This is a genomic window from Nocardioides rubriscoriae (genome assembly GCF_008087085.1).
GTDB lineage: Bacteria > Actinomycetota > Actinomycetes > Propionibacteriales > Nocardioidaceae > Nocardioides > Nocardioides rubriscoriae.
The window spans coordinates 509,449-564,275 of sequence record NZ_VIYJ01000001.1; the positions used below are offsets into that span (position 1 = coordinate 509,449).

Sequence of the window (54,827 nt, forward strand, 5' to 3'; positions counted from 1 at the left end):
CCGGACATGGCGTCCGGTTCGTCCCCGACGCGGTCTGCTACCCGATCGAGCCCCCGGACCTGGACTTCATGACCAAGCAGCTCAAGCGCTGGTCGCACGGGTTCGTCCAGAACGTCGGCCTGCACTGGAAGGGAATCCTGCGACTGCCGTTCCTGAGCACCGTCGTGGGTGTCGCCCTCTTCGACGCGGTCGTCGCGTCGCTGATCTATCTGCTGGTCCTGCCCGTGCTCGCGGTCGCGCTCGGAGCGCCGCTGCTGCTGCTCGTCTACGTCATCGACGTACCGGCGGTGCTGGTGCCGGTGCTCGTCGCCGCGCGACGCCGCCGCGAGGTCGGCAGAGCACTGCTCTCGCTGCCGTGCTTCTTCGTGCTGCGGACCGTCAACGGCTTCTTCATGCTCGAGGCGCTGATCACCGAGGTCGTGCTGCGCCGACCGCTGCTCGTCTACGAGAAGGGACACTGACATGAACAACGCCGGACTCCCCGGAACCGGGATCGGCGGGCTGTTCTACCTCCTGCTGGCGCTGTGCATGCCGGTCGTCGAGGTCGTCCGCACCGTGCGCGGTGACACCGAGCCCGGCCGGTGGCGACAGGTGCTCACCCAGTTCGCCCTCGCCTGCGCCATCCTGGTGTCCCTCGTCGGCACCGCGGCCGTCTACCTGCGCCTGGTGGACGCGCCCAGCCCGTTCGGGCTCACCGGCACGGCCCTGGTCCTGGCGCCGGTCGTGCTCGCCGCGCTGCTGCTCTGCCTGGTCGTCGTGGTGCTGCGGGTGTGGGCCCGGCTGCTCGGGCCCGAGCCGGAGCTGCGCACGCCGGTGCGCGTCGGCTAGGGAAGCCGCTCGGCAGCCGTGGTGACCAACGCGGCGACGTCCTCGGTCGCGGCGACGGCTCGCACACCGCGTCCCATCACGATGTCGACCTACTCCCCCGCCGGGATCCTTCCTTGGCAGGCGCGCATGCCGTCACGCAGCGCGTCGAAGGTCGTCTCGACCTCGACCCGGTCCTCGGCCAGGAGGAACTCCTGGACGAAGACCTCCCAGCGCAGCAAGTCCGCGGCGGAGCGGGACCCGTCGCTCGCCCGTGGGCATGACCGTCGTCAGCACGGACGCGCTCAGGGTGGTGGTCGCTCGACGACGGTGGTGCTGGCCTTGTCGCGCAGGTAGTGGTGGCCGGTGGGGTCGGTCCACAGGAAGACGCGGGGTTCAAGCCTGCGGTAGGTCCAGGTGGTGTGGGTCTTGAGTCGGTGGTGATGTCGGCACAGGGGGGCGAGGTTGCAGCTGCTGGTGGTGCCGCCGCCGGGGTGGGGGCACCAGGGGTCGAGGTGGTCGAGGTCGCAGCGGCGCGCGGGGGTGGTGCACCAGGGGAACACGCAGGTGGGGTTGATCAGCCGGACCTGCTCGCGCAGAAGGTCGGGGATGGCGTAGGACTCGGTGTGCAGCTCGGCGCTGAGGTCGAGCACGGGCAAGACGGCGACGTGGGTGTCGGTTCGTGACAGCCATTGGTGGACAGCCATTGGTGGACCTGTTGGACCAGCAGTGGGTGGGGGCGGGTGCCGGGGGTGTCGTTGAGCGCGACGGGGTCCAGGCCGAGCAGGGCGAGGTCGGTGAGGTGGAGGTAGACCACGGCCTGCTTGCCCGGGGCCCGTGACGGAGCCCGGCCCGGAGCTGCTGACGGTGGCGCTGCCGGCGCCGGCGACGGGACGGGCGCGGGTGCGGGTGCGGGTGCGGGTGCGGGTGCGGGGGACTCCGCGGGCGCGGGGGCCTGTGCCGCCGCGGGCGCCTCGGCGGGCGTCTCGGCGGGCGTCTCGGCGGGCGCGGGTGCTGGTGCGGGGTGTTGGTTGAGCAGGGCGAGGGCTCGGGCGGGGTCGGCCAGGATGCCGAGGGCGTGGGCGCGGCGGGCGTCGAGAGGGTCGACCTCGTCGCCGGGCGCGTCGGGGTCGTCGTTGGTCTTCAGGGCCGCGGCGATGCGGGCGACGGTGGCGGCCAGGGCGTGGAGGTCCTGCCAGTCGCCGCGGGCGTGGAGCTCGGCGCTGCCGTCGGGTTGGGGGTCGAGGTGGAAGGAGGCGTGGTGGCCGCGTTCGGCGACGGCCTGCTCGAGCTCGACGATCTCGGCGTGCAGACGCAGCATCGCCTCGGCGATCGCCCGGTCCAGGGTGGTCAGGCCCACGGTCGCCGCGACCGGGGCGAGGTGGTCGTCGAGGTAGGCCACCACGTCGGCCGGGGACCCGAGCACGGCCTGCGCGATGCGCCGGGCCCGCCAGGCAGGGACCTGCCCGGTGCACACCAGGGCCCAGATCCTCGGCAGCCGGTGACACAGCACCAGGGCGTCACGGATCAGGGCCTTGCCGGCCGCGGTCGACATCCGGTTGGCCGCGGCGAACGCAGCCGGGGCGTCCCACGCGACCGGGGGGATCCCGCACCACGCCAGACGCTCCTCGGCCACCTCGCCGGTCTCGAGGTCGGCGAACCCCAGGGCCAGGGCGGTGCCGTCGAGCTGCTCCATCGGCTGCGCCGATGCCGCGGTGATCCGCCAACCATCGCCACCGTCGAGCACCGGGTGGGCCTGCGCCCACCCCACCGCGACCTCGAGGACCCGCGCCTCGGCCGCATCGGCTGCGACCCGTGCCGCACGGACCTGCTCCAGCAGCAGCGCCGGGGTCACGGCGGCGTCAGCGAGAGCAGTGGACATGCATCAAGTATAATCGAGCATCTGTTCGAATGCAAGGAGACTCCGCGTTTGGGGAACCGCGGGACACTGCTCGCCATGGGGGACCCGACAGTCGAGTTCGACGCTGCCCTGGAGCCGATGGCCTGGGGACGCAACGTCTACACGATCATCCGCGTCCCAGCTGAGCTCGCCGACGCGGCGCGGGACGCGTCGACGCGACGGGTGGCCGGGACCCTCGAGGACCTGGCGGTCAACGTGGGGCTCAACCGGGCGGACGTCATCGAGGACACCTTCGTCTACGCCGGCGCCGGGTTGCAGCGGCGGCTCGGCTTGGGCGCCGGCGCCGTCGTCCGGTGCGCCCTCGCCCCCGTCGACCCGGATCTCATCCCGGTGCCCGACGACGTCGCCGAGGCCCTCGAGCGGAACGGTCGCAGGGACGCGTTCGAGCGCAGGTCCGCCCCCGACCGACGACGCCTACTGGTGCCGGTCGACAACGCCGTACGCCCCGCCACCCGCGCGCAGCGCATCGCCGCCCTGGTCGAGGCTCTCCCGGCCGACTGACCCTGGTGCCCGCCCGGCGTCGGCTCAGCGGCCGCGGCGCCAGACCACGAGCACCCGGTCGGCCGTCCGCGGGTCGCGCAGGGCCGGCAGCCGCGACTGCGGCGCATCAGCGGCGCATGCGGTCGTGGCCGACCTACTGCGCGGCCACCAGCGCCAGCAACCTGTCGCCCACCTGGTGCAACAGGGTCTCGGGAGCCCCGGGCACCGACGGGATGAGGACCATGTCCGTCACGTAGGCCCCACGACGCACCGCGCCGGCCGCAACCACCGGGCCGCGCCCGCTGTGCCTGCCGACCACGATCAGCGCCGGCACGGGCAGGTCGAGGGTCTCGGTGCGGCCGTAGGTCTGCTCGTAGCCCGGTCGTACATCACGGAGGTCGTCGCCGAAGCGGTAGACGTCTCGCAAGCGGATCGTCACCGCACCCCCGGACACCACGAAGTCGCACAGGTCGCCCTCGCTCGTCTTCTTCGTCACGTCAGCGGGCTCGATGGTTCCGAGCGCGCCCGCGAGCTCGTCGACCGTGATCGCCTGGCAGATCCCTTCGGGGAACGCCGCGAGCACCTCGGCAGGCCCGTCGTCGGCCGGCGCAGCCCTCAGCGATGGTGCGGTGGACGACGTCACCGAGGGCGAGGAGGAGACCCGCGACGACTCCTGCGGGTCCTTCGGCGCGCCCGAACAGGCGGACAAGGCGAGCCCAGCCGCCATGACGAGGGAGGTCGCACGGAGCGGGAGCACGACGCGAACGGTATCCCGCTGGCGCGGGCCCGGGCGCCGCGAAGGTCAGTGGCCGCGACGCCAGACCACGAGCGACTGACTCGCCGTCCGGGGGTCACGCAGGGCCGGCAGCCGCGACGGCGGCGTGGCCGGGGGCCGTGACGCCATGGCGAGGCGTAGCGCCTCACGGGTGGCGGACAGCTCGTGGTGCAGCTCCTGGTTGCGGGCGCTGAGGGCGGCGACCTGGTTCTCGAGCTCGAGGATGCGTCGGACGCCCTCGATGCCGATGCCCGCGGCGGTGAGGTCGGCGATCGAGCGCAGCAGCTCGAGGTCGCGGTGGGAGTAACGGCGCCCACCTCCGCCGGTGCGCCCGGGCGTGATCAGCCCGAGCCGCTCGTAGGTGCGCAGCGTCTGCGGGTGCAGCCCGGTCAGCTGGGCGGCGACGCTGATGACGTAGATCGGGGCGTCGGGTGACGGGAGGCTCATCGGGCGTCCTCGAAGAGTCCGGCGCGCAGCGGCTTGCCGGCGGTGGCGGCCCGGTAGGCCTCCACGGCCTCGCGGGCGGCCGGGTCGAGCACCGCGGGCACGTGCACCTCGACGGTGGCCAGCAGGTCGCCCTTGGTGCCGTCGGCCTTGGGGGCGCCCCGGCCGCGGACCCGGAAGGTACGGCCGTTGGGGGTGCCCGGCGGGATGCGCAGGGTGACCGGCGCGCCACCGAGGGTGGGCACCTTGATCTCGGCGCCGAGCGCGGCCTCGTCGAAGGAGACCGGGACGTCGAGGGTGAGGTTGTCGCCGCTGCGGGCGAAGACCCGGTGCGGCGAGACCTTCACGGTGACGTAGAGGTCGCCGGCGGGGCCACCCTGCTCACCGGCCGCGCCCTTGCCGCGCAGCCGGATCCGCTGGCCGTCCTTGACGCCGGCGGGGATGCGGGCCTGGATGGTGCGGGCGGAGGTGCCGCGACCGCTGCCGCGGCAGCTGGGGCACTTGGCGTCGTAGACCAGCTGGCGCCCGCCGCAGCCGGGGCAGGTCTCGTTGATCGAGAACGCGCCACCGACGCCGGCGACGACGTAGCCCGCCCCCTCGCACTCGGGGCAGATGTGCGGCTTGGTGCCGGGCTTGCCGCCGGTGCCGGAGCACGTCGGGCACGCCGCGTCGGAGGTGAGCCGCAGCGAGATGGTCACGCCGTCGAGCGCGTCGAGGAACGAGATCGTCGCGGTGGTCTCGACGTCGTGGCCCTTCGCGGCCCGCCGCCCCTGCTGGGTACGTCGGGGGCCGCCACCTCCGAAGAGGTCGCCGAACATGTCGCCGAGGCCGCCGCTGCCGCCGGCCCCGCGGGCGCGGTCACCGAACAGGTCGTTGAACCCGCCGCCTCCCCCGCCCCCGGGGCCGCCGAACCCGGTGAAGCCACCACCGGACCCATAGAGGCGTCGCATCTCGTCGTACTTGGCGCGCTTGTCGGCGTCACCGACCACGTCGTAGGCCTCGGCGACCGCCTTGAAGGTCTCGAGGCGCTCGTCGTCACCGGGGTGGGTGTCGGGATGGTTGTCACGCGCGAGGCGCTTGTAGGCCTTCTTGATGTCGGCCGCGGGCGCGTCCTTGCTCACGCCGAGCACGGCGTAGAAGTCCTTCTGCGCCCACTCGGGCTTGAAGCCGTCGGTGGTGGCCATCCCTCCTCCTCTCCGCTAGTCGATGATCAGGCCGGGTCGACCACGAGGACCTGCGCCGCGCGGACGACGCGGTCACCGATCTTGTAGCCGGCCTTGGCGATGACCTTGCAGGTCGTGACGGTCACGTCGGGGTCCTCGCCGATGTGGGACAGGGCCTCGTGGATCGTCGGGTCGAACGCATCGCCGACCTCACCGAACTTCTCGAGCCCGGCTGCGGCGACCGTGCGCTCCAGCTGGTCGGCGACGCTCTTGAAGCCGCCGTCGAGCTCGCTGTGCTCACGGGCCCGGTCGATCGTGTCGAGCACCTCGGTGATCGGGGCGAGCGCGGCGTAGGTCGCGTTCTGCTTGACCAGCTCACGGTCGCGCTCGACGCGTCGCTTGTAGTTGAGGTACTCGGCCTGCAGGCGCTGCAGGTCGGCGACCAGCTCCTCGGCGCGGCGCTCGGCCACGACGAGGCGGTCACCAGGCGACTCGGGCTCCAGCGGCGCCTCGACCTCGGTCTCGTTGGCCATGACGCCGTCGCCCCCCGGGTCGGGGGCGGTGGCGGCCGCCTCGGCAGCCGCCACCCCCTCGTCCTCGGGCGGGCCCTCGACGGGCTCCTGGGGGACGTCGGTCACTTGTCGTCGCCAGGCTTCTCGTCGTCGACGACCTCGGCGTCGACCACGTCGGCGTCGACGATGTCGTCGTCGGCCTCACCGGTGGCGCCGGTCGAGCCACCCGCGGCGGCCTGGTCGGCCTCGGCGGCGGCGTACATCGCGGCGCCCATCTTCTGCGACGACTCGTTGAGCTTGCTGATGCCGGCGGTGATGGTCTCCGACGAGGCCTCGGCGTCCTCGAGCGTCGCCTTGAGCGCGTCGACGTCGGCCTGGACCTCGGTGGTGACGTCCTCGGGGATCTTGTCGGAGTTGTCGGCGAAGAACTTCTCGGTCGTGTAGACGAGCTGGTCGGCCTGGTTGCGGGTCTCGACGGCCTCGCGACGCCTGGCGTCGTCCTCGGCGTACTGCTCGGCCTCCTTGACCATCCGGTCGATGTCGTCCTTCGACAGCGCGGAGCCGCCGGAGATCGTCATCGACTGCTCCTTGCCGGAGCCCTGGTCCTTGGCGGTCACGTGGACGATGCCGTTGGCGTCGATGTCGAAGGTGACCTCGATCTTGGGCACGCCGCGCGGGGCCGGCGGGAGGCCGGTCAGCTCGAAGTTGCCCAGCGGCTGGTTGTCGCGCCAGAAGGGACGCTCGCCCTGGGCGACCTTGATCTCGACCGACGGCTGGTTGTCGTCGGCGGTCGTGAAGATCTCCGAGCGCTTGGTCGGGATCGTGGTGTTGCGCTCGATGAGGTTGGTCATCGCGCCGCCCTTGGTCTCGATGCCGAGCGACAGCGGGGTGACGTCGAGGAGCAGCACGTCCTTGACCTCGCCCTTGAGGACGCCGGCCTGCAGGGCCGCGCCGATCGCGACGACCTCGTCGGGGTTGACGCCCTTGTTGGGCTCCTTGCCGCCGAGCAGCTCCTTGACGACCTCGCTGACGGCGGGCATCCGGGTGGAGCCGCCGACCAGGACGACGTGGTCGATCTTGTCGATCGCGACGCCGCCGTCCTTGAGCACGTTGCGGAACGGGGTCTTGGTGCGCTCGAGCAGGTCGGCGGTGAGCTTCTGGAACTCGCTGCGGGTGAGCTTCTCCTCGAAGTGCAGCGGGCCCGACTCGCCGTGGGTGATGTAGGGCAGGTGGATCGTGGTCTCGCTGGAGCTCGACAGCTCGATCTTGGCCTTCTCGGCCGCCTCCTGCAGGCGCTGCTTGGCGATCTTGTCGGCGGCCAGGTCGACGCCGTTGGCGTTCTTGAACTTGGTGACCATCCACTCGACGATCTTGTTGTCCCAGTCGTCACCACCGAGGTGGTTGTCGCCGGAGGTCGCCTTGACCTCGACGACGCCCTCGCCGATCTCGAGCAGGGACACGTCGAACGTGCCGCCACCGAGGTCGAAGACGAGGATCGTCTGGTCGTCGCCCTTGTCGAGGCCGTAGGCCAGCGCGGCCGCGGTGGGCTCGTTGACGATGCGGCTGACGTTGAGGCCCGCGATCTCGCCGGCCTCCTTGGTGGCTTGGCGCTGCGCGTCGGAGAAGTAGGCCGGGACGGTGATGACCGCGTCGGTGACCGTCTCGCCGAGGTAGGCCTCGGCGTCGCGCTTCAGCTTCTGCAGGATGAACGCGCTGATCTGCTGGGGGGTGAAGGACTTGTCGTCGATCGCCTTCTTCCAGTCCTCGCCCATGTGGCGCTTGACGGACCGGATGGTGCGGTCGACGTTGGTGACGGCCTGGCGCTTGGCCACCTCGCCGACGAGGACCTCGCCGGACTTGGCGAACGCCACGACCGAGGGAGTGGTGCGGGCGCCCTCGGCGTTGGCGATGACCGTGGGCTCGCCGCCCTCGAGGACCGAGACGACGCTGTTGGTCGTCCCCAGGTCGATACCGACAGCTCGTGCCATGGTGGTTCCTCCGTGTTGATGGATGAATGCTTCGCGGTGGGGAGTCAGAGAAGTTGAGTCCCGATGGCTCAAGTCTGACACAGGGTCCAACTGACGACCCACCGGGGTTGTTCCCGCTGCCATTCGGGTCGCTACGACGGAACGGCGACCCGCGCGACCTGGGCCACCAGGGCCGCTGTGGCCGGTACGGCGTCGGCACCGGTCCGGAAGGCGAGCCCGACGTGACGCCGTCCGAGCGAGGTCATCGGCACGACCCGCACGTCGGGGTGGCGGTAGGCCGCCAGCGCCGAGGCCGGGAGGACGGTGACCCCCAGCCCGCGCGCGACGAGGTTCTGCACCACGACGTAGTCGTCGGTCGTGTGCCGGATCGTGGGGGTGAAGCCGGCGTCCTCGCAGCAGGCGACGAGGTGGGTCCGGCAGCGCACGCACCCACCGATCCAGTTGTCGTCGGCCAACGCAGCCAGCCCCCTGCGTCCCGGTCCGCGACGTCCGGGCGGGACGACGAGGTGGACCGGCTCGTCGAGCAGCCGGCGCCAGGCGAGCGTGCCGAGGCCCTCGGGCGGGCCGTCGTAGCCGAAGACCAGCGCGAGGTCGGCGTCGCCCGCGGCGACGGCGGCCAGCGCCTCGGGCGGCTCGGCCTCGTCGAGCCCGACCTCGACGTCGGGGTGGGCGGCGGCCAGGGCGCCGATCGCCTCGGGGACCAGGGTCGCCGCGCCGGACGGGAAGGCCACGAGCCGCACGCGGCCGGCCCGCAGCTGGGTGAGCGCGGCGAGCTCCTCCTCGGCGGCGTGCAGCTCGGCGGCGACGACGTCGGCGCGACGCAGCAGGGCCGCACCGGCCTGGGTGGGGGTGACACCGCCGGGGCCGCGCAGCAGCAGCGGGCCGCCGGCCTCGCGCTCGAGCCGCGCCAGGTGCTGGCTGACGGCCGGCTGGGTCCAGCCGAGCTGGCGCGCGGCCGCGCTGATCGACCCCGCCCGGGCCACGGACCGCAGGATCAACATCCGACGAGGGTCGAGGGTCATAAGCAAAGATTATGCCTCGCCTTACGAGGACAGGGATTCCTACGAACGCGCACGGCAGGGAGGCTGGGTCCATGAAGACGATCGGCCTCGTGGGCGGCATGTCCTGGCACTCGACCGCGACCTACTACCGACTCATCAACGAGCAGGTCGCGGCTCGTCTGGGCGGCCACGCGTCGGCGCGCGTCTCGCTGCAGTCGCTGGACTTCGCCGAGGTCCGCGACTGCCAGCTGCGCGGCGACTGGACCGCGTCGGCCGCCCTGCTCGCCGAGGCCACCCGACGCTGCGTCGCCGGGGGCGCCGACCTCGTGGGTCTGTGCACCAACCTGATGCACAAGAACTTCGCCGCCCTCGAGGCCGCGTCCGCCGAGTCCGGTGTCACCGCCGTCCACATCGCCGACGCCGTGGCCGCGGTCGCGCACCGCGAGGGCTGGACGACGCTCGGCCTGCTGGGCGCGCGCTGGGTGATGGAGGAGACGTTCTACGCCGACCGCCTGGCCACCCACGGCATCCGCGTCGTCGTGCCCGACGAGGCCGGACGCGAGCTGGTCGACCGCGTGGTCTTCGACGAGATCACCCAGGGGATCTTCCGCGACGAGTCGCGCGCGGCGTACGTCGACGTGATGCGCGACCTCGCCGACCGGGGCGCCGACGCCGTGGTGCTGGCCTGCACCGAGATCGGCCTGCTCGTCGACACGGCCGACGCGCCGCTGCCGGTGGTCGACTCGGCGGTCGCGCACGCGTCGCTGCTGGTCGACCTCGCGCTCGAGCCGGCCCTGGAGCCTGCGCTCGAGCCGGCGCCGGCCTGACCACGGCGAGCGGTCGACCACGTCACATCCCCACGGGTCTGGGAACAACCACGGCGCGCGTGGTGTGGTCCTAGGCATGGCTACGACCGTTCCGTCCCTGACCCTCAACAACGGCACGACGATCCCCCAGCTCGGGTTCGGCGTCTTCCAGGTCCCACCCGCGCAGACTGCCGACACCGTGACCAAGGCGTTCGCCGCGGGCTACCGCCACATCGACACCGCCCAGATGTACGGCAACGAGCAGGAGACCGGCGTCGCGATCGCCGCGTCCGGCATCCCGCGCGACGAGCTCTTCGTCACTAGCAAGCTCAACAACGGCTTCCACGAGCCCGACGCCGCCCGCCGCGCCTTCGACGACACCCTGGCCAAGCTCGGCCTGGCGCAGATCGACCTGTTCCTCATCCACTGGCCGCTGCCGACGCTCTACGACGGCGACTACGTCTCGACGTGGCGCACCCTGGCCGAGTTCGTCGAGCAGGGCCGGGCCGCCGCGATCGGCGTCTCCAACTTCCAGCCCGCCCACCTCGAGCGGCTCGCCGCCGAGACCGGCATCGTGCCCGCGGTCAACCAGATCGAGGCGCACCCGTTCTTCCTCAACGACGAGGCCCGCGCCGCGACGCACCAGCACGGCGCGCTGGTCGAGGCGTGGTCGCCGATCGCGCAGGGCGCGGTGCTCGACGACGAGACCATCGGCATGGTCGCGGCGGCGCACGACCGCACGGCCTCGCAGGTCACGCTGCGCTGGCACGTGCAGCGCGGCGACATCGTCTTCCCCAAGACGATGTCGACCGAGCGGATGGCGGAGAACTTCGCGATCTTCGACTTCGAGCTGAGCGACGAGGAGATGGCCGCGATCAGCGGCCTCGACCGGGGCGAGGCCGGCCGCACCGGCCCGAACCCCGACACGTTCGACTACGTCCCCGACTGACCCGACCGCCCCGCCCGCCCCGCCCGTCGGGCCTCACTCGTCGAGGGCCCGTCCCCACGTCTCCAGCAGACGAGCCAACCGGCTGCGCTCCAGGTCGCTGAGACCGGAGAGCAGCCGGTGCTCGTTGGCGACGTGCCGGTCGAGCACGTCGTCGACCAGCGCCCGACCCTCGGCGGTGAGCCGGACCCGGCGCGACCGCCCGTCGTCGGCGCACACGCGTCGCTCGACGTAGCCCGCCGCCTCGAGCCGGTCGACCCGCTTGGTCACCGCCCCCGACGTGACCATCGTCGACGCGCCGAGCTCACCCGGGGTCAGCTCGTAGGGCGCCCCCGAGCGTCGCAGCGAGGCGAGCACGTCGAAGTCGCCGTCGCCGAGCCCGGCCTCGGCGAAGACCGGCCGGAGCTCGGCGTGGAGGCGGTCGGCGAGCCGGTGGAGCCGTCCGATGACGCCCATCGGCGAGATGTCGAGGTCGGGCCGCTCGACGCGCCACTGCTCGAGGATGCGTCCGACGTGGTCCGGCTCCGAGTCCATGGCTGGAAGATATCTCACGTGGAAGATACATTGTCTTCCGTGGAAGGCACTTCTGTTCGCACCGTCGCGATCACCGCCGTCGCCCCGCTGGCGTGGGGCACCACCTACCTGGTCACCGAGCAGCTCCTGCCGCCCGGCCGACCGCTGTTCGCCGCGGCCGTGCGGGCCCTGCCCGCCGGGCTGCTGCTGCTCGCGGTCGTGCGGCAGCTGCCCCGCGGCGAGTGGTGGTGGCGCGCCGGGCTGCTCGGCGCGTGCAACATCGGGCTGTTCTTCCCGCTGATCTTCCTGGCCGCCTACTACCTGCCCGGGGGCCTGGCCGCCACCGTGCAGGCCGCCTCGCCGCTCGCGGTCATGCTGCTCGCCCTGCTGCTGCTGCACGAGCGGGCCGGCGCCGTACGCGTCGCGGCCGGGTTCGTGGGGCTCGCCGGCGTCGGGCTGCTGGTGCTGCGCTCCCCCGACGGCGTGACCGCGCTGGGGCTGGCTGGCGCCTTCGGGTCGGTCCTCGTCTCCGCGCTCGGCTTCGTGCTCGTCAAGCGCTGGGGGCGACCTGAGGGGGTCGGCATGCTGACGTTCGTGTCGTGGCAGCTGCTCGCGGGCGGACTGCTACTGGTGCCCCTCGCGCTGGTCGTCGAGGGCGCTCCGCCGAGCCTCGACGCGGGCGCGGTGGGCGGGTTCGTGTGGATCGGGGGCGCCGGCACGATCCTCGCCTACGCGTGCTGGTTCCACGGGCTGAGCCGGATGCCTGCCGGGGCCGTGTCGCTCGTCGGCCTGCTCAACCCCGTCACCGGCACGACCCTGGGGGTCCTGGTCGCCGGGGAGGCCTTCGGCTGGCTGCAGGCCCTGGGGATGACGCTGGTGCTGGGCGGCGTGGTCGCCGGGCAGCGGCGCACCGCCACCGTGGCGCGGGCCACACCGGCGCCCGCCACCGACCCGGAGGTCGCGCTCACGCGCTGAGGCGAGGGCAGGATGGGGCGGTGAGCGCGACCCGAGCCGAGACCGACTTCCGGCTGCGCGACGTCGCGCTGTCGGCGTACGGGCCGACGATCGTGAGCTCGACCGGCTACGGCGCGGTGATGCCGGTCCTGGCGCTGCGCGCACGCGACCTCGGTGCCGACGTCAGCACCGCGGCGGCCGTCGTCGCCGCGCTCGGCGTCGGCATGCTGATCGCCTCGCTGCCCGCAAGCGCCCTGGTCGCCCGGGTCGGCGAGCGCCGGGCGCTCGTGGGCGCCGGGCTGGTCGACGCGGTGGCGATGGTGCTGGGCGCGGTCGCCGGGTCGGTGCTCCTGCTCGGGCTGGCGGTGCTGGTCAGCGGCATGACGTGGACGACGTTCCTGATGGCCCGCCAGGGCTTCATGATCGACGTCGTCCCGTTCAGCCACCGGGCCCGCGCACTGTCGACGCTGGGCGGGTCGCACCGGGTCGGGGTGTTCGTCGGCCCGCTGCTGGGTGCCGGCCTGATCGCGGTCGCCGGCCTCGGCTCGGTCTTCGTGCTCGCCGCCGCGGCGTCCCTGGCGGCCGCGGCCCTGGCCTGGAGGATGCCCGACCTCGGCTCCGAGCGCCGCGAGGCACAACGCGCGCGCGGGCACCTGGGCGTTTGGCGGGTGCTGGCCCAGCACCGCCGCGTGCTGCTGACCCTCGGCGTCGTGGTCGCGGTCATCTCCGCGTCGCGGTCGGTGCGCACCGGGCTGCTGCCCCTGTGGGCCGACCACGTCGGCATCTCCCCCAGCACCACCTCGCTGATCTTCGCGCTCGCCGGGGCGATCGACATCCTGTTCTTCTACCCCGGCGGCTGGCTGATGGACCACCGCGGCCGCACCGTCGTCGCCGTCCCCGTCGTCCTCACCGTGGCCGTCGGCGCCCTGCTGCTGCCGCTGGCGACCTCGGCGTGGTCGGTCGCCGCGGTCGTGGTCCTGATCGCGGTCGGCAACGGGCTCGGCTCCGGCATCGTGATGGTCCTGGGCGCCGACGCGGCACCGGTCGAGGGCCGCGCCCAGTTCCTCGGCGGCTGGCGCCTGTGCGGCGACGTCGGCCTGTCCGGCGGGCCGCTGGTCGTCAGCGCGCTCGCGGCGCTGGCCCCCCTCGCGGTCGCCTGCGTGGCGGTCGGGCTGCTCGGTCTCGCGGGCACCGCGTGGACGGCGTACTGGGTCGGTCGCGAGGACCAGCGGATCAGGAGATCGTGACCCGGATCTCGTTGGACGCCTCACCGGTGTCGGTGTCGAGGACGCGGAAGCGGTTCTCGCCCAGGGCGCTGGCCTGCACGTAGGTCGAGAACGAGCCGCCGTTGACCGGGACCGTCACCGGGAAGTCGGCCCAGGCCCCGGACTGGAACTGCTGGACGCGGAGCACCGCGCCGTCGCCGCCGACGTAGGTGCCGCTGAGGTCGATGGGCTCCATCGCCCCGACCGCGGTCTGCCCGGAGACCAGGGTGATCTTGGTCTCCGGCTCGGCGGGCTTGTCGGAGAACGTCGACGTGGGCGGCGCGGGCTCCGGCACGTCGGAGAGGGTGATGTAGGGGACGGGCTCGGTGGACGTCTCGCTCGGCTCGGGCAGGTAGAGCGTCTCGTTGCCCGTGGCGTCGGCCGTCGACGCATCGCTGCCGGCCAGGCCCGTGGCCTTGCTGGCGACCGCCGCACCGACAGCCAGGACGCCGCCGACGATCACCGCCGTCGCGACCAGGGCCAGCAGGCCCCACAGCACCGGCAGGTCACGGCGCTCGCGCCGGTCGGCCTCGTCGGGCAGCTGCTCGCTCACGCCGCCCATTGTGTGGGACCGGTGATCGCCGGCCAAATGTGAGCCGGCGCCGTCTCAGCGGGGCTCGAGCACCACCACGGGGATCACCCGGTCGGTCGTCGCCTGATAGGTCTCGAAGTCGGCGTACAGCTCCACCAGGCGGGGCCACAGCGCGGCCCGCTCATCGGGACCGGCGACCCGGGCCCGGACCGGACGAGCCCGCTCGCCGCGCAGGTGCACGGTCGTCTCGGGCCGGGCGACGAGGTTGGCCACCCACTGCGGGTCCTTCGGCAGCCCGCCCTGAGACCCGACGACCACCAGGTCGGGCCCGTCGGCCAGGTAGAGCAGCGGGGTCGTGTACGCCGTCCCGCTCTTGCGTCCGACGTGGTCGAGCAGCAGCGTGGGGACGGGCTTGCGGAACCCCGCGCCGATGCGCCACTGAGACCCGATGCGGCCGTCGGTGAGCCGGAAGACGCGGACCTGGGCGCGCGCCATGGCCTTGATGACCTTGGCCGCGGTCGGGCTGGCGAGCGCCTTCTGGCGCTTCTCGCGCTGCTCGGGGGTCAGGTCCGGCACGTCGGGGTCCCGGCTCTCACAGCCCGCGCTTCCAGACGACCTGCTCGTGCAGGCGACGGCTGCGCCAGCCGGCCGGCGTCCGGACGACGTCGTGGTGGTACATCCCGCCCAGCTCGACGATCTTGGTGCCGCCGGCGCCGTCGTCCATCGGCATCGGGTTGTCGAAGTAGGCGCACACCGCCGCCTCGTCGGGACCGTCGAAGGTGATCTCGACCTGGCCGATCGTGTGCATCCGCTTCGGGAAGAAGGCCGGCAGCATCTCGGCCAGCCACGGCTTGACCTCGGCGAACCCCGCGACGATGCCGCCGGACTCGGTGTAGTCGATCTGCGCGTCCTCGGTGAAGACGGTGTCGAGCTTGTCCCAGTCGCCGGTGTCGATGGCGCGCGTGTAGCGCGTGACGACGTCGGCGATCTCCATCCGGTCGCTGATCTCCTGGAGGTCCACACCGCGCACTCTGGCAGATCCAACCCGGAACTGGAACACGTTCTAGTAGTCGGACGGCGCGGGCGACCCCCGCATGTAACTCACCGTTACGACCACTTCCCCGCCGGCCTACGGGCGGGGAAGTCGTCGTAACGGTGAGTTACAGCGGACGCACCCGCGAGGACCTAGCCGAAAACTGAAACACGTTCTAGTCTGGCGGGCGTGAGATTCTCGTACGCCGAAGCCATGACCCAGGCCCACTACTACGCCCCGCTCGCGCAGGCGGCGGAGGCGGCGGGCTACACGTCGATGACGGTCGCCGACTCCTTGATCTACCCCAAGGACTCCGACTCGAAGTACCCCTACACCGACACCGGCGACCGCGAGTTCCTCGACGGCAAGGAGTTCATCGAGACGATGATCCTCTGCGCCCACCTGTTCGCCGTGACCTCGACGCTGCGGCTGACGCCGTTCGTGCTCAAGCTGCCGGTGCGCCCGCCGGTGCTGGTCGCCAAGCAGGCCTCGTCGCTGGCCTTCCTGTCCGGCAACCGGCTCGGCCTCGGCGTCGGCATCTCGCCGTGGCCCGAGGACTTCGCCAACCTCGGCGTCGACTGGGCCAAGCGCGGCAAGCGCATGGACGAGTGCATGGACATCCTGCGCGGCCTGACCACCGGCGAGTTCTTCTCCTACTCGGGCGAGTTCTACGAGGTCGACGAGCTCAAGCAGTGCCCCGGCGCCACCGAGAGGATCCCGCTGCTCGTGGGCGGTCACGCCGACGCCGCGCTGCGTCGCGCCGTCCGCAAGGGCGACGGGTGGATGCACGCCGGCGGCGACGGCGAGGAGCTCGACCGCCTGCTCACCCGGCTCGCCGAGATCCGCGCCGAGGAGGGCGACACCCGCGGGCCCGACGAGTTCGAGATCCACGTCATCTCCTACGACGCCTACACCCTCGACGGCGTCAAGCGCCTCGAGGACAAGGGCGTCACCGACTGCATCGTCGGCTTCCGGGTGCCCTACATCAAGGGCCCCGACACCGAGCCGCTCGACACCAAGATCAAGCACCTCGAGCAGTACGCCGAGTCGATCATCGCCAAGGCCTGACCCGGTGTCCGAGTCGCTCGACCTCACCCAGCCCCTGCAGGACGCCATCGCGCAAGCCGAGGAGCTCATCGCCAACGCGCCGTTCATCCGCACCGAGGCCGACCGCCTCGAGGGCTACGACTACCTCTCCGGCCGGATCCGGATGGCCATGCAGATGGCCTTCGACCACGACCTCGACCGGCCGCTGTTCATCAACCCCACCCACCAGTTCTCCCGCCAGGGGCTCGACAACCCCGACGCGATCTACTTCAACGCCTACCTGCGCGAGGGCGTCGAGTACGTCGTCCGCGGGCGGCGCGGCACGTCGGCCGACCTGTCGTTCCAGGTGATGGGCGGCGCCTACTCGGCGACCTCGGCGGCCACCAGCCTGATGGCCTTCGACGACCGCGAGCTCGAGATCGCCGACGACGGCACCTTCGAGTTCACCTACGTCGCCGAGCCCGGCGCCAAGACGATGATCGTGCGCGAGGTCTTCTGCGACTGGGACACCGAGGAGCGCGGCACCCTCACCATCGAGCGCCCCGACACCATCGACCAGCCGGCCCGCCCGCTGACCGAGGCCCTGCTGCGCAAGAAGTACGAGGTCGCGGCCCGCTCGCTGACCGGCTCGATCCTCACGTGGTTCGAGTTCCCGAAGTGGTTCGAGCGCAAGGAGCCGGTCAACACCCTCACCGCCCCCCAGTCGACCCCCGGCGGCCTGGCCTCCCAGCGCTCGTCGATCGGCCACTACGAGCTGGGCGAGGACGAGGCGATGATCCTCACCGTCCCGCGCTGCGACGACTGCTCCTACCAGGGCATCCAGATCGGCTCGGACTGGTACGCCTCGACCGACTACGAGACCCACCAGACCTCGCTCACCAAGGCCCAGGCCGTCACCGACCCCGACGGCATGATCCGCGTCGTGGTGTCGGAGCAGAACCCCGGCATCGCCAACTGGCTCGAGACCACCGGCCACCGCACCGGCTCGATGATGCTGCGCTGGCAGCGTCTCGAGCGCGACCTCACCCAGGAGGCCGACGGCCCGACGGTCCGGGTCGTGCCGTTCGACGAGGTGGCGCAGCACCTGCCCTTCCACGCCCCGATCACGCCCGCGGCGTACGCCGAGCGCATCGCCGCGCGGCAGCGCGCGGTCGCGCGTCGGATGATCAGCTGACGACACCCCTCGCCAAAAACTAGAACACGTTCTACTGTTCTCCTGATGCGGGCGCCGAGGCCCGCCCTCCACGAAGGAACGTCGCCTTGAGCACCACCGCCGCCGCGCACCAGACCCCCGTCGCCGACGCCTACACGCCTCAGCCGCTGCTGAAGGGCAAGGTCCTGGTGCTCTCGGGCGTCGGTCCCGGCCTGGGTCGGGCGCTGGGCGAGGAGGCGGCCAGGATGGGCGCCGACCTCGTGCTGGTCAGCCGTACCGAGCGGCGCCTGGAGAAGATGGCCGAGGTCGTCCGCTCCCACGGCGGCCGGGCGCTCGTCGTCCCGACCGACATCACCGACGAGGCCTCGCGCCAGGCCCTGGTGGAGAAGTCGCTGGAGGAGTTCGGGCGCGTCGACTGCCTGCTCAACAACGCCTTCGGCATCCCGCCGATGGACCCGATCACCACGATCAAGGTCGAGGACCTGCGCGCGGCCAACGAGACCAACGTCTTCGCGCCGCTGCGCCTGAGCGCGCTCTTCGCCGACGCCCTCGCCGCCACCCACGGCTCGGTGATCATGCTCAACAGCGCGGTGCAGTTCAGCAGCCAGCCCGAGTACGCCGGCTACAAGCTCTCCAAGGGCGCGCTGGCCCACCTGGCCCACTCGCTGGCCACCGAGCTCGGTCCGCGCGGCATCCGAGTCAACAGCGTCGCGCCGTCCTACATCTACGAGGACGTCAACAAGGCCTACTTCGACTGGCTCGCCTCCGAGGCCGGCACCACCCACGAGGACGTCTACGCCGAGAAGGCCGCCCCCTGCGACCTCAAGCGGCTGGCCTCGCCCGAGGAGGTCGCCCGCGCGACGCTCTTCCTCGCCTCCGACCTGGCGTCGGCCGTCACCGGTCAGACCCTCACCGTCGACTGCGGCGAGTTCCACTCCTGAGGGAGCAGGCCACCATGAGCGACAACGTGATGACGCGCGAGCGCCCCGACGTCGGTTCCTACGACGACATCGTGGCCGCCGCGCAGCGCACGACCGGGCTGACCGACTTCGGCAGCGACCTGCACGAGGAGGGCCTGCGGATCCTGGCCGACGACCTCGCCTCGCCCGAGGCCGGCCTGACCCCGCGCGGCAACTACTTCCACCGCTCCGAGGTCAAGAGCGCCCTGGTCGGCGTGCTGCTCACCCACGCGGCGTTCCAGCGCTTCCCCGAGCACGCCGACGTCGCGATCGATCGGCCGATCTTCGTGATGGGCCTGCCCCGCACCGGCACGACGGCCCTGCACCGCCTGCTGCACGCCGACCCGATGGCGCAAGGGCTCGAGATGTGGCTGACGCAGTACCCCCAGCCGCGCCCGCCCCGCGAGACCTGGGAGGACGACCCGATCTTCCAGGCCATGCAGCAGGGCTTCGCCGCGCACCACGTGGCGAGCCCCGACTTCATGGGGATCCACTACATGGACGCGACCACGGTCGAGGAGTGCTGGCGGCTGCTGCGCCAGACCGGCAAGTCCAACTCCTACGAGTCGCTGGCCCAGGTGCCGCGCTACACGGAGTGGCTGCAGCGCCAGGACTGGACCGACGCCTACGCCCGGCACCGCCAGAACCTCCAGCTCGTCGGCCTCAACGACCCCGAGAAGCGCTGGGTGCTCAAGAACCCGTCCCACATGACCGCCCTCGACGCGCTGATGGCGGTCTACCCCGACGCGCTCGTCGTCCACACCCACCGCGACCCGGTCGTGTGCATCGCCTCGTCGTGCTCGCTGTCGGCCGAGACGACGGTCGGGCACTCCACGACGTACGACGCCGCGACGATCGGCCGCACCCAGCTCGACCTGTGGTCGCGCAGCTATCACGCCTACCACGACGCGCGTCCGGCCTACGACGACGCGCAGTTCGCCGACGTCGCGTTCGCCGACCTGGTGCGCGACCCGATCGGCACCGTGCGCGGCATCTACGACCACTTCGGGCTCGACCTCACCCCCGAGGCCCTGGCCGCGGTCGAGGCGATCGACCGGGAGCAGAAGCAGGGCGGCAAGGCGCCGTCGCACCGCTACGACCTGGCCGACTACGACCTGACCGAGGACGACGTGCGAAGGGCCTTCGACCGATGAGCGCAGGGGCACCCAAGAAGCGCGTCGTCGTGTGGGGCACCGGCGTCGTCGGCTCCATGGTCCTCGCCGAGATCCTGTCGCCGGCGACCGACGGGCACCCGCTCTTCGAGCTGGTCGGCGTCGGTGTGAGCAACCCGGCCAAGGTCGGCAAGGACGCCGGCGAGCTGGCCGGCCTCGACCTCGTGTCCGGCGTCCTGGCGACCGACGACGTCGACGCGCTCGTCGCGCTGCGGCCCGACGCGCTGGTCCACTACGGCCCGACGGCCCAGTTCGCCGACGAGAACATCCGCGTGATGAGCGCCTTCCTGCGCGCCGGCATCGACGTCTGCTCCACCGCGATGACGCCGTGGGTCTGGCCGGCCATGAAGCAGAACCCCGCCGCCTGGATCGACCCGATCACCGAGGCGTGCGCGGCCGGCGGCGCGAGCTGCTTCACCACCGGGGTCGACCCGGGCTTCGCCAACGACCTGTTCCCCATGACGCTGATGGGGCTGTGCGGGCGGGTCGACTCGGTGCGCGCGAGCGAGCTGGTCGACTACACCGACTACGAGGGCGACTACGAGGACGAGATGGGCATCGGCCGCCCGCCGGAGTTCACCCCGCTGCTCGAGATCCCCGACCTGCTGATCATGGCCTGGGGCGCGACCGTGCCGATGATGGCCGCGGCCGTCGGCCTCGAGCTCGACGACATCACCACCACCTGGGAGAAGTGGGTGACCCCCACCGACCGGCCCACCGTGAAGGGCGTGGTCGCGGCCGGCCACGTCGCCGCCGTCCGCTTCACCATCAACGGCGTCTTCCGGGGCCGCGAGGTGATCACCCTCGAGCACGTCAACCGCATCGGCACCGACGCCGCGCCCGAGTGGCCGGCCGGCAGCGCCGACGACGTCTACCGCGTCGACATCGTCGGCTCGCCGTCGATCTGGCAGGAGACGGCGTTCCGCTTCACCGACGGCACCGGTCGCGCGCCCGCCGTCGCGGGGTGCCTGGCCACCGGGATGCGCGCGCTCAACGCGGTGCCCGCCGTCAACAACCTGCCGGCCGGCTGGGTGACCGCGCTCGACCTGCCGCTGGTGCCGGGGGTCGGGACGATCCGCTGATCCACGCGGCCCTCCACAGGTCCGTGCGGGCCAGGTTTGTCCCCAGCCCGGTCGCGAGCAAGGACGACGGCATGACCAGGATCGCCCTCGCCTCGCTGTCCCTGTCCGTCTGCGTCCCGGCCCGCTGGCGCCACCGGCGCGACCCCGCGCGCGGCGTCGTCGTCGCCGCCCGGGCGCCGTCGCTGCCACCCAGCGGCGTACGTCCCGAGCTCGTGGTGCGCACCGCGAGCGTCGACCACGACGACGGCCTCGTCTGGCGGCTCGAGGCGCTCGGCGACCTCGCCGCGGTGCTCACCGACTTCGCGCTCGAGGACGACGACGTCTTCGACCTCGACGGTCACGAGGTGCACTACCACCGGTTCGCCCACCGGGTCGGCACCGCCGACGTGCTGTGCGACCAGTGGTCGTGGCTGGTCGACGGTGTCGGGGTGACCCTGACCTGCTCGGCCGCACGGGTCGACTACCTCGACTGGTGCGACGTCTTCGAGGCCGTCGCCGAGACCGTCGAGGTCGGTCGGCGGGCCGCCTGAGGCGGGGCCGACGGGACGGGCGGGAGTCAGCGGGTGGCGAGCCCGTCGAGCCGCGGTCGCGGGTCGGCCTGGTCGAGGTCGCGGATGCCGGCGGTCCACAGGGCACCGACGGCCAGGGTGCGACATACGGCGCCGAAGGTGACCACGTGGGCGATGGTGCCCCCGACGGTGTGGGTCACGGGCGGCTCGCAGGTCGTGTCGACGAACGTGTCGGCCATGGCCGCGTCGGCGATCGACTGCGCGACGAAGGCGCGGTAGCCGCGACCCGCGACCGCGTGGCGCGCCGCCAGACCGGCGACGCTCTGGTCGCTCTCGTCGGGCCAGTCGCCGCCACGCAGGGCGTTGAGCCAGTGCTCCTCCTGGGTGACCATCGCGTTGAGGAGGCCGCGCAGCGTCGGGTTGTCGTCGACGCCCTCGACCGACTGCGTGATCGGCTGGTCGAGCACGTCGTCGGCCAGGGTGCCGGCCGAGGCGATGATCGTGGTCAGGGCGTCGACGTGGTGGTCGACGAGCTGCTGCAGGACGTCCATGGAGCTCTCCTTGCGCTGGGCCGGCAGCCGCAGGCCACCGGGTGGTTGGAAGTGCACGCCGCTCGCGCCGGGCAGCTCGAGCGAGCGGAAGGTGACCGGCGGGTCGGCCCGCACGGCCGTCGGCGTGACGCCGTGGGCTCGCGCGAAGGCCCGGGTGAACGCCTCGTGCGAGCCGTAGCCCGCCTCGACGGCGACGTCGAGGACGGTGCGCTCGGGGTGTCGCACCAGGTGGTACGCCGCCCGCTCGAGCAGCAGCCGGCGGCGCAGGGCCCCCGGCGGCTCACCACCGGCGGCGGTGACGACACGGTCGAAGTGGAAGCGCGACAGGTGGCGCGGGCCGCCAGGTCCTCGGCGCTCGCGGACGGGTCGTCGAGGCCGGCCTGGGCCAGGTCGAGGATCCGGGCGAGGGCGTCGGTCGTCATCACGGGCCCAGCCTGCCCCGGCACGGCCCGGCGCGCTTGATCGTGGTTGCTGACGTGGCGGTCGTAGGGTCCCAGCCATGACGTCCCACCCGACCACCCTGCGTCCCGACGGCGACCCGGCAGCGTTCCACCGCGGGGTCGCGGCCGGCTTCACCGCCCTGGTCGAGTCCACCGCCGCCGACGACTGGGACGCCCCGGCGCCCGTCGAGGGCTGGACCGCGCGCGACGTCGTACGCCACCTGGTGGAGTGGCTGCCGGCGCTGCTCGAGTCGGGGGCCGGGGTCACGATCCCCTCCGGCCCGTCGGTCGACGACGACCCGGTGCGCGCGTGGCGGGTGCACGTCGACGGCGTGCAGACCATGCTCGACGACCCGGCCAGTGCCGACCTGGTGCTGCGCAACCCGCACCTCGGTGAGGTGCCGGTGCCCGACGCGGTGTCGCGGTTCTACTCCCCCGACGTCTTCATGCACACCTGGGACCTCGCGACCGCGACCGGGCGGCCGCACGGCATGGACGCCGACCTCGCGGCGACGCTGCTCGCCGGCATGGAGCCGCTCGACGAGATGCTGCGCCACAGCGGCCAGTACGGCGCCAAGGTCGAGGTGCCGGCCGACGCCGACCCGGTCAGCCGGCTGATGGGGTTCGTGGGTCGTCGGCCTGCCTGACCTGCCGCTCGGCGACCGCGTGCACGTCGGTACGGGCGTCGTAGGACCAGAAGTCGCGCAGCCACACGGCGGTCAGCGTCACCCCGGCCACGCAGGCGACCCCGCCGCTGGTGATCGCACCGCGCACCGACCACAGGTCGGCGGTGACCCCGGCGCGCACCTGCCCACCGAGCGGGCCGAGGGAGTAGGACAGCATCTCGATGCCCGCCAGGCGCCCGCGCATCGACTCGGGGATGGTCTGGCTCCACACGGTGCCGCGGAAGACGCCGGAGATCATGTCGGCCGCCCCGGCCAGGGCGAAGAACACCACGACCAGCCCGAACGACGGCATCAGGCCGGCCAGCGCGATGCACCCGCCGTACGCCGCCGCGGCGATCACGATCGCCCGGCCGTGGTGGTGGACGCGCGAGGTCCAGCCGCTGAGGGCGGTGGCCACCAGCGCCCCGACGGTCTCGGCGGAGTAGAGCAGCCCGAGCAGCTCGGGCTTGTCGAAGACCTCGTCGACGAGCGCCGGGAACAGCACCACGGGGAAGGCCAGCAGCATCGCGGCGATGTCGACGAGGTAGGTGCCGAGCAGGTCGCGCCGCGAGATCGCGTAGCGCATCCCCTCCGCGATGCCGGCCAGGCTCGGCGGCGTCGTCGCGGCCCGGTGCGGGTAGGGCCGCATCGCGCGGTAGAGCGCGGTCGCGACGAGCAGGCCGGTGACGTCGACGACGAAGCACCAGCCGATCCCGGCGTAGGCGATGAGCAGGCCGCCGATCGCCGGTCCGACGAGCAGGCCGACCTGCATGCCGAGGCTGAAGAGGGCGTTGGCGGCGGTGAGCTGGTCGTGGTCGACGGTGCGCGGCATCAGCGCCTCACGGCTGGGTCGCTGCAGCGAGCCCGTCGAGACCAGCACGGCGGCGACCACGAAGACGACGACGACGCTCGGCTCGTCGCGGAACGCGTTGAGCGCGAGGACGGCGGTCGCGGCGGCCTGGGCGAGGCCGGTCCACACGAGCAGGCGGCGCCGGTCGACGTGGTCGGCCAGCGCCCCGCCGTACAGCCCGAAGACGACGAGCGGGACCAGCTCGACGAGCCCGATCGCACCGACCGCGAGGTTGGACCCGGTCAGGTCGTAGACCTGGAACGGGACGGCGACGTAGCTGACCATCGCGCCGAGGTAGAAGACCGTGCCAGCGAGGAACAGCAGCCGGAAGTCACGTGACGTGCGCAGCGGGGTGGTGTCGACGCGCAGGCCACGCAGCCGCTCGGTCCAGGTCACGAGGACCCAGGGTCGCAGCGACCCCGGGCCACGCGCACCCGATTTACGACGGCCCGACTCAGGCCAGGACGCCGGGACTGCCCTCGTCGTCGAGCCAGTCCTCCTCGACGTCGTAGTCATGGTCGCGGGCCTCGTCGTCGTCCTTCGCGGAACGGCCGCGCCCGCCGGCGCCACCCGCGGCGGCACCACGGCCCCCGGCACCGCGACCTCCTGCTCCGGAGCCGCGTCCTGCGGCGCCGCGCTGGCCGGTGCCGGCTCCCGAGGACATCCCCCCGCGACCGGGCTGGGTCGCGCCGGCGGCACCGCTGCTGCGCCCGAGCACCCCGCCCGCCGCCGACCGCCCGCCGACCCCGACCGAACCCGGGGTGACCGAGCGACCCAGGGCGGCGCTGCTGAGACGGCCGAACAGGTTGCTGACGCCCGCAGCACCGAGCGCGCCGGCGCCGGCGGCTCCGGCGGCTCCGAGGGCGACCGCGTGGGACCCGCCACCGGACAACGGGACGGTCCCCGACGAGGGGCCCGCGCCGGACGGGTCGGGCCACCCGGTCGGGCCGGGCGTCGGGCCAGAGGTCGGGCCAGGGGTCGGGCCAGGGGTCGGGCCAGGGGTCGGGCCGGGCGTCGGGCCGGGCGTCGGGCCGGGCGTCGGCGTCGGCGTCGGGGTGGGCGTCGGCGGGTGCGGCCCCTCCGTCGGGGGCTGGCCGTAGACCACGGTCGGCGAGCGGACCTCCCAGACCGACCCGCTGCCCGAGCCTGAGGTGGGGGCACTGCTCGACCCGCCGCCACCCGACCCGCCAGAACCACCGGTGCCGCCGTCGCCGCTGCCCCCGCCGCCGGTGTCGATCGGCTCGCCGTGGATCGCCGCCATGACCGAGGCCGCCTCGCGGTAGGTCGTGTTGACCTGCTCGACCTGCTGCCGGGCCTGCTCGTCGGCTTCGCCGTAGGCCGCCACCTGCTGGTGGTGCAGGCGCATCTTGCTGGCGTAGATCTTCAGCGCGGTGATGTCCTCGTGGGTCTCGCCGGCCGTTCCCGTGTAGGTGGGGGGTGCGCCGGGGGCCGAGGTCGGCATGGCGGTCTGCGCGGCCGTCGCCTTCACCATGGCCGCGCGCACCTCCTCGAGGGCGGCGGTGGCTCGCTGCATGTCGAGCCGGCGCGGCTCGACCACCTCGGTCCGCATGCCCGTCAGCACCTGCTCGGCGGCCTCCCCCGCCCGGGAGTGCACGCCGAACCCACTCCTGATCAGCGGGGCCGCGTCGGTGAGGGCGAGCGCCACGGCCTCGAGCGACGCGGCACCACGCTCCCAGGCGTCGCGCGAGACCTCGACGTCGTCGACGCTCATGCCCGCGACCGCGGCCGCCAGGCGCGCGATGTTGTGCCCGGCCATCAGGCGTCACTCCCGCCGGTGACGTCCTGGTCCTGCTGGGCCTGCTCGTGGTCGCGGCGACTCTGCTGCTGGGAGGCGCCGACCTCGAGGAGCTCCACCGCCTGGAGGGTGCGCCGCTGGCGCTCGGCGGCGTCCTGGTCGGCGAGGACGACCTCCTGCTTGGCCTTGCGGCAGGCCTCCTGGAAGGCGACGAGGTCGTCCTTGAGCCCGATCAGCGTCTTGTAGGTCACCTCGTGGGCCCGGCTGTGGTGCAGCGCCAGCTCGGGTGCGGCGTCGGCTCCACCGAACGAGGTCGGCCGGATCGCCCCCTCCGACTCGAAGTCGACCGGCCGGAGCGTCTTGAGCTCGGTGTCGATCTGGTCGATGACGTTGTTGATCGCGTCCTCGGCGAGGTCGAGCCCCTGGGGTCCGGTGGGCTCGGTGTCGACGAAGGCGGCGAGGTCTAGCGAGAAACCCATGGCGAGTGATGACCAATCGAGGCTCGGGTGCGGGCAGCTGTCCGACTCCGACTACCCACGCCCCCACGGGGCCAAACAGGTCTCCGGCGCCGAACCGCCGGGATGTAGCATCCAGCCCGACCCTACGACCAAGGCGGACGGCACATGCGATCTCGGGCTGCTGTCGGTGTTGTCGTGCTGCTCCTCGGACTCAGCGCGTGCAGCTCCGACTCCATTGCGCAACCACCGGACGGTGCCGCGACCTCCGCGACCTCTGCGACCTCCGCGACCTCCACCTCGTCCGCCCCCGCCACCCCGACGACCGGTCCCACCACCGCTCCGGCGACCGGCCCGGCCCTGGTCGTCAAGGACCTCGGTCCTCCCCTGCTGCGGCTGCGCCTGCCCGACGAGGTCGAGTGGCGGCTCCAGCCCGGCGGCGACGCGGCCTACGGCGACTACCCGGACACCGACCCCATCTCGGTCGAGGCCGTCACGGTCAAGGCCTACCCCGAGAACGACCTCGACCACTACGCCCGGATCACCAGCGACCTCGACCGGGACCTCGGTTCCAAGGTCAGGCGCCTCGACAACCGCACGGTCGCCGGGGTCGAGGGCTTCGTGCTGGAGTCGCGGGGCGACAGGTTCGTCTACACCTTCGGCGCCATCCACGGCGGGTCGCTGGTCAACCTGTCGGTCAAGACGCCTCGCGACGACGCCCGCACCCGCGAGTCGGTCGAGTCGATCCTCGCCAGCGTCGAGTGGCTGTGAGCCGGTCGCCGAGGCCGTAGTGGGCCTCAGCCCCGGCGGGCGACCCGGATCGTCGCCCCGTGGCGCGGCACCGAGGTGATGTTGCGGACCTGGGGCTCGTCGTCGCCGACGGCCTCGACGTCCATCGCCGCGAACACCTCGCGCAGCACGGCCACGCCCTCCATCAGCGAGAAGCCGGCGCCGATGCAGCGGCGTACGCCGCCGCCGAAGGGGATCCAGGTGTTGGTGGGCGGGTTGGTGCCCAGGAAGCGCTCGGGGCGGAAGGTCCACGGGTCGGGGTGGGCCTCGGAGCGCTGGTGGCTGACGATGATCGACGGGCCGACGGTGACGCCGGCGGGCAGGTCGTGGCCGGCGATGGTCGCGGGCTTCATCAGGGTGCGCACCACCATCGGGATGACGGGGTGCAGGCGCATCGACTCCTTCAGCACCGCGTCGAGCCAGGCGTCGTCGCCGTCGCGGACCGCCCGGACCGTGCGGGCGTGCAGGTCGGGGTGGCGGCCGAGCTCGTAGAGCGCCCACGACAGGGCGGTCGCGGTGGTCTCGTGGCCGGCCAGCAGCAGGGTGACGAGCTGGTCGCGCAGCTCGGTGTCGCTGAGCCGGTCCTCAGGGTCGTCGCCGGGCTCGGTGCCCACGCGGATCAGCCGCGACAGCACGTCGGTGCGCTCGGCGAGGTCGGGGGCGACCCGACGCTCGCGGATCTCGGCGTACATCAGCTCGTCGAGGGCGTACTGGTTGTCGACGGTGCGCTTCCAGATGCCGACCTTCTGCAGGCGGGGGTAGCCCCAGCCGAGCAGCACCAGCGGGGGCACGTCGACGGTGGCGTTGACGCGTGGCCGCAGCGCCCGCAGCCGCTCCTCGTCGCTGACGCCGAAGACGACGCGCAGGATGACCTCGAGGGTCAGCGCGTTCATCCGGTCCAGCGAGCGGAACGTCGCGTGGTCGGGCCAGTGGGCGACCTCGTCGCGCGCGATGTCGGTGACCAGGTCGGCGTAGCCCTTGAGGGCCTGGCCGTTGAACGCCGGCATGATCAGCTTGCGCGCCCGCTTGTGCTCGGCGCCGTCCTGCAGCAGCAGCGAGTGCAGGCCCATGATCGGCCCGAGGATCGAGTTGCCCTTCCCGGCGTGGAAGACCTCGGGGTCGCCCGCGAAGACCTCCTTGGTGTGCTCGGGCCGGGTGACCATGACCAGCGGCCGGCCGCCGGGGAGGAGCCGGACGGTGTAGGTGTCGCCGTACTTCCGGCGCAGGTAGGGGTGGAACCGGTGCCGGAAGCGCATCAGCGCGACCGTCTGCACCAGCGCGGGCCAGCGCGGACCGGGCGGCAGGTCGGCGTCGGGCGGCGGCGCGGGCGTGCCGCCACCGACCACGTTGGTCTGGCGGAACCGCTGCCGGGTCAGCGCGGGGACGTCGTCCAGGGCGGTCACGACCCCGAGGCTACTGCGCGGTAGCCAACCCCACCCCCGATAGTCGTGGACGTTCTGCACACGACCGGGTGCGGTGCAGAAGGTCCACGACTATCGGCGGGTCAGTCGAGGAGGCCGCGGCGGCGGGCGATGGCGGCGGCCTCGGTGCGGCCAGAGGCGTCGAGCTTGCCGAGGATGTTGGACACGTGGACCGAGACCGTCTTGGCGCTGATGAACAGCAGCTTGGCGATCTCGCCGTTGGTGCGCCCGTCGGCGACGTGGCTGAGGATCTCGCGCTCACGGGCGGTGAGCGTGACGCGCTCGGCGGCCTCGACCGAGCGCGGGGCCGGGGCCGAGCCGATCGCCGTGAGCTCCACGAGCAGCGGCTGGGCCCCCAGCGCGTGGGCGACGACGCGGGCCTGGTCGCCGAGCACCCGGGCGGTGGCGAGGTCTCCTGCGGCCCGCAGGATGCCGGCCAGCTTGGTGCGGACGACCGCGAGCTCGTGGACGTGCCCGAAGTCGGCGAAGAGCGTCTCGGTCTCGCGCCAGGTCTCGATCAGCACGTCGAGCGGGGGCGAGTCGGTGCCGGCCTGCCAGCGCGCGCGCAGGGTCTCGGCGTCGAGCCGCTTGACCCACGCTCGTCCCTCGGGGCCCCAGTGGCCCGACGGGTCGGCGTAGCGCTCGAGGACGATCTGGCCGTCGGCGTGGAGCCGGTCGACGTCCTTGACCAGCACCTCGCGCTCGGCGCCGCTGCGGTGGGCCATCGCGTCGGCCAGGACGCCGACCGCCACGGCCGCCAGCCGGATGCGGGCGCTGAACCACTCGTGCCAGATGCGGGAGAGCACCCCCACCGCCTCGTCGTACGCCGCCACCGCGGCCGCGGGCTCGCCCTTGCGGCCGGCCGCGACCATCTCGATCGCGGCGGCGTGGATGGCGACGGCCCCCTCACGGCGCCAGAAGGGCCGCAGGCCGACGGCGCGCGCCCCGACGTCCTCGCCGCGGTGCTGCAGGATCTGCAGCCGCATCGAGGTGAGCAGGGCCCGCGGGATCGGCGGCGGGAACGGCCCCTCGACGACGAACAGGTCCAGGGCGCGGTCCCACTCACCGCGGACCAGGTGGATCCACGACAGCTGCCACCGCGCCTCGAAGCCGTACGGCGCCCACGGCACCCCGGCCTCGGTGGCGCGGTCGATGCCGCTGGCGAACCAGCGCTCGGCCTCGTCGAACTCGCCCCAGTCCTCGTAGGAGCGCCCGAGCAGGAAGCGGCCGCGCAGCTCGGCGTCGAGGGCGTCGGACTCGACCGCCCGGGCGACGGCCTCCTCGAGGGCGGCGCGCAGGCCCTCCTTGGGGCCGGCCTTCTTCAGCCCCGACAGCGTGGTGATCGCGTCGCTGGCCAGCTCGTGCAGGTCGAGCCGCTCGGCCAGCTCGAGCGCGTCGACGCCGGCCACCTCGGCCTCCTCGAAGCGGCCGTAGGCCGACAGGATGCGCGCGTGGTTGGCGAGCACCCGGGCCCGCAGGCCGCTCTCGCCGGGCGGGGCCAGGGCGACGGCCTGGGCCGAGATCGCGACGGCGTCGCTGTCGGTCTCGGTGATGTAGAGGGCCGCCGCCTGGGCGCTGAGCATGCGCGCCCGCCAGGTGTCGGAGGCGTCGGCGGGCAGCCGCTCGAGCTGCTCGCCGATGACGGCGATCGCCCGCTCGGGGTCGCCGGAGGTGACCAGGGCGTCGGCGGCCTTGACCACGAGCTTGGACAGGTCGATCCCGAGGTCGCCGAGGTCGCCGCCGTCGCCGCGGGCCAGGTCACCGCTGAGGATCTCGAGCGCCTGCTGGTAGTGGTAGGCCGCCTCGTCGGGCCCGCCGACGGCGCTGGCCTCGTTGCCGGCACGCACGCTGGCCTGCAGGGCGGTGGTGCGGTCCATGGCCAGCCGGGCGTGGCGGGCGAGCTCGGCGGCGGTGCCGCGGGCGCTGCCGTCGCGCAGCACCGCGACGTAGCGGGCGTGCAGCCGGGCGCGCTCGCCGGGCAGCAGGTCGTCGTAGACGGCCTCGCCGAGCAGGGCGTGGCGAAAGGCGTAGGAACCGCGCTCGGCGACCAGGACGTTCATCTCGACCGCGCCGCGCAGGCCGGCGTCGAGGGCCTGCGAGGAGAGCCCTGACGTCGCCTCGAGCAGCTCGTGGGTGACCCGGCGGCCGCTGGCGCTGGCGGCGCGCACCACCTGACGGGCGTCGTCGTCGAGGCGGTCCAGGCGCACCAGCAGGACGTCGGCGAGGTCGGCGGGAATGAACGTGCCCGGCTCGGCGGCGGCGCTGACGAGCTCCTCGACGAAGAACGCGTTGCCCTCGGCGCGCGCGACGACGTCGGCCACCTCCGACTCGGGCAGGCCGCCCGGCACGAGCTGGCGCACCAGCGAGCGCACGTCGTCGTCGTCCAGCGGCGACAGGTTGATCCGGTCGACGCCGCGCAGCCGCGACCACTCGGCGACCTGACGACGCAGGGGGTGGCGGCGGTGCAGGTCGTCGGAGCGGTAGGACGCCACGACCGCGAACCCGCCGGAGTCGACCCGCGACAGCAGGAAGCTGAGCATGTCGCGCGTCGACTGGTCGGCCCAGTGGGTGTCCTCGATGACCAGCAGCAGCTTGGCCCGGCGGGCGGCGCCCTCGAGCACCGCGAGCATCGCGCGGAAGAGGTCGGCACGGTCGAGCGCGGAGGCCTCGGCGTCGACGGGGTCGGTGTCGGCCATCTGGCGACGCACGGGCTGCAGGCGGGCCAGGGCGGGGTGGGCGGCCGCGACCTCGGCGACGACGTCCGGCTGCTCGGTGGCCAGGCGGCCGAGCACCTCCGAGAACGGCAGGTAGGGAAGCGCGCTGTCGCCGAAGTCGAGGCAGTGGCCGGCGAAGACCTGCCAGCCCTCCTCGACCGCGACGTCGCGCAGCGCCCGCAGCAGGCGCGTCTTGCCGACGCCGGCGTCACCGGCCAGCAGCACGTCGACCAGCCGGTCGGCCGGACGCGCCGGGCGTACGCCGAGCGACGCGGCGATCTCGACCAGCTCGGTGTCTCGTCCGACCATGGTGGCGCTGGACTGGATCACGGGGCCCATTGTGTTCTACCCGGCCGCGCGCGTCAGCGGACGCGCCTGGTCGTCCGCGGCCCGTCGCCGGCGAGCGGGGCCGGCCGGAAAACGACGGACGCCGAGCAGCGGAGGTACTCCTCGTCTGCTCGGCGTCACTCTCGTGCGCTCCGGGGGTCGGGTGGGGCCGTGGTCGCGGCCGGGCACCCGTGCACGGTCAGCGGGCGCGCCGTCCGGTCTGGTCCCCGACGAAGGGGATCCGGGTGCGGTCGGTGCGGTGGCGCTTGACGGTGACGCTCCGGGAGAGGCGCTCGCGGCGGTAGTCCACCTCGGCCTGGACGGTCATGCGGTCGAACATGGCGGTGCTCCTCGCTACCTCAGGGCCGACCTGGTGCCGGCCTCTGTGGACGAGACTCGCCCCCTGAGGTAGCACCGCACATCGGTCGCGTGCCCTAGGTGTGAACAGGGGGTACCTCAGAGGGGCGTGACGCGGCTCACCACCCGACCCCCTCACGACGTGGCGGGCCGCCCGCCGACCCACGTCGCGGCGACCAGGGGCACGCCCGGGCGGTAGGCGAGGTGCCGGTGGCTCGGGGCGTCGAGGACCAGGAGGTCGGCGCGGCTGCCGACGGTGAGGCGCCCGACGTCGTCGCGGTCGAGCGCGGCGGCACCGCCGGCGGTCGCCGCGTGCACGGCCTCGGCGGGCGTCATCCCCATCTCGCGCACCGCGAGCGCGACGCAGAACGGCAGCGACGAGGTGAAGCACGAGCCCGGGTTGCAGTCGCTGGCCAGCGCGACCCGGACGCCGGCGTCGAGGAGCCGGCGGGCGTCGGGATAGGGCTGGCGGGTTGAGAACTCGACGCCGGGCAGCAGCGTCGCGACGGTGCCCGAGGCGGCCAGGGCGTCGACGTCGGCGTCGGCGAGGTAGGTGCAGTGGTCGACGGCCGTGAGGCCGAGCTCGCACGCGAGTCGTACGCCGGCGCCGTGGGTCAGCTGGTTGGCGTGCAGCCGCCCGCGCAGCCCGACCGCCTCGCCCGCGGCCAGCACCGCCCGGGCCTGGTCGGCGTCGAAGGCACCCTCCTCGCAGAACGCGTCGATCCACCGGGCGTGGGGCGCGGCGGCCGCGAGCATCGCGCCGGTGACCAGGTCGACGTAGCCGGCCGGGTCGTCGGCGTACTCAGGTGGCACGACGTGGGCGCCGAGGAAGGTCGTCTCGTCGGTGAACTGGCTCGCGACCGCGAGGCTGCGCGCCTCGTCGTGGACGGTCAGGCCGTAGCCGCTCTTGATCTCGACGGTCGTCGTGCCCTGGCGGCGCATCTCGGCGACCAGGGCGGCGACGTGGGCGGTCAGCTGCTCGTCGGTCGCGGCGCGGGTGGCGGCGACGGTGGTGCGGATGCCGCCCGCGGCGTACGGCGTGCCGGACATCCGCGCCTCGAACTCGGCCGCCCGGTCACCGGCGAAGACCAGGTGGGAGTGGGAGTCGACCCACCCGGGCAGCACCGCGCGCCCGCCGACGTCGACGGCGGTGTCGGTGGCCGGGGCCAGGTGGGCCGGGCCGGTCCAGGCGACGCGCGCACCGTCGATGACGAGAGCAGCGCTCTCGATCATCGGCCGGTCGTCGTCCCACGTGGTCAGCTCGGCGATCCCGGTGATCAGCGTGCTGCTCATCGCAGGACCTCCGCGACCACGGCGTCGAGGTCGCGACCGACCGCCGCCCGGTCGAGGTCGAGCCACCGGCCGTCGACCATCACCGAGGTGACGTCGGCGGCGCTCGCGGCCCAGACGGCCGTGTGCTCGTCGGCGCCGGTGCCGGCGGTGCGGGGGCTGGTGGTGTCGAGGGTGACGAGGTCGGCGCGGGAGCCGACGGCGATGGCACCGGCGTCGGGGAAGCCGAGGCTGGCGTGTCCGGTCGCGGTCGCGGCGTCGAGCAGGTCGGCGGTGAGCCACGTGCCGCGGCGGCGGGTCGCCAGGCGCTCGTCGAGCTCGACGGCGCGCATCTCCTCGAACAGGTCGATGACCGCGTGGCTGTCGGAGCCGAGCGTCAGGCGCGCACCGGCGTCGCGCAACGCGGCGCTGGGGCCGACGCCGTCGCCGAGGTCGCGCTCGGTGGTCGGGCAGAAGCAGGCGTGGGTGCGGGTGCTGCCGAGGTGGTGGACGTCGTCAGCGGTGAGGTGGGTGGCGTGGACGGCCGTCGTCAGTGGGCCGAGCACGCCGTGGTCGGCGAGCAGCTGGGTCGGCGTGGCGCCGTACGCCGCGACGCAGGCGTCGTTCTCGGCCGGCTGCTCGCTGAGGTGGACGTGCAGCGGTCGGCCGGCCGCCGCCGCGACGACGGTGGCGAGCTGGTCGTCGGGGACCGCGCGCACCGAGTGGATCGCGGCTCCCGACCCGGGCAGCGCACTCGACCGTCGGGCCCAGGCGTCGGCGTCGCCGTCGCTGAAGCGCCGCTGCACGCCCTCGGGCGGCTCGCCGAACCCGCTGCTGAGGTAGCAGGTGTCGAGCAGTCGGATCCTGATGCCGGCGACGTCGGCGGCCTGGAGCAGCGCGTGACCCATGACGTGGGGGTCGTCGTACGGCGTGCCGTCGGGCTGGTGGTGGAGGTAGTGGAACTCCCCCACCGTCGTGATGCCCGCCGCCGCCATCTCGCGGTAGACGGCCGTGGCGAGCCGGAGGTAGGAGTCGGGGTCGAGACGCTCGGCGACGGCGTACATCTGCGCGCGCCAGGTCCAGAACGAGCCGGTACCGCGCTGGGTGCGGCCGCGCAGGACCCGGTGGAACGCGTGGCTGTGCGCGTTGGCGAGCCCGGGGATCGTCAGGCCGGGGACGGGCTCGCCGCCGCCGGCCCCGGGGGTGACCGACGTGAACCGACCGTCGACGACCTCGACGCCCACGGCGTCGTGGACGGCGCCGTCGACCCAGGCCCGCTCCAGCAGGTAGGAGGTCACCGGCCCACCAGCCCCTCGAGCACGTCGGCGAGCGCGACCACGCCGGCGAGGCAGTCGGCCGTCTCGGCGTGCTCGGCCGGGGAGTGCGAGACCCCGGTGGGGTTGCGCACGAAGAGCATGGCGCTGGGGATGCCGGCCGCGGAGAGGATGCCGGCGTCGTGGCCGGCCTGGGTCGGCAGCACCGGCCACGGCCGCCCGGCGGTGAGCGCCGGGTCGAAGGCCACCGCCGCCGAGACCGACTCGGCGGTCAGGGCGACCGACGTGCCGTCGCGCCCGGCACGCTCGACGGCCTGCCGCTCGACGGTCGCGACCAGGTCGGCCAGGGCCTGGTCGGTGGAGGCCCGCGCGTCGAGCCACGCCGTGACCCGAGAGGCGATCGCGTTGGTGCCGTTGGGGGTGACCTCGACGCGGCCGAAGGTCGCCCGCTGCCCGGTCAGCCGGGCCCGCTTGTTGGCCGCGAGCGCGGTCATGGCGTAGGTCAGCATCGGGTCGGAGCGGTCCTCCATGCGGGTCGAGCCGGCGTGGTTGGCCTCGCCGGTGACGTCGAGGCGCCACCGACCGTGGGGCCAGATCTCGCTGGCCACGCCCACGGGCTCACCGCGGTCGACCAGGTCGCGGCCCTGCTCGACGTGCAGCTCGACGTAGGCCGACACGCCGGCCAGCAGCGTCGACGACCCGCCCTCGACCACGCCCTCGACCACGCCCTCGACCACGTCGCCCAGCGCGACACCGTCGCGGTCGCGCAGCGCGCGGGCGGTCTCCCACGAGATCGCCCCGGTCGCCAGCCGCGAGCCCAGGCAGGCCTGGCCGAAGCGCGACCCCTCCTCCTCGACGAAGGCCGCGACGCCGACGCGACGCCGCGGCACGACCCCCCGCTCGCGGAGCAGGTCGAGTGCCGCGAACGCCGACACGACGCCGAGCGGGCCGTCGTAGGCCCCGCCGTCGAGGACCGAGTCGAGGTGGCTGCCGGTCAGCACCGCGTCGTGGTCGGGCGGGCCCCACCAGGCGACCTGGTTGCCGAAGCCGTCGGTCTCCACCGCGAGCCCGCGCGCGGCCGCCTGCTCGACGAACCACGCCGCCAGCTCGCGCTCGGCGTCGAGGAACGGCTGGCGGAAGTAGCCCCCCGACACCGCCGACCGGCCGACGGGCGCGAGGTCGGCCCACATCTGCTCGAGGTCGTCGGGCACCGGTGCTCCTATCCTGCGCGCATGGAGTTCCAGGACGTCGTACGACGCCGCCGGATGGTCCGCAACTATGCCGACCGACCGGTCGACCCCGCCATCATCGACCGTGCGCTCGCCAACGCGACCCGGGCCCCCAGCGCCGGGTTCACGCAGGGCTGGGCGTTCCTGGTGCTCGACACCCCCGCCGACGTACGCCGCTTCTGGCAGCTCAGCAGCGACGACGCCGACCACCCCGGCCGGTGGCTCGAGGGCATGATGCGCGCCCCGGTGGTCGTGCTGCCGTGCAGCAGCAAGGCGGCCTACCTCGACCGCTACGCCGAGCCCGACAAGGGCTGGACCGACCGCGACGAGTCACGCTGGTCGATGCCCTACTGGCACATGGACGCGGCCAAGGCCTCGCTGCTGATCCTGCAGACCGTCACCGACGCAGGCCTCGGCGCCTGCTTCTTCGGGCTGGTCGCCGACCGCGAGACCGCGCTGCGCGAGGTCTTCGGCATCCCCGACACCCACGACCCGATCGGCGTCATCACGATCGGCCACCCCGCCCCCGGCGGGTCCGGCGGCTCCCCCACGCGACGGCGTCGTACGCCGTGGCAGGAGGTCGTGCACCGCGGGCACTGGTCCCGTGTGCAGGACTGACCGTTCCGCACACGCACCTGCCGTCACTGTGTGACCCTCTGCACATGACCCCGACCGCACGAGCCCTCGCGCTCGCCCTCGCCCTGTCCGTGACCTTCGCCGGACCCGCCGTGGTGAGCGCGCAGGCGCACACGACGGGGATCCACGACAACTGCACCAACCTCAACAAGAAGTGGCCCCACGGCGTCGGGCGCAGCAACGCCCGCGACCACACCTCGGGCACCCCGGTGCGCAACTTCTACAAGAACACCGCGGCCTACAACGAGGCCGACCGCCACAACGGCACGCTCGACCGCGACAACGACGGCATCGCCTGCGAGAAGGCCTGACCCCGTCAGCGGGTCCGCTCAGCGGACCCGACTCAGTCGAGGGTGCGGGCGAGCAGGGCCTCGAGCTCGGTGAAGTGACGCTCGGCGGCGGCCTCGTCGTACATCGAGGTGTCGGCCATCGAGTAGCCGTGCGGGGCGCCGGCGTAGACCTCGTTGCTCGCGGTCAGCCCGTGGCGGGCGAGCTCCTCGCCCAAGGTGGCCACGGCCTCAGGGGGCATCGAGCCGTCGTGGTCGGCGTGGCCGAAGACGAACTGGGCGCGTGCCGTGGCCAGGCCGGCGTGCGGGCTGTCGGGCTCGTCGGTCACCAGCCCGCCACCGTGGAAGCCGCCGCAGGCCGCGACGTCGTCGGGGTGACCGGTGGCCGCACGCACGGACAGCCGGGCGCCCATGCAGTAGCCGGTGACCCCGATCGGGCCGTCGGCGACGCCGTCGAGCCCGCGCAGGGCCGCGACGTACGCCGCGATGTCGGGCACCGCGAGGTCGCTGGTCAGCGCGCCGACGCGGGGCATCGCCTCGGCGAAGAACGCGTCGCGCGCCCCGGGCTCGCGCAGGTCGGTGTGGGGACGCACGGCGTCGACGTCGCCGTCGCGGTAGAAGACGTTGGGCGCGAGCACGACGTAGCCCCACGACGCGATCCGGTCGCACATCTCGGCGATGCGGGGGCGCAGGCCGATGGCGTCCATGAAGAACAGCACGCCCGGCCCGTGACCGGACCCGGGGCGGGCGACGTAGGCCTGGGTGGTGCCGTCGGCGGCAGGGATGTCGATGAGATCCATGGCGCAGACGCTAGTGCGGCCTCGTAACCTTCAGGGGTGAGGTGATGGCCGATGACCGACCGACCAGCCGACCGACGGCAGCGTGAGCCCGAGCGCGACGAGCGCACCGGTGAGGCGGCTGCTGCTGCCCGGATGGCCCGCAAGGACCGCTGGGTCGAGGAGCAGATCCGGGTCGCGATGGAGCGCGGCGACTTCGACGACCTGCCCGGCGCGGGCAAGCCGATCGAGGGTCTCGGCGACTCCCACGACCCCGACTGGTGGCTCAAGAAGCTCGTCGAGCGCGAGAAGATCGCCGTCCTGCCGCTGAGCGTGCAGCTGCGCAAGGAGGACGCCGAGCTCGACGCGCGCCTCGACGCGATCGGCTTCGAGGCCGAGGTGCGTCGCGTGGTCACCGACTTCAACGAGCGGGTCGTCGCGGCCCGCTATCGCGCGCCGGAGGGCCCGCCGCTGGTCACCATGCCGCGCGACGTCGACGAGGCCGTGGCGGCCTGGGCCGGACGACGTGCCGCCCGGCGCGCGGCCCGGGCGGCCGAGCAGGCCGCGGCCGAGGCGGCGGCCCCACCGCGCCGCTGGTGGCAGCGCCGCCGCCGGTCGGGCTCCTAGGGCCGACGGGCCACGACCCTCACCGCCGCGTCGTCGAGGCGGCCGCTGAGCAGGGAGGTCACGCGCACCCGCAGCACCACCGCGTCGCCGGGCCGCGCCGCGCGCCGACGGGTCACCCGCAGCGTGGTCACGACGGACCCGCCCGGCGCGAGCACGGGGGTCCGCCCGGCGCGGTCGCCCACGACGGCGAACCCGCGGGCCGTCCCGTCGACGACCCACCCCAGCTGATCAGGGCGGGCGCCGCCGTTGCGCACGCGCACCCTGACCACCGCGGTCGCGCCGACGCTGCGCAGGGCTACGGCGAGCCGCTCGGACCACGTCCGGTCACGCCCCAGCCGCACCCGGACGTGCGGGCGGGAGACCGGGCGCACCGTGTAGGTGCGGGTCACGGTCGTGACGAGGCCGGCCCCGTCGACGGCCCTGACCCGCACGCGGTGGGTGCCGGGCCGGGTGTCGAGCAGGGCGCCGTTGCCGGTCGTGCCGGCACAGGTCCGCAGCGAGGAGCCGCCCCGGTCGTGGCACGTCCACGACGCCCGCACCTGGGCGCCCTCGGCGTACGACGCCCCGGCGGCCGGGCGGGTGACGGCGACCCGCGGGGGCATCGCGTCGGGCACGACCGCCTTGTGGGCCCGGTAGGAGAAGAACTTCTGGCTGGGCCCCGGGTCGACCGGGTTGGCGAGCTCCCAGACCACGTCGCCGGCCGCGTCGAGCTCGGTCGCGACCTGGGGGTGGTGGGCGTCGACGGCCGCGGAGGCCCACCCGACCATCGTGTGCCCGCCGGCGAGCGGCTGGACGGACCCCGCGAACCAGGCGTAGCGACCGGGTGGCGCGTAGGAGCGCACCAGGGTCGCGACCCCGTGGGCCTGGTCGAGGGAGAAGGTGGCGATGCGGGTCTGGGGGCGCGCGACGGGCGGGCCCGACGGGTCGGCCGGGTCGACGCACAACGGGTCGTAGAGCCCGCCGGAGCCGTTGTCGAAGACCATGACGTCACCGTCGGGCGTCAGCCGGGCGGTGTGCTGGGCGCACGGACCGCCGTCGGGGTCGCCGCCCGCGTCCTCGAACGTGAAGGAGCTGTCGCGCCCCCCGAGCTTCCACACCACGCGGCCGGTCGGCGTCGAGGTGTCGATCTTGAAGACCGAGCTGAAGTGCCGGAAGGAGGCGATGACCGCGTCCTCGCCCAGCACGGGCTGCAGCGAGTTGAGGTGGGCGTAGTCGGGGTTGCCCGGGGTGACGGTCTCGCCCTCGAGGCCGGCGGTGCTCCACTGGAAGGTCACCCGTCCCGACGGCGAGAGGCGCTGGATGACGGAGTCGGTCATGCCGGTCACGTCGTTGGGCTCGTAGGCCATCAGCCACGTCGTGCCGTCCGGCTCGACGACCAGGTCGTGCCCGTCGGTGTTGACGAGGTCCTTGGTGCGGATCGTGCGCACCGGGCGGAACCGCTGGTCGAGCTCGACGTAGGTGTCGCCGCTCGGCGTCGCCGGGTAGCCGACGCGGGCGACGGTGTAGTGCCCGTCGGGCTGGCGGTCGAGGTCGATGCTGCGCCCACCACGCCGCGCGTGCACCCACGACGGGACGCCGTTGCCGTCGACGACGGTCTCGAAGAAGTCCGGCGGCCGCTCGAACCACTGGTTGCTCAGCGTCAGCATCACCTGGCCGCCGGTCAGCGACCCCGTGGTCCGCTCGAGCGTGGGGAAGCCGTCCGGCAGGTAGACGTAGGAGTGCCGCTCGGTGCCTCCTGCGTCGACGATCCACACTGCCACCTCGTCGCCCGCGACCAGACCGGTGACCGTCGCGACGCCGCCGGGGGCGGGCCTGCCGTCGACCAGCACGGTCCCGGCCGGGTCGGTGGTCGTCGCGCCGACCGTGAGCGTGCCGCCGGTCGCGGCGGTCGTGGTCACGCCGTACCGCGTCACGGCGGGGTCGTACGCCGGGTAGGTCGCCGCACCGTCGCCGCTGACGACGATCGAGTGCGTGGGCGCGGCGATGCGTCGCGCGTCGTGCGTCGTGTGCGCGGAAGCCGCCGTGGCCACGACCGGCCCGCCGTCGACACCCACCAGCAGCGCCGACACCAGGCAGCCGAGCACGACGAACACCCTCCCCGGGTTCGTCATCTCCCGACCTTACGGGCGATCGACCGTCCCGGCGAGAGATCGGTCATACCAACGGGGGTTAGCAACTGCTAACTTCCGCGACATGCCCGCCTCTCAGAGCGCCAAGGACTTCTTCCGGCCCCTCGCTGTCGGGGCCCCCGCCCCGCTGACCGAGATCCCGTTCCGTCCCAGCCGCGCGATCCACTTCTTCGACCCCAGCAACGCCAAGATGGCCGCCAAGATCCCGGCCATGGTCGGCACCGTCGACGTACTGCTCGGCAACCTCGAGGACGCCGTCAAGGCCGACAACAAGCTGGCCGCCCGCGAGGGCCTCGTACGCATCGGGCAGGAGACCGAGGGCCTCGGCGCCGGCGGGCCCACCCAGCTGTGGACCCGGATCAACTCGCTCGACAGCCCGTGGGCCCTCGACGACCTCACCACGCTGGTCGCCGGCATCGGCGACAAGCTCGACGTGGTCATGGTGCCCAAGGTGCAGGGCGCCGAGGACATCCACTACGTCGACCGCCTGCTGGCCCAGCTCGAGGCCAAGGCCGGGCTCGACCGCCCGATCCTGGTCCACGCGATCCTCGAGACCGCGCGCGGGATGGCCAACGTCGAGGAGATCTGCGGCGCCTCGCCGCGCATGCAGGGCCTGTCGCTGGGTCCGGCCGACCTCGCCGCCGACCGTCGCATGAAGACCACCCGCGTCGGCGGCGGCCACCCCGGTTACCTGGTCCGCCAGGACCCGACCGACGGCTCGCCGGAGGCCATCGCCGCCGCGCGGACGACGTACCAGCAGGATCTGTGGCACTACACGATCGCCCGCATGGTCGACGCCTGCGCGATGCACGGCATCTACCCCTACTACGGCCCGTTCGGCGACATCGCCGACACCGTCGCGTGCGAGGACCAGTTCCGCAACGCGTTCCTGCTCGGCTGCGTCGGCACGTGGAGCCTGCACCCCAAGCAGATCGCCATCGCCAACCGTGTCTTCTCCCCCAGCGTCGAGGACATCGCGCACGCCCGGCGCGTCGTCGCGGCGATGGGCGACGGCACCGGTGCGGTGATGATCGACGGCAAGATGGAGGACGACGCCTCGCTCAAGCAGTGCCTGGTGATGGTCGCCCTGGCCGACCAGCTCGCGGCGATCGACCCCGAGCTCAAGGCCCAGTACGACGCGATCCCCGCCGCCGAGGAGGCGTCCGCATGAGCGACTTCACCCCGCTGCGCTCGGTCCTCTACATGCCGAGCTCCAACGCCAAGGCCCTCGAGAAGGCCAAGACCCTGCCGGTCGACGCCGTCATCCTCGACCTCGAGGACGCCGTCGCCCCCGACGCCAAGCCGGCCGCACGCGAGGCCGCGTGCGCTGCGGTGCGGTCGGGCGAGTACGGCCGCAGGACGCTCACGATCCGCGTCAACGGCCTCGGCACCGCGTGGCACGACGACGACATCGCCGCCGCAGCGGCCGCGGGACCCGCCGCGGTCGTCGTCCCCAAGGTCGGCAGCGTCGACGAGGTGCACGAACTGGTCGCCGCCATGGAGAAGGCGGGCGCGCCGGAGCACACCAAGCTCTGGGCGATGATCGAGACGCCGGTCGCGATCCTCGACTGCCTGTCGATCGCCCGGGCCTCCGAGCGGCTGACGGTGCTCGTGATGGGCACCAACGACCTCGTCAAGGAGCTGTACGCCGAGCACGTGCCCGGCCGCGCCCCGATCCTGCCCTCGCTGCACACCGCCCTGCTCGCTGCCCGCGCGGCCGGCATCGCGATCGTCGACGGCGTCTACAACGACGTCAAGGACACCGAGGGCTTCCTCGCCGAGTGCGAGCAGGGCCGCCAGATGGGCTTCGACGGCAAGACCCTCATCCACCCCGGCCAGGTCGAGGGCGCCAACACCGCCTTCGCCCCGTCCGAGAAGGCGATCGAGGACGCCCGCGGGCTGATCGCGGCCTGGGAGGACGGCAAGGGCTCCGGCGTCGTCACCTACAACGGCCGCATGGTCGAGAACCTCCACGTCGAGTCGGCCCGGCGCACGCTGTCGATCGCCGAGGCGATCGCGGCGCTCGAGGGCTGAGTCCCACCTGCCCCAGGATTCACCGGCCGGCCGGTGAATGCATGACCGGGACGATGGAATTTCATCGTCCCGGTCGGGGCTTCACCGGCCGGCCGGTGAAACTTGGGACGGATCGGGCACCGCCACCGAAAACCCCTCGCCCCCCACCACCGCGCCTGCTCGACTGATCCCATGCACCTGGTGATGCTGTTCGGTCCGCCGGCGGTCGGCAAGATGACCGTCGGACGCGAGATCGCGCGGCTGACGTCGTATCGCCTGTTCCACAACCACGCGACGATCGAGCCCTTGCTGGGCGTGTTCGACTTCGGCACCCCGCCCTTCGACAGGCTCAAGAACGAGTTCCGCACGCGGGTCTTCCAGGAGGCCGTGGCTCACGGACTTCCCGGACTGGTCTTCACCGTCGTCTGGGCCCTCGACGACGCGAGCGACTCCGAGATCGTCGAGCAGATGATCGCTCCGGTGGTCGACGCCGGGCACCCTGTCGACTTCGTCGAGCTCTGGTCGAGCCAGGAGACCCGGCTCGCGCGCGAGGGCACGCCGCTGCGGCTCGAGCACAAGGCGTCCAAGCGCGACGTCGCCTGGGCCCGCGGCAGCCTGCGCGAGTGGGACGGTCGCCACCGACTGAGCACCGGACCCGACCAGCCGTTCCCCTTCGCCGGTCGCTACCCGCACCTGCGCGTCGACAACGACGACCTGTCACCGGCCGACGCGGCCGAGCAGGTCGTCGCCGGGTTGGGTCTTCCCCGGTCGTCCGCCCCAGGGTGAGCCAGGGCGCCCGCTGGGGCGGACGACCCGATCCGGGTCAGCCCCAGAGCGCGCGCAGCTCATCGACGTGCGCGGCGGCCTGGGCCCGACCGGCGCGCGCCGAGGGCGGGCGGGCGGCGGGATCGAGGACGTTCTTGCCGATCGCGCGCAGCGAGGTGGCGTCGGGGGTGATCACGACGTGGCGTACGCCGAGCTCGGTGAGCTGCTGGGCCGCACTGCGGATCAGCCCGACCGAGCGGTCGAGCGGGGCTAGGACGACGACCGGGTCGCAGCCGGCCGCGAGGTCGGCGTTGGCGCCGGACCTGACTCCGCCGTCGATGAGGACCCGGCCACCGACCGGGATCGGCGGGTAGACGCAGGGCACCGCGCACGACGCGTTGACGGCGTCCTCGAGTGACACGTCGGGGAACGGTCCACGAGGCCCGAAGGCGGCGAGCTCGCCGGTCGCGGCGTCGACCGCGGTGACCACGAGGTCGCGGTCGGGCCATTGGAGGCCACCGATGCGCTGGGCCACCTGCTGGTAGCGCTCGGCGACGGTCGGCGTCCGACCCTTGGCGCTCAGCGCCAGCGACTGCCGGCCGAGGATCCGACCGAACCGCTCGACGTCGCCGCGGGCCCGCAGCAGCGCCGCGGCGAAGCGCAGGGCCACCGACGGCCCGATCGAGGCCAGCGGGGCGGTGTCGCCCAGCTCGGCGGGCGAGAGCAGCTGGCGCCGGTAGAGCTCTTCGAGCCCGATGTCGGAGGTGATCTGCGCCCCCACGATGGAGCCCGCCGACGTGCCGACCACCCGGTCGGCGGTCGTGAGGTCGACCCCCGCCTCGGCCAGTCCGGCCAGGAGCCCGGTCTCCCAGGCGATCCCCGTGATACCGCCGCCGCCCAGGACCAATGCTCGCTCGCTCACCGGGTCAGTGTGCCGGGCCTGTGGAGGACGACCGCGGGCGGTGTCCCGGTTCGACCAGGATCAGACCATGACGATGGATCCGGAGGTGGGGCACCATGGAGGCCATGACGACGATGCCGAGGGCCGGCAGAGGGTTGACCGTTGCTGACCTGGACGGCTTCCCCGACGACGGGTGGCGCTACGAGCTGCTCGACGGAACCCTCCTCGTGAGCGCTGCTCCGTCGGTCGCACACCAGCGAGCCTCGCTGCGACTCACGCTCGTCCTGGCCGCAGCCTGCCCGCCTCACCTCGAGCTGTTGGCCGCACCGCTCGACGTCGTCCTGGATGACCGCACCCAGCTCCAACCCGACCTCGTCGTCGCCCCACGCGCCCAGTTCACGGCGGCGAACCTGCCGGGCGCCCCCCTGCTCGCCGTGGAGATCCTCTCGCCCAGCACCCGGCTGATCGACCTCAACCTCAAGAGGGCACGGTTCGAGCAGGCCGGCGCTGCGTCGTACTGGGTCGTCGACCCCGTGGAGCGGCGGTTGACCGCCTGGGAGCTGGTCGACGGCGACTACGTGCAGGTCGCCGACGTGAGCGGCAGCGAGTCGTGGACCGCGTCCGCGCCGTACGACGTCACGATCGTCCCCGCCGCCCTCGTCGGCTGACGTCGACCGACCCGGCCCGTCAGGACAGCGGGCGCAGCTCGTCGGCGTAGGACACCGAGAAGCGGCGCATCACGCCGGAGTCGCTGACGGCGTACTGGCCCATCCGCCACAGCGGGGGCGAGTAGGCGTGCAGGGAGACCGAGCCGTCGACGGCGCCACCCATCCGGTGGATGTGGTCGGGACCGAACGCGAGCGTGCGGCCGGCCCGGACGGTCTTGACCTGGGCCGCGCCGCCCAGGCGGGGTCGGCTCTCGGTGACGGCGCCGCGGGTGACGGCGACGGCGCCGGAGGAGGTGTCGTGGTCGTGCCAGCCGGTGTCGTCCTCGAGGTTCCAGCACAGCAGCCAGACGTCGATGTCGGCGTCGCGGTAGAGCGAGACGTAGTGGCGGCCGCTCGCGGGGTCGTGGTGGACGTGCTGCTCCCACAGGTCGGGGCGTGCCGCCAGCGCGCGGACCCAGGCGCGCAGCTCGCGCGAGGTCAGTGCGCGACCGGGCAGGGATGGCAGGTCGTCGCGGGTCAGGATGGTCGTCGCCGGGGAAGGAGCGAGCGTCATCGGGTGCCTCCGTTGAGCAGGTGGTGGGGGTTGGACACGAACAGGGAGTGCGAGAAGGCCTCGCCCAGGCCGGGGTCGCGCGGCTCGGCGTAGGGCCGGTCGGAGCCGTGGACGAGCGGGTCGACGCCCACCACCCGGACCACGGCGTCGACCGCGCGCGGTCCGTAGGACGAGGTGTCGTAGTAGACGTGGCGGTCGATCGCGCCCAAGAGGCCGCCGCGGGCCGCGAGCCGCTCGTGGTGCAGGGGCGCGAGCCCGGCCAGGGCGACGAAGCAGACCCGCAGGTCGGGCAGCAGCGCCCGGCCGGCGACGTGCCAGGCGAACCACGCACTGGTCAGCTGCGCGGTGTACGACGTCAGCGCCGGCCACCAGCCGGGGAGGTCGGCCGTCGGCGCCGCGGGGGCCGGGCCGGGGTGGACCAGCACGGGGCGGCCGGCGGCCTCGACGACCGCGAGCACCGGCGCGAGCCGCTCGAGCGCGGTCGGGTCGAGCAGGGCGGTGGCCGGCACCTGCAGGCCGCGCACCGCGGGCTCGGACAAGGTGGCGCGCAGTGCGTCGAGGTCGGGCTCGACGAGGCCGACCGCGGCCCACAGCCCGTGACCGGGTCCGAGGTCGGCGGCGGTGCCGTGCCAGGCGGCCAGCAGCGGCGCGGCCTCGTCGGGGGCGAGGGTCTCGATGCCGAGCGGGCTCGAGAGCGCCAGCAGGGCCAGGTCGATGCCGTCGGCGGCGTCGAGGGTCCGCCGGTCGTCGAGGCCGTCGAGGACGCCGTCGTCGGGCGCCAGGGCGAACGCGGGCTCCCCGTCGAGGAGCAGGCGGTCATCGACGATCCGCGGCGTGCGGGACCGTCGCCTGAGCTCCTCGACGAGGGCGTCCGGCCACGCGTGCTGGTGGACGTCGACGCGTGGCATGCCGATCACTATAACTCGATCAACTTAGTCTTGTTAACACGGCCCACTAGCGTGTCGGTCATGGCGTCCACCCTCGCGTGCATCGGACTCGACGTCGACAGCCTCGACACCCTCAACCTCCACCTCTCCGCGATGCCGTCCTCGCTGGTCGGCCGCATCGGCGGCGTCGAGTCGGTGCGCTACACCGACGCGAGCGGCGCGCGGGTCGTCGTCGCCCTCGACCAGGACGGCGACACGATCGACCTCGTACCGTCGTACGACGCGCGCCCCGGTGCCCAGCTGGCCGACCTCGGCCCGCTCGGCGCGGTCGTGCAGGCCGACGTGCGCGACGACACCGGCGAGGTCGTCACGAGGATGGCGGTCGACCTCGAGCAGCACCGCCACCTGACCGGGGTCGTCGGCGGGCCGCTGCGCGGGTCGGTCGTGGCGCTGGGCATCGAGATGACGGTGCACGCCGACGCTGCCGCGTTCGCCGCCTCCGACGACAGCGTCCTGGGCACCCCCGAGCCGGGCCAGGCGCCGACCCGGTGGGGTGCTGAGTCGTTCGTGTCCTACGGCCAGTTCGCCACCGAGGGCGACCCCGAGCCGACGGCGTTCCTCGCCGGCACCGTGATCGCGGCCGACACGCACACCCACGGCGTCACCGGCCAGGTCTTCCACGTCGCCCGGGTCCGCACCGTCGGCTTCGAGGCCACCGTCTGCCTCGCCGGGTCGGAGCACCCCGACGCCCCCCGGACCGGCAGCACGGTCGCCGGCCTGTGCTACCTCGTCGTCGACGTCCCCACCCTGTGGACCGTCGAGCCGCCCCGGCGCAAGAAGCGCTGGGGGCGCTGAGACCCCCACCGACCCGCTACCCGCCGCGACGGATCCGCTCGTCGAGCCAGAGCTTCATGCTGCCGGCGACCCCGGCGACGTCGTGGACCAGCTTGCCGAGCGCGTCCTGCGATGCCGCGAACACCTCGGCGTACGACGTGGCCGCGTCCTTGGCGGCCTCGCTGACCTTGGCGTCGGCGTCGTCGGCGCGACGCGGGTAGGCGCCGCCGAGGACGGCGGCGTAGTCACCCGAGTCGACCCAGCGCCGCAGCTCGGCCGCGCGCACGACGGCGAACGGGTGAGTGGTGCGCTCGACGAGCAGCAGCTTGATGACGGAGTCGCGCAGGTCGCCGCTGTCGAGGTACTCGCGCCCCTGCTCCATGAACGTCGCCAGGTCGAGCTCGCCCATGAGGCCGCCGCTGGCCAGCTGCATGTGCGCGCGGATCGCGGCCGCGGGGTCCTGCGTGGCGAGCAGGCCGGCCCGGTCGGCGGAGAGCTCCGACTTGCGCGACCACTCGTACAGCGCGGCGACGATCGCGCGGACGCCCAGCCCTCCGAGCGGGATCGAGCCGAGCACCCCGGTGAGGTTGAGCAGGCGGTCGAGCAGCGTGCGGTAGACGGCGTGGCCGCTGAGGGCGTGGCCGAGCTCGTGGCCCACGACGAAGCGCAGCTCGTCCTCCTCGAGCAGGTCGACCAGCGCCGAGCTGAGCACGATGATCGGCTTGCCGAGCCCGACGGTGAGCGCGTTGAGGGTCGGGTCGGCCCGCACGAACATCTCGGGGACCTCCTCGGCGTCCAGGACCCGGGCCGCGTCACGCAGCAGGTAGTGCAGCGTCGGGAACTGCCGCTCGTCGACGCGCACCATCGTGCCCAGCAGCAGCAGCCGGGTGGTGCGCTCGTTGACCAGGCCCGAGACCGCCTTGAGGACGGTGTCGAAGCCCTTGAGCCGGCGCAGCGCGACCAGCGCGCCACGGTCGGCCGGGTGCTCCCAGGCACGGGAGCTGATGCCGCTCAGGGTCACCCGCGAACGGGTCGGCTGCGTCGTCACGCGGTCACTGTAGGTGGGGACGAGGTGTCACGCCGGGTAGACCTCGACCTCGGTGGCCTTGACGCTGAAGTACGCCGCGGAGCCCGGCACGAGCTCGAGCTCGGCCGCCGCCGGCAGGGTGACGTCGGCGCTCAGGTCGCCCGCGCGGATGCGCACGAGGTCACCGAGCTGCTCGACGGTCGTCACCGTGACGGGTACGACGTTGCGGGGGCTGCCGTGCGGCGCGCTGCGGTAGACCGCGACCGCGGTCGGGCGGAACACCGCGACCACCGGCTCGCCGTCGACGGGCTGCTCGCCCACGACCAGGCCCGACAACGTGCTGCCGTCGTCGAGCCGCAGCGCGGCCTCGGACCAGCGGCCGACGACGAGGTTGAGCCCGGCAAGGCGGGCGGCGAAGGCGCTGCGCGGCCGGGTCAGCACTTCCCGGGTCGGCCCGGTCTCGACGACCCGGCCTCCCTCGACCACCAGCACCCGGTCGGCCAGCAGCAGCGCGTCGAGCGCGTCGTGGGTGACCACGACGCAGGTGCGGTCGGCCAGCACCCGGCGCAGGGTCTGGCGCAGGGCCGGCGTCACCGCGACGTCGAGCGCCGCCATCGGCTCGTCGAGCAGCAGCAGGTCGGGCTCGGCGGCCAGGGCCCGGGCCACGGCCGCGCGCTGCGCCTGACCACCCGAGAGCTGCGCCGGACGGCGTCCGCCCAGGTCACCGACCCCGACCTCGTCGAGCCACCCCTGGGCGCGGGCGCGCGCCCCGGCCCGGGAGGCACCCGCGCTGCGGGGCCCGAACGCGACGTTGTCGAGCACCGTCAGATGGGGGAAGAGCAGCGGCTCCTGGGCCAGCAGCGCGACCCGCCGGCGGTGCGGTGCGAGGTCGACCCGCGCTGCGGCGTCGTACAGGGTGCGGCCGGCGAGCTCGACGTGACCGCTGGTCGGGCACAGCAGGCCCGCCACGACCGAGAGCACGGTCGACTTGCCGGCGCCGTTGGGACCGAGCAGCGCGACGGTCTCGCCGTCGGCGACGTCGAAGGCCACCTCGACCCCACGGTCGGGCACGGTGGCGGTGAACGACAGGGTCACAGCGCGGTCCGCCCCGTGCGGGCCAGTCCGATGACCAGCACCGCGACGACGACGAGCACGAGGGCGAGCGCGATCGCGGCGTCGGGGTCGGTCTCGCGCTGCAGGTAGATCTCGAGCGGCAGGGTGCGGGTGACGCCCTCCCTGCTGCCGGCGAAGGTGACCGTCGCACCGAACTCCCCGAGCGAGCGGGCGAACGCGAGCACCGCCCCGGACACCAGTCCCGGCAGCGCCAGCGGCAGCGTGACGCGGAGCAGCACGGTCGTGGGGCGTGCGCCGAGCGAGGCCGCCACGACCTCGTAGCGCTCCCCCGCCGTGCGCAGCGCCCCCTCGAGGCTGACCACGAGGAACGGCAGCGCCACGAACACCTGCGCCATCACGACCGCGAGCGTCGAGAACGCCACGGTCGTGCCGACCACCTCGATCGACTGCCCGATCAGCCCCCGCTTGCCGAACGTGTAGAGCAGGGCCAGCCCGCCGACCACCGGCGGCAGCACCAGGGGCAGCAGCACCAACGACCGCACGACCCCCTGACCCGGAAAGCTGGTGCGCGCCAGGACCAGCGCCATCGGCACCCCGATCAGCACGCACACCACGGTGCTCGCGGTCGACGTGCGCAGGCTCAGCAGCAGCGCCGTGCGCGAGGACTCCGAGGTGATCAGCCCCCAGAAGTTGCTCCAGTCGACCTGCGCGACGATCGCCACCAGGGGCAGCAGCACGAACAGCGCGCCGACCAGCGCCGGCACCAGGACCCACCGTGGCAGCCCGACCGCACGCGCACCGCTCACGCGCCAGAACCTATCCGGCTCCTACGGCGCACCGAACCCCGCGTCGGCGAGCACCTTCTGGCCCTTGTCGCTGAGCACGAGGTCGACGAACTCACCGGCGAGGTCGGCGTGGTCGCTGCCCTTGACCGTGGTGATGGGGTAGGTGTTGACCGCCGAGGACGACTCGGGGAACTCGATGCCCTTGACCGTGTCTCCGGCGGCGAGCACGTCGGTGACGTAGACGAGGCCGGCGTCGGCCTGGCCCGAGGTGATCTTGCCGAGCACGTCGGTCACCGACTGCTCCTCGCTGACCGGGTCGAAGGTGAGGCCGGCGGCGTCGGCGACCTTCTGGGCCGCGGCCCCGCACGGCACCTCGGGCGCGCAGAGCACGAGGTCGACGTCGGGCCCCGCGAGGTCCTGCAGCGTGGCGACGCCGGCCGGGTTGTCCGGCGGGGTGGCGATCTCGAGGGTGTTGGTGGCGAAGTCCTGGGGGTCCTGGCCCTGGTCGTCGGACCCGACGAGCTTGTCCATGTTGGCGGTGTCGGCCGAGGCGAAGACGTCGGCGCCGGCGCCGCCCTGGATCTGGCTGACCAGGTCGGAGGAACCGCCGAGGACGAGCTCGACGGTCACGCCGTCGTGCGTCTCCTCGAAGTCGGCCTTGAGCTGCTCGAAGGTCTTCTTCAGCGAGGCCGCGGCGTAGACGGTGAGGGTGGTGTCACCGTCGTCGTCACCGCCGCACGCGACGAGGACCGGCGCCAGGAGCGCGAGGACAAGGGCTGGGAGCAGTCGGCGCGAGAGCATGGTCACCATCCTGCCACCTAGGCACTTCCTAGGTATAGTCCGCCCGGGTCAGGCCTCGATGATCACCGTCGTCGCCTTGACCACCGCGGTCGCCGGCGAGCCCGGCTCGAGCCCGAGGTCGTCGGCGGCCTCGCGACTCATCAGCGACACGATCCGGTAGTCGCCGCAGGCCATCTCGACCTGCGCCATCACCGCGTCCTTCTTGACCGACACCACGATGCCGGTCATCCGGTTGCGCGCACTGCTGGTGCGCGGGCTCGCGGCGTGCACCCGCAGGAGGTCGGCGAGCTTGTCGGCGCGCAGCACCCGCTGGTTGCGCTGGCGCTCGAACTCGACCCGGCCGTCGACCTCCCATCGGCGCAGGGTGTCGACGCTGACTCCGAGGGCCGAGGCCACCTCGCCGATCCGCAGGTAGTCAGGCATCGGCGTCACCCGCACGACCCTCGCGCATGGGCACCCGTACGCCGCGCTCGGCCGCCACCTGGGCCGCACGCTCGTAGCCCGCGTCGACGTGGCGGACCACGCCCATGCCGGGGTCGTTGGTGAGCACGCGCTCGAGCTTCTCGGCGGCCAGCGCCGTGCCGTCGGCCACGCAGACCTGGCCCGCGTGCAGCGAGCGGCCCATGCCGACCCCGCCGCCGTGGTGGAACGACACCCACGTGGCACCGGACGCGGTGTTGACCAGGGCGTTGAGCACGGCCCAGTCGGCGATCGCGTCGGAGCCGTCGAGCATCGCCTCGGTCTCGCGGTAGGGCGAGGCGACCGACCCGCAGTCGAGGTGGTCGCGACCGATCACGATCGGCGCCGTGAGCTCGCCGGAGGCCACCATCTCGTTGAAGCGCAGGCCCGCGAGGTGGCGCTCGCCGTAGCCCAGCCAGCAGATCCGTGCGGGCAGGCCCTGGAACTGCACCCGCTCCTGGGCCATGGTGATCCACTTCCTCAGCCGCTGGTTGTCGGGGAAGAGCTCGAGGATCGCCCGGTCGGTGGCGGCGATGTCGGCGGGGTCGCCGGACAGCGCGGCCCAGCGGAACGGGCCCCTGCCCTCGCAGAACAGCGGGCGGATGTAGGCCGGCACGAACCCCGGGAAGTCGAAGGCCCGGTCGTAGCCGCCCTTGCGGGCCTCGTCGCGGATCGAGTTGCCGTAGTCGAAGACCTCGGCACCGGCGTCCTGGAACCCGACCATCGCCCGCACGTGCGCGGCCATCGAGGCCTGCGCGTGCTTGGTGAACCCGGCGGGGTCGCGGTCGGCGGCGTCCTTCCAGTCGCCGACCGAGACCCCGATCGGCAGGTAGGACAGGGGGTCGTGGGCCGAGGTCTGGTCGGTGACGACGTCGATCGGGGCCCCCTGCTCGAGCAGCAGCGGGAAGACCTCGGCGGCGTTGCCGAGCAGCCCGATCGACAGCGGCCGGCGCCCGTCGCGCGCCGCCACCGCGCGGCGTACGGCGTCGTCGACGGAGTCGGCCTGCTCGTCGAGGTAGCGGTGGGCGATGCGACGGGTGATGCGCGCCTGGTCGACGTCGACGCAGATGCAGACGCCGTCGTTCATGGTGACGGCCAGGGGCTGGGCGCCACCCATGCCACCGAGGCCGGCGGTCAGCGTGATGGTGCCGGCCAGCGTGCCGCCGAACCGCTTGTCGGCAACGGCCGCGAAGGTCTCGAACGTGCCCTGGAGGATGCCCTGGGTGCCGATGTAGATCCAGGAGCCGGCGGTCATCTGCCCGTACATCGTCAGCCCGAGGTCCTCGAGCCGGCGGAACTCCTCCCAGTTGGCCCAGTCGCCGACCAGGTTGGAGTTGGCGATCAGCACGCGGGGTGCCCAGGGGTGCGTGCGCATGACGCCGACGGGCCGGCCCGACTGCACCAGCATGGTCTCGTCGTCGCCGAGCGTCGTCAGCGTGCGCACCAGGGCGTCGTACGACGGCCAGTCGCGCGCGGCCTTGCCGGTACCGCCGTAGACCACGAGGTCCTCGGGCCGCTCGGCGTTGTCGGGGTCCAGGTTGTTCATCAGCATCCGCAGCGGCGCCTCGGTCTGCCACGAGCGGGCGGTGAGGTCGGTGCCGCGGGCCGCACGGATGGGGAGCCTGTCGTTCACTGGAGTTCTCCGATCACTGCTTCGACGGCACCGACGACGGCGCCGTCGGCGACGAGCTGGACCACGGTCTCGATCTCGGGAGCCAGGTGCCGGTCGGGGCCGGGGCCCTGCACCCCAGCCTCGCGCAGCAGCCGCAGGACCGCACCCGTCGCCGGCGAGGGCGTGAGCGGCGCTCGCAGCTCGAGGCCCCGGGCCGCGGTCAGCACCTCGACCGCGACGACCCGCGTGAGCCCGTCGACGGCCGTGCGCAGCTTGCGGGCGGCCGACCACCCCATCGACACGTGGTCCTCCTGCATCGCACTGGAGGGGATGGAGTCGACCGACGCCGGCACGGCGAGCCGCTTGAGCTCCGAGACGATCGCGGCCTGGGTGTACTGCGCGATCATCAGCCCGCTGTCGACCCCGGGGTCGTCGGCGAGGAACGGCGGCAGCCCGTGGTTGCGGGCCTGGTCGAGGAACCGGTCCGTACGCCGCTCGCTCATCGAGGCGACGTCGGCCGCGACGACGGCCAGGAAGTCGAGCACGTAGCCGACCGGCGCCCCGTGGAAGTTGCCGTTGCTCTCGACCCGGTCCTCCACCACCACCGGGTTGTCGATCGCCGAGGCGAGCTCGCGACCGGCGACCAGTGCGGCGTGGTCGACGGTGTCGCGCGCCGCACCGTGCACCTGCGGCGCGCACCGCAACGAGTAGGCGTCCTGCACCCGGTTGCAGTCGGGTCCGCGGTGGGACGCGACGACCCCGGAGCCCGCCAGCAGCCGCACCAGGTTGGCGGCCGAGGCGGCCTGTCCGGGGTGGGGGCGCAACGCCTGCAGCTCGGCGGCGAAGACCCGGTCGGTGCCGAGCAGCCCCTCGACCGACATCGCGGCCGCGACGTCGGCGGTACGCAACAACCGGCGCAGGTCGTGCAGCGCGAGGACGAGCATCCCCAGCATCCCGTCGGTGCCGTTGATCAGCGCCAGGCCCTCCTTGGGCCCGAGCTCGACCGGTGCCAGGCCGGCCGCCGCGAGAGCGGTGCTCGCGTCGGTCAGGGCGCCGCTCGCGTCGCGCACCGGGCCCTCGCCGATCAGGGCGAGCGCGCAGTGGGCCAGCGGCGCGAGGTCGCCGGAGCACCCGAGCGAGCCGTGCTCGTGCACCACCGGCGTGATGCCGTGGGCGAGCAGGTCGGCCAGCAGTTGCGCGGTCGCCGGTCGCACCCCGGTGCGTCCCGTGGCGAGCGTCGACAGGCGTAGCAGCATCAGGGCGCGCACGACCTCGCGCTCGACCTCGGGACCGGAGCCGGCGGCGTGCGAGCGGACCAACGAGCGCTGCAGCCGGTCGCGCAGCTCCGGCGCGATGTGCCGGGTGGCCAGCGCGCCGAACCCGGTCGAGACGCCGTACGCCGGGGTGGGGCCGGCGGCGAGGTCGTCGACCACCGCCCGCGCCCGTCCGATCGCCTCGCGGGCACTCGTCGCGAGCACGACGGACGCACCGTGCCGGGCCACGGCGACCACGTCGTCCTCGGTGACCGGACCGGTGCCGACGACGACCGTCTGAGAGGGGGACATGGCCCCAGTCAACGCCCGACGTCTCTCACCCCGACAGGTGGGTCGTGTCCCAGATGGGGCCAGAAACCCCGGACCCCGCTGTTTTCGGCGTACCCTCCGGGTATCCGATCGGCCTGGCATGTGGGCTCACGTGGCAGATCGGACGCACCACAGCACGACGTCCGGAACGGTCCCGACCGGTCTGGACCACCACATCGCCCCAGGTGGCTCGGGTACCGGGGCAACCCCCAGTCCCCCCATTTCGTTCGCTCCCCCAGCGGACGCTCCCTCCCCCTAGGAGCAATCCATGCGTCGCGTACTCCCCGTCGCCGTCGCTGCTGCCGCACTCTGCTTCAGCCAGCTTCCGACCTCCACCGCAGCGATCCCGCTCGGTCAGTCCTCCGCCGGCTCGGCCAAGGCCGCTGCCGCGCAGAAGGTCCGCACCAAGTTCGCCCTGTCGAGCTCGGCCTACGGCAGCCGGGTCGACGGCGGCTCGGTGCCGGCCAACTCCCGCGACACCGCTTACCAGCGCATCGGCTGCACCAACGTCGCGGGCACCGACCTCAACAACTACGTCGCCGAGCAGACCATCCCCGGTCTCGGCAAGGTCGAGGGGGTGCACACCCGGGTCTGGACCGCGAAGTTGGGCAACACCGTCTCGTCCTACTCGAAGCACTCGATCGCCCGCGTCATCATCGGGAGCTCCGCGCTCGGCAGCCTCGAGCTCCAGGGCGTCACCTCGTTGAGCCAGGCCTTCAACAAGGACGGCCGCTACGGCACGTCGGTGCACAACGACATCGCCCGCATCGTGCTGAAGGCGGCCGGGGCGCCGGTCCAGGAGCTCGCGATCCCGGCCCCGGGCCAGACCCTCACCGTCCCCGGCATCGCCACGATCTCGCTCGGCAAGTCCAACAAAAAGGTCACCCGCGACTTCGCGCGCGTCAGCGCCAACGTCGTCGACGTCAGCGTGATCCCGCTCGGCACCCGGGTCCGGGTCGCCCAGACCAACGCCGCGATCCAGGGCGGCATCCGGCACGGCGTCTTCAAGGGCTACGCCGCCGGCGTCGAGGCTCGCGGCCTCGCCGACAACCTCAAGGTCGGCCGCACCCCGCTCACCATCGTCCCGTGCCCGGGCACCGACGGGGTCGACGAGGGCAAGGACATCGCCGGCGTCGGCCTCGGCGACCTCGGCGACCTCAAGGGCGTCGCCTCCGGCGTCAACGCCCGCAACTTCGCCCGCGTCGCCAAGGGCACCGTCGCGGGCCGCGTCGCCCAGGTCTCGCTGCTCGGCGG

At 73.2% G+C, this 54,827-nt stretch carries 59 protein-coding genes (2 of these 59 only partly in view); 24 read left to right on the forward strand and 35 right to left on the reverse strand.

Going from position 1 to position 54,827, the window contains the following annotated elements:
• On the forward strand, positions 1 to 461 hold the final stretch of the coding sequence (locus FZC61_RS02450; RefSeq protein WP_170285944.1) for a glycosyltransferase family 2 protein. 580 nt of this gene lie to the left of the window's left edge; only the last 461 of its 1,041 coding nucleotides appear in the window; the start codon falls outside the window, past its left edge; the stop codon is at positions 459 to 461.
• A 1-nt stretch (position 462) separates the two neighbouring features.
• Positions 463 to 828 (forward strand): hypothetical protein, encoded by a 366-nt coding sequence (locus FZC61_RS02455; protein ID WP_148612099.1) that lies wholly within the window; start codon positions 463 to 465, stop codon positions 826 to 828.
• Between the two features lie 89 nt (positions 829 to 917).
• On the opposite strand, the gene FZC61_RS23890 is transcribed toward FZC61_RS02455, so the two are convergent.
• From FZC61_RS23890 to FZC61_RS23340, 3 genes are all read right to left on the reverse strand, one after another.
• Positions 918 to 1,046 carry a hypothetical protein gene (locus FZC61_RS23890; RefSeq protein ID WP_281289791.1) on the reverse strand — a complete coding sequence of 43 codons (129 nt, stop codon included), beginning with the start codon at positions 1,044 to 1,046 and terminating at the stop codon, positions 918 to 920.
• A 63-nt stretch (positions 1,047 to 1,109) separates the two neighbouring features.
• The gene (locus tag FZC61_RS02460; RefSeq protein WP_148612101.1) at positions 1,110 to 1,457 is read right to left on the reverse strand and encodes an HNH endonuclease signature motif containing protein; all 348 of its coding nucleotides are present in this window, start codon (positions 1,455 to 1,457) and stop codon (positions 1,110 to 1,112) included.
• Positions 1,382 to 2,686: a hypothetical protein gene (locus FZC61_RS23340; RefSeq protein WP_211357044.1), complete on the reverse strand. Its 1,305-nt coding sequence runs from the start codon at positions 2,684 to 2,686 to the stop codon at positions 1,382 to 1,384. The genes FZC61_RS02460 and FZC61_RS23340 overlap by 76 nt, the downstream gene beginning before the upstream one ends.
• 75 nt (positions 2,687 to 2,761) lie before the next feature.
• Here FZC61_RS23340 and FZC61_RS02470 point away from each other — a divergent pair, with 75 nt between their 5' ends.
• Positions 2,762 to 3,226, forward strand: a complete 465-nt coding sequence (locus FZC61_RS02470) for a YdeI/OmpD-associated family protein (RefSeq protein WP_148612103.1) — start codon at positions 2,762 to 2,764, stop codon at positions 3,224 to 3,226.
• A gap of 133 nt (positions 3,227 to 3,359) precedes the next feature.
• Here the strand turns inward: FZC61_RS02470 and FZC61_RS02475 are convergent, their stop codons facing one another.
• The 6 genes from FZC61_RS02475 to FZC61_RS02500 all read right to left on the reverse strand — a co-directional run bounded on the left by FZC61_RS02475 (position 3,360) and on the right by FZC61_RS02500 (position 9,088).
• The gene (locus FZC61_RS02475; protein WP_148612105.1) at positions 3,360 to 3,962 is read right to left on the reverse strand and encodes a DUF3558 domain-containing protein; all 603 of its coding nucleotides are present in this window, start codon (positions 3,960 to 3,962) and stop codon (positions 3,360 to 3,362) included.
• 45 nt (positions 3,963 to 4,007) lie between these two features.
• Entirely contained in the window at positions 4,008 to 4,427 is a 420-nt protein-coding gene (locus FZC61_RS02480) for a heat shock protein transcriptional repressor HspR (protein ID WP_148612107.1), read from the reverse strand.
• Positions 4,424 to 5,608 carry a molecular chaperone DnaJ gene (gene dnaJ / locus FZC61_RS02485; RefSeq protein ID WP_148612109.1) on the reverse strand — a complete coding sequence of 395 codons (1,185 nt, stop codon included), beginning with the start codon at positions 5,606 to 5,608 and terminating at the stop codon, positions 4,424 to 4,426. Before dnaJ ends, FZC61_RS02480 begins: the two co-directional genes overlap by 4 nt.
• A 26-nt stretch (positions 5,609 to 5,634) precedes the next feature.
• Complete coding sequence (grpE, locus tag FZC61_RS02490) at positions 5,635 to 6,225, reverse strand: nucleotide exchange factor GrpE (RefSeq protein WP_246142473.1); 591 nt, start codon at positions 6,223 to 6,225, stop codon at positions 5,635 to 5,637.
• Complete coding sequence (gene dnaK, locus FZC61_RS02495; RefSeq protein WP_148612111.1) at positions 6,222 to 8,087, reverse strand: molecular chaperone DnaK; 1,866 nt, start codon at positions 8,085 to 8,087, stop codon at positions 6,222 to 6,224. Before dnaK ends, grpE begins: the two co-directional genes overlap by 4 nt.
• Positions 8,088 to 8,218: 131 nt before the next feature.
• Positions 8,219 to 9,088 carry a LysR family transcriptional regulator gene (locus FZC61_RS02500; protein ID WP_211357045.1) on the reverse strand — a complete coding sequence of 290 codons (870 nt, stop codon included), beginning with the start codon at positions 9,086 to 9,088 and terminating at the stop codon, positions 8,219 to 8,221.
• Between the two features lie 92 nt (positions 9,089 to 9,180).
• Here FZC61_RS02500 and FZC61_RS02505 point away from each other — a divergent pair, with 92 nt between their 5' ends.
• Together FZC61_RS02505 and FZC61_RS02510 are read left to right on the forward strand one after the other, a co-directional pair.
• Entirely contained in the window at positions 9,181 to 9,915 is a 735-nt protein-coding gene (locus FZC61_RS02505) for an aspartate/glutamate racemase family protein (protein ID WP_148612115.1), read from the forward strand.
• A gap of 76 nt (positions 9,916 to 9,991) precedes the next feature.
• Positions 9,992 to 10,843: an aldo/keto reductase gene (locus tag FZC61_RS02510; RefSeq protein WP_148612117.1), complete on the forward strand. Its 852-nt coding sequence runs from the start codon at positions 9,992 to 9,994 to the stop codon at positions 10,841 to 10,843.
• Between the two features lie 33 nt (positions 10,844 to 10,876).
• Here FZC61_RS02510 and FZC61_RS02515 read toward each other — a convergent pair whose 3' ends face one another.
• The gene (locus FZC61_RS02515; RefSeq protein ID WP_148612119.1) at positions 10,877 to 11,374 is read right to left on the reverse strand and encodes a MarR family winged helix-turn-helix transcriptional regulator; all 498 of its coding nucleotides are present in this window, start codon (positions 11,372 to 11,374) and stop codon (positions 10,877 to 10,879) included.
• 39 nt (positions 11,375 to 11,413) lie between these two features.
• Here FZC61_RS02515 and FZC61_RS02520 point away from each other — a divergent pair, with 39 nt between their 5' ends.
• Positions 11,414 to 12,328, forward strand: a complete 915-nt coding sequence (locus FZC61_RS02520) for an EamA family transporter (RefSeq protein ID WP_246142474.1) — start codon at positions 11,414 to 11,416, stop codon at positions 12,326 to 12,328.
• Between the two features lie 20 nt (positions 12,329 to 12,348).
• On the forward strand, positions 12,349 to 13,554 hold the full coding sequence (locus FZC61_RS02525; RefSeq protein WP_148612123.1) for an MFS transporter: 1,206 nt from the start codon (positions 12,349 to 12,351) through the stop codon (positions 13,552 to 13,554).
• On the opposite strand, the gene FZC61_RS02530 is transcribed toward FZC61_RS02525, so the two are convergent.
• Genes FZC61_RS02530 through FZC61_RS02540 form a run of 3 tightly spaced genes read right to left on the reverse strand, consistent with a single transcriptional unit; the run spans position 13,541 to position 15,125 of the window.
• Positions 13,541 to 14,125 (reverse strand): hypothetical protein, encoded by a 585-nt coding sequence (locus FZC61_RS02530; RefSeq protein WP_148612125.1) that lies wholly within the window; start codon positions 14,123 to 14,125, stop codon positions 13,541 to 13,543. The genes FZC61_RS02525 and FZC61_RS02530 overlap by 14 nt on opposite strands.
• Positions 14,126 to 14,179: 54 nt before the next feature.
• Positions 14,180 to 14,680 (reverse strand): nitroreductase family deazaflavin-dependent oxidoreductase, encoded by a 501-nt coding sequence (locus tag FZC61_RS02535; protein WP_246142475.1) that lies wholly within the window; start codon positions 14,678 to 14,680, stop codon positions 14,180 to 14,182.
• Between the two features lie 16 nt (positions 14,681 to 14,696).
• Entirely contained in the window at positions 14,697 to 15,125 is a 429-nt protein-coding gene (locus FZC61_RS02540) for a nuclear transport factor 2 family protein (RefSeq protein ID WP_148612127.1), read from the reverse strand.
• A gap of 201 nt (positions 15,126 to 15,326) precedes the next feature.
• Between FZC61_RS02540 and FZC61_RS02545 the strand changes: the two genes are divergently transcribed.
• From FZC61_RS02545 to FZC61_RS02570, 6 genes are all read left to right on the forward strand, one after another.
• Positions 15,327 to 16,205: a TIGR03619 family F420-dependent LLM class oxidoreductase gene (locus FZC61_RS02545; RefSeq protein WP_148612129.1), complete on the forward strand. Its 879-nt coding sequence runs from the start codon at positions 15,327 to 15,329 to the stop codon at positions 16,203 to 16,205.
• 4 nt (positions 16,206 to 16,209) lie between these two features.
• Complete coding sequence (locus FZC61_RS02550; RefSeq protein ID WP_148612131.1) at positions 16,210 to 17,358, forward strand: hypothetical protein; 1,149 nt, start codon at positions 16,210 to 16,212, stop codon at positions 17,356 to 17,358.
• 86 nt (positions 17,359 to 17,444) lie between these two features.
• On the forward strand, positions 17,445 to 18,278 hold the full coding sequence (locus tag FZC61_RS02555) for an SDR family oxidoreductase (protein WP_211357047.1): 834 nt from the start codon (positions 17,445 to 17,447) through the stop codon (positions 18,276 to 18,278).
• A 14-nt stretch (positions 18,279 to 18,292) separates the two neighbouring features.
• Complete coding sequence (locus FZC61_RS02560) at positions 18,293 to 19,450, forward strand: sulfotransferase family protein (protein WP_148612134.1); 1,158 nt, start codon at positions 18,293 to 18,295, stop codon at positions 19,448 to 19,450.
• Complete coding sequence (locus tag FZC61_RS02565) at positions 19,447 to 20,550, forward strand: NAD(P)H-dependent amine dehydrogenase family protein (RefSeq protein WP_148612136.1); 1,104 nt, start codon at positions 19,447 to 19,449, stop codon at positions 20,548 to 20,550. The genes FZC61_RS02560 and FZC61_RS02565 overlap by 4 nt, the downstream gene beginning before the upstream one ends.
• A 71-nt stretch (positions 20,551 to 20,621) precedes the next feature.
• Entirely contained in the window at positions 20,622 to 21,080 is a 459-nt protein-coding gene (locus tag FZC61_RS02570; protein ID WP_148612138.1) for a hypothetical protein, read from the forward strand.
• Positions 21,081 to 21,106: 26 nt separating this feature from the next.
• On the opposite strand, the gene FZC61_RS02575 is transcribed toward FZC61_RS02570, so the two are convergent.
• The gene (locus tag FZC61_RS02575) at positions 21,107 to 22,111 is read right to left on the reverse strand and encodes a helix-turn-helix domain-containing protein (protein WP_148612140.1); all 1,005 of its coding nucleotides are present in this window, start codon (positions 22,109 to 22,111) and stop codon (positions 21,107 to 21,109) included.
• Here FZC61_RS02575 and FZC61_RS02580 point away from each other — a divergent pair.
• Positions 22,110 to 22,697, forward strand: coding sequence for a TIGR03086 family metal-binding protein (locus FZC61_RS02580; protein WP_148612143.1), 588 nt, complete (start codon positions 22,110 to 22,112; stop codon positions 22,695 to 22,697). The two genes, FZC61_RS02575 and FZC61_RS02580, sit on opposite strands and share 2 nt — an antisense overlap.
• Here FZC61_RS02580 and FZC61_RS02585 read toward each other — a convergent pair.
• Genes FZC61_RS02585 through FZC61_RS02595 form a run of 3 tightly spaced genes read right to left on the reverse strand, consistent with a single transcriptional unit; the run spans position 22,657 to position 25,800 of the window.
• Positions 22,657 to 23,961 (reverse strand): MFS transporter, encoded by a 1,305-nt coding sequence (locus FZC61_RS02585; protein ID WP_246142476.1) that lies wholly within the window; start codon positions 23,959 to 23,961, stop codon positions 22,657 to 22,659. The genes FZC61_RS02580 and FZC61_RS02585 overlap by 41 nt on opposite strands.
• 58 nt (positions 23,962 to 24,019) lie before the next feature.
• Complete coding sequence (locus FZC61_RS23345) at positions 24,020 to 25,342, reverse strand: hypothetical protein (protein WP_148612147.1); 1,323 nt, start codon at positions 25,340 to 25,342, stop codon at positions 24,020 to 24,022.
• Complete coding sequence (locus tag FZC61_RS02595; RefSeq protein ID WP_148612150.1) at positions 25,342 to 25,800, reverse strand: hypothetical protein; 459 nt, start codon at positions 25,798 to 25,800, stop codon at positions 25,342 to 25,344. Before FZC61_RS02595 ends, FZC61_RS23345 begins: the two co-directional genes overlap by 1 nt.
• Before the next feature lie 174 nt (positions 25,801 to 25,974).
• Between FZC61_RS02595 and FZC61_RS02600 the strand changes: the two genes are divergently transcribed.
• Positions 25,975 to 26,547, forward strand: a complete 573-nt coding sequence (locus tag FZC61_RS02600) for a hypothetical protein (protein ID WP_148612152.1) — start codon at positions 25,975 to 25,977, stop codon at positions 26,545 to 26,547.
• 26 nt (positions 26,548 to 26,573) lie between these two features.
• On the opposite strand, the gene FZC61_RS02605 is transcribed toward FZC61_RS02600, so the two are convergent.
• From FZC61_RS02605 to FZC61_RS02625, 6 genes are all read right to left on the reverse strand, one after another.
• Positions 26,574 to 27,968 carry a cytochrome P450 gene (locus tag FZC61_RS02605; protein ID WP_148612154.1) on the reverse strand — a complete coding sequence of 465 codons (1,395 nt, stop codon included), beginning with the start codon at positions 27,966 to 27,968 and terminating at the stop codon, positions 26,574 to 26,576.
• Between the two features lie 101 nt (positions 27,969 to 28,069).
• Positions 28,070 to 31,030 (reverse strand): helix-turn-helix transcriptional regulator, encoded by a 2,961-nt coding sequence (locus tag FZC61_RS02610; protein ID WP_170285945.1) that lies wholly within the window; start codon positions 31,028 to 31,030, stop codon positions 28,070 to 28,072.
• Between the two features lie 196 nt (positions 31,031 to 31,226).
• Positions 31,227 to 31,367 carry a hypothetical protein gene (locus tag FZC61_RS22905; RefSeq protein ID WP_170285946.1) on the reverse strand — a complete coding sequence of 47 codons (141 nt, stop codon included), beginning with the start codon at positions 31,365 to 31,367 and terminating at the stop codon, positions 31,227 to 31,229.
• 152 nt (positions 31,368 to 31,519) lie between these two features.
• Positions 31,520 to 32,677: an imidazolonepropionase gene (gene hutI, locus FZC61_RS02615; protein WP_148612159.1), complete on the reverse strand. Its 1,158-nt coding sequence runs from the start codon at positions 32,675 to 32,677 to the stop codon at positions 31,520 to 31,522.
• Positions 32,674 to 33,951 (reverse strand): formimidoylglutamate deiminase, encoded by a 1,278-nt coding sequence (locus FZC61_RS02620; protein ID WP_148612161.1) that lies wholly within the window; start codon positions 33,949 to 33,951, stop codon positions 32,674 to 32,676. Before FZC61_RS02620 ends, hutI begins: the two co-directional genes overlap by 4 nt.
• Positions 33,948 to 35,138 (reverse strand): allantoate amidohydrolase, encoded by a 1,191-nt coding sequence (locus FZC61_RS02625; RefSeq protein ID WP_246142477.1) that lies wholly within the window; start codon positions 35,136 to 35,138, stop codon positions 33,948 to 33,950. Before FZC61_RS02625 ends, FZC61_RS02620 begins: the two co-directional genes overlap by 4 nt.
• Before the next feature lie 21 nt (positions 35,139 to 35,159).
• Here FZC61_RS02625 and FZC61_RS02630 point away from each other — a divergent pair, with 21 nt between their 5' ends.
• A complete protein-coding gene (locus tag FZC61_RS02630; RefSeq protein ID WP_148612163.1) occupies positions 35,160 to 35,774 on the forward strand; it encodes a nitroreductase family protein in 615 nt (204 codons plus the stop codon).
• Positions 35,775 to 35,818: 44 nt separating this feature from the next.
• Positions 35,819 to 36,103, forward strand: coding sequence for an excalibur calcium-binding domain-containing protein (locus FZC61_RS02635; protein WP_148612165.1), 285 nt, complete (start codon positions 35,819 to 35,821; stop codon positions 36,101 to 36,103).
• 32 nt (positions 36,104 to 36,135) lie between these two features.
• Here the strand turns inward: FZC61_RS02635 and FZC61_RS02640 are convergent, their stop codons facing one another.
• Entirely contained in the window at positions 36,136 to 36,879 is a 744-nt protein-coding gene (locus FZC61_RS02640; RefSeq protein WP_148612167.1) for a dienelactone hydrolase family protein, read from the reverse strand.
• A gap of 51 nt (positions 36,880 to 36,930) precedes the next feature.
• Here FZC61_RS02640 and FZC61_RS02645 point away from each other — a divergent pair, with 51 nt between their 5' ends.
• The gene (locus FZC61_RS02645) at positions 36,931 to 37,482 is read left to right on the forward strand and encodes a DnaJ family domain-containing protein (RefSeq protein WP_148612169.1); all 552 of its coding nucleotides are present in this window, start codon (positions 36,931 to 36,933) and stop codon (positions 37,480 to 37,482) included.
• Here FZC61_RS02645 and FZC61_RS02650 read toward each other — a convergent pair.
• A complete protein-coding gene (locus tag FZC61_RS02650; RefSeq protein ID WP_148612171.1) occupies positions 37,479 to 39,593 on the reverse strand; it encodes an aryl-sulfate sulfotransferase in 2,115 nt (704 codons plus the stop codon). The genes FZC61_RS02645 and FZC61_RS02650 overlap by 4 nt on opposite strands.
• Positions 39,594 to 39,675: 82 nt before the next feature.
• On the opposite strand from FZC61_RS02650, the gene FZC61_RS02655 reads away from it, so the two are divergent.
• From FZC61_RS02655 to FZC61_RS02665, 3 genes are all read left to right on the forward strand, one after another.
• The gene (locus tag FZC61_RS02655; RefSeq protein WP_148612173.1) at positions 39,676 to 40,782 is read left to right on the forward strand and encodes an HpcH/HpaI aldolase/citrate lyase family protein; all 1,107 of its coding nucleotides are present in this window, start codon (positions 39,676 to 39,678) and stop codon (positions 40,780 to 40,782) included.
• Complete coding sequence (locus tag FZC61_RS02660) at positions 40,779 to 41,645, forward strand: HpcH/HpaI aldolase/citrate lyase family protein (protein ID WP_148612175.1); 867 nt, start codon at positions 40,779 to 40,781, stop codon at positions 41,643 to 41,645. Before FZC61_RS02655 ends, FZC61_RS02660 begins: the two co-directional genes overlap by 4 nt.
• 171 nt (positions 41,646 to 41,816) lie before the next feature.
• Positions 41,817 to 42,410 (forward strand): P-loop NTPase family protein, encoded by a 594-nt coding sequence (locus FZC61_RS02665; RefSeq protein ID WP_148612177.1) that lies wholly within the window; start codon positions 41,817 to 41,819, stop codon positions 42,408 to 42,410.
• Positions 42,411 to 42,447: 37 nt separating this feature from the next.
• On the opposite strand, the gene FZC61_RS02670 is transcribed toward FZC61_RS02665, so the two are convergent.
• A complete protein-coding gene (locus tag FZC61_RS02670; protein ID WP_148612179.1) occupies positions 42,448 to 43,311 on the reverse strand; it encodes a patatin-like phospholipase family protein in 864 nt (287 codons plus the stop codon).
• 104 nt (positions 43,312 to 43,415) lie between these two features.
• Between FZC61_RS02670 and FZC61_RS02675 the strand changes: the two genes are divergently transcribed.
• Positions 43,416 to 43,958, forward strand: a complete 543-nt coding sequence (locus FZC61_RS02675; protein ID WP_246142478.1) for a Uma2 family endonuclease — start codon at positions 43,416 to 43,418, stop codon at positions 43,956 to 43,958.
• A 19-nt stretch (positions 43,959 to 43,977) separates the two neighbouring features.
• On the opposite strand, the gene FZC61_RS02680 is transcribed toward FZC61_RS02675, so the two are convergent.
• Both FZC61_RS02680 and FZC61_RS02685 read right to left on the reverse strand, forming a co-directional pair.
• Positions 43,978 to 44,511 (reverse strand): cysteine dioxygenase, encoded by a 534-nt coding sequence (locus FZC61_RS02680; RefSeq protein WP_148612183.1) that lies wholly within the window; start codon positions 44,509 to 44,511, stop codon positions 43,978 to 43,980.
• Positions 44,508 to 45,419 (reverse strand): amidohydrolase family protein, encoded by a 912-nt coding sequence (locus FZC61_RS02685; RefSeq protein ID WP_148612185.1) that lies wholly within the window; start codon positions 45,417 to 45,419, stop codon positions 44,508 to 44,510. The genes FZC61_RS02680 and FZC61_RS02685 overlap by 4 nt, the downstream gene beginning before the upstream one ends.
• Before the next feature lie 60 nt (positions 45,420 to 45,479).
• Between FZC61_RS02685 and FZC61_RS02690 the strand changes: the two genes are divergently transcribed.
• Positions 45,480 to 46,253, forward strand: a complete 774-nt coding sequence (locus FZC61_RS02690) for a hypothetical protein (RefSeq protein ID WP_148612187.1) — start codon at positions 45,480 to 45,482, stop codon at positions 46,251 to 46,253.
• Between the two features lie 16 nt (positions 46,254 to 46,269).
• On the opposite strand, the gene FZC61_RS02695 is transcribed toward FZC61_RS02690, so the two are convergent.
• Genes FZC61_RS02695 through hutH form a run of 7 tightly spaced genes read right to left on the reverse strand, consistent with a single transcriptional unit; the run spans position 46,270 to position 53,555 of the window.
• On the reverse strand, positions 46,270 to 47,280 hold the full coding sequence (locus FZC61_RS02695) for a M48 family metallopeptidase (RefSeq protein WP_148612188.1): 1,011 nt from the start codon (positions 47,278 to 47,280) through the stop codon (positions 46,270 to 46,272).
• Between the two features lie 27 nt (positions 47,281 to 47,307).
• A complete protein-coding gene (locus FZC61_RS02700) occupies positions 47,308 to 48,354 on the reverse strand; it encodes a sulfate/molybdate ABC transporter ATP-binding protein (protein ID WP_148612189.1) in 1,047 nt (348 codons plus the stop codon).
• Positions 48,351 to 49,139 (reverse strand): ABC transporter permease, encoded by a 789-nt coding sequence (locus FZC61_RS02705; RefSeq protein ID WP_148612191.1) that lies wholly within the window; start codon positions 49,137 to 49,139, stop codon positions 48,351 to 48,353. Before FZC61_RS02705 ends, FZC61_RS02700 begins: the two co-directional genes overlap by 4 nt.
• 21 nt (positions 49,140 to 49,160) lie before the next feature.
• Positions 49,161 to 49,919, reverse strand: a complete 759-nt coding sequence (modA, locus tag FZC61_RS02710; protein ID WP_211357048.1) for a molybdate ABC transporter substrate-binding protein — start codon at positions 49,917 to 49,919, stop codon at positions 49,161 to 49,163.
• 48 nt (positions 49,920 to 49,967) lie between these two features.
• Complete coding sequence (locus FZC61_RS02715; RefSeq protein WP_148612560.1) at positions 49,968 to 50,342, reverse strand: TOBE domain-containing protein; 375 nt, start codon at positions 50,340 to 50,342, stop codon at positions 49,968 to 49,970.
• Positions 50,335 to 52,011 (reverse strand): urocanate hydratase, encoded by a 1,677-nt coding sequence (gene hutU / locus FZC61_RS02720; RefSeq protein ID WP_148612195.1) that lies wholly within the window; start codon positions 52,009 to 52,011, stop codon positions 50,335 to 50,337. Before hutU ends, FZC61_RS02715 begins: the two co-directional genes overlap by 8 nt.
• Complete coding sequence (gene hutH / locus FZC61_RS02725; RefSeq protein ID WP_148612197.1) at positions 52,008 to 53,555, reverse strand: histidine ammonia-lyase; 1,548 nt, start codon at positions 53,553 to 53,555, stop codon at positions 52,008 to 52,010. The genes hutU and hutH overlap by 4 nt, the downstream gene beginning before the upstream one ends.
• A 286-nt stretch (positions 53,556 to 53,841) precedes the next feature.
• Between hutH and FZC61_RS02730 the strand changes: the two genes are divergently transcribed.
• A protein-coding gene (locus tag FZC61_RS02730) for a choice-of-anchor P family protein (RefSeq protein ID WP_148612199.1) crosses the window boundary here: on the forward strand, positions 53,842 to 54,827 show its 5' portion. The gene runs 307 nt beyond the window's last position; only the first 986 of its 1,293 coding nucleotides appear in the window; the start codon lies at positions 53,842 to 53,844; its stop codon lies off the right edge, out of view.

Bases quoted from the DNA above. Each gene is read 5' to 3' on its own strand.
- FZC61_RS23340 (WP_211357044.1), bottom strand. From the start codon at position 2,686: ATGTCCACTGCTCTCGCTGACGCCGCCGTGACCCCGGCGCTGCTGCTG.
- FZC61_RS22905 (WP_170285946.1), bottom strand. From the start codon at position 31,367: ATGTTCGACCGCATGACCGTCCAGGCCGAGGTGGACTACCGCCGCGAG.
- hutH (WP_148612197.1), bottom strand. From the start codon at position 53,555: ATGTCCCCCTCTCAGACGGTCGTCGTCGGCACCGGTCCGGTCACCGAG.
- FZC61_RS02645 (WP_148612169.1), top strand. From the start codon at position 36,931: ATGACCGACCGACCAGCCGACCGACGGCAGCGTGAGCCCGAGCGCGAC.
- FZC61_RS02565 (WP_148612136.1), top strand. From the start codon at position 19,447: ATGAGCGCAGGGGCACCCAAGAAGCGCGTCGTCGTGTGGGGCACCGGC.
- FZC61_RS02665 (WP_148612177.1), top strand. From the start codon at position 41,817: ATGCACCTGGTGATGCTGTTCGGTCCGCCGGCGGTCGGCAAGATGACC.
- FZC61_RS02640 (WP_148612167.1), bottom strand. From the start codon at position 36,879: ATGGATCTCATCGACATCCCTGCCGCCGACGGCACCACCCAGGCCTAC.
- FZC61_RS02680 (WP_148612183.1), bottom strand. From the start codon at position 44,511: ATGACGCTCGCTCCTTCCCCGGCGACGACCATCCTGACCCGCGACGAC.
- FZC61_RS23345 (WP_148612147.1), bottom strand. From the start codon at position 25,342: ATGGCCGGGCACAACATCGCGCGCCTGGCGGCCGCGGTCGCGGGCATG.
- dnaK (WP_148612111.1), bottom strand. From the start codon at position 8,087: ATGGCACGAGCTGTCGGTATCGACCTGGGGACGACCAACAGCGTCGTC.
- FZC61_RS02690 (WP_148612187.1), top strand. From the start codon at position 45,480: ATGGCGTCCACCCTCGCGTGCATCGGACTCGACGTCGACAGCCTCGAC.
- FZC61_RS02570 (WP_148612138.1), top strand. From the start codon at position 20,622: ATGACCAGGATCGCCCTCGCCTCGCTGTCCCTGTCCGTCTGCGTCCCG.
- FZC61_RS02455 (WP_148612099.1), top strand. From the start codon at position 463: ATGAACAACGCCGGACTCCCCGGAACCGGGATCGGCGGGCTGTTCTAC.
- dnaJ (WP_148612109.1), bottom strand. From the start codon at position 5,608: ATGGCCACCACCGACGGCTTCAAGCCCGAGTGGGCGCAGAAGGACTTC.
- FZC61_RS02510 (WP_148612117.1), top strand. From the start codon at position 9,992: ATGGCTACGACCGTTCCGTCCCTGACCCTCAACAACGGCACGACGATC.
- FZC61_RS02655 (WP_148612173.1), top strand. From the start codon at position 39,676: ATGCCCGCCTCTCAGAGCGCCAAGGACTTCTTCCGGCCCCTCGCTGTC.
- FZC61_RS02630 (WP_148612163.1), top strand. From the start codon at position 35,160: ATGGAGTTCCAGGACGTCGTACGACGCCGCCGGATGGTCCGCAACTAT.
- FZC61_RS02715 (WP_148612560.1), bottom strand. From the start codon at position 50,342: ATGCCTGACTACCTGCGGATCGGCGAGGTGGCCTCGGCCCTCGGAGTC.
- FZC61_RS02515 (WP_148612119.1), bottom strand. From the start codon at position 11,374: ATGGACTCGGAGCCGGACCACGTCGGACGCATCCTCGAGCAGTGGCGC.
- hutI (WP_148612159.1), bottom strand. From the start codon at position 32,677: ATGAGCAGCACGCTGATCACCGGGATCGCCGAGCTGACCACGTGGGAC.
- FZC61_RS02660 (WP_148612175.1), top strand. From the start codon at position 40,779: ATGAGCGACTTCACCCCGCTGCGCTCGGTCCTCTACATGCCGAGCTCC.
- FZC61_RS02500 (WP_211357045.1), bottom strand. From the start codon at position 9,088: ATGTTGATCCTGCGGTCCGTGGCCCGGGCGGGGTCGATCAGCGCGGCC.
- FZC61_RS02635 (WP_148612165.1), top strand. From the start codon at position 35,819: ATGACCCCGACCGCACGAGCCCTCGCGCTCGCCCTCGCCCTGTCCGTG.
- FZC61_RS02560 (WP_148612134.1), top strand. From the start codon at position 18,293: ATGAGCGACAACGTGATGACGCGCGAGCGCCCCGACGTCGGTTCCTAC.
- modA (WP_211357048.1), bottom strand. From the start codon at position 49,919: ATGCTCTCGCGCCGACTGCTCCCAGCCCTTGTCCTCGCGCTCCTGGCG.
- FZC61_RS02685 (WP_148612185.1), bottom strand. From the start codon at position 45,419: ATGCCACGCGTCGACGTCCACCAGCACGCGTGGCCGGACGCCCTCGTC.
- FZC61_RS02580 (WP_148612143.1), top strand. From the start codon at position 22,110: ATGACGTCCCACCCGACCACCCTGCGTCCCGACGGCGACCCGGCAGCG.
- FZC61_RS02650 (WP_148612171.1), bottom strand. From the start codon at position 39,593: ATGACGAACCCGGGGAGGGTGTTCGTCGTGCTCGGCTGCCTGGTGTCG.
- FZC61_RS02470 (WP_148612103.1), top strand. From the start codon at position 2,762: ATGGGGGACCCGACAGTCGAGTTCGACGCTGCCCTGGAGCCGATGGCC.
- FZC61_RS02595 (WP_148612150.1), bottom strand. From the start codon at position 25,800: ATGGGTTTCTCGCTAGACCTCGCCGCCTTCGTCGACACCGAGCCCACC.
- FZC61_RS02675 (WP_246142478.1), top strand. From the start codon at position 43,416: ATGACGACGATGCCGAGGGCCGGCAGAGGGTTGACCGTTGCTGACCTG.
- FZC61_RS02505 (WP_148612115.1), top strand. From the start codon at position 9,181: ATGAAGACGATCGGCCTCGTGGGCGGCATGTCCTGGCACTCGACCGCG.
- FZC61_RS02575 (WP_148612140.1), bottom strand. From the start codon at position 22,111: ATGGCTGGGACCCTACGACCGCCACGTCAGCAACCACGATCAAGCGCG.
- FZC61_RS02480 (WP_148612107.1), bottom strand. From the start codon at position 4,427: ATGAGCCTCCCGTCACCCGACGCCCCGATCTACGTCATCAGCGTCGCC.